Raw genomic sequence first — 56003 nt, forward strand, 5'->3', positions numbered from 1 at the left:
CCGCGCTGGCCTCCTTTTCCCCTTCAACGCTCTGCACCAGCAGCACGATAAAGCCGATGCAGACGCTGCCGAGGATCATCGGGATACCAATTTTCGAAACAATATCTACGCCGAGACTCAGGGAAGGCGCCCAGACCACCACCAGGATCATGGTCAGAGTTTCACACATCATCCCCGCCAGAATGCCGATTTTCCACCGTTGTTCGCGGGCCACTTTACGATTAATCAACCCCGACAGCAGGCCGGCGACAATGCTGGTGATAAAGCAGGGCACCGCGGTCACGCCGTCGATATCAATCAAATAGCGGTGCACGCCGGCAATCGCCCCGACAATCGCGCCCACCCAGGGACCAAACAGGATCCCACCGGACATCACGGCGATAATGCGGACGTTCACCAGGGACCCCTCAACCGGGACGCCGGACCAGGTACTAAATAGCGCGAACAGCGAGAAAATGGCTGTCACCGCCAGCAGCTCTTTCGGAGTATGGGCCGACTTATGCAACAGTTCGCGGAACAGGCGCAGGCGAATAAGGAAAAAGAGGCAAATAAGCATCAGGGCCGCACGATCATAGACCGCCAGCATCATAGTAAAGATTTCGTGCATGGGTGCGCCGCGTCAGTGGCCAGAAAGGGACATGATAAAAAACCTGACGGCAGAAGACCAGCCGTGGAACCATAAAGCGGAAAAGTCACACTTTTTAAAGGGGATTAATTAAAAAGCATCGCGATAGCGGCGGTCTTCGCCATTAACGATAATATTCTGTGTTAAGAAAGATATCAGTGTGTTACCACTTTTATACAACCCGGGATTATTCCGCCAATGAACTGCCGCATTTAGCGCAGTCGATACCCGTTTTATATGCAAGGGAATATTTTTTAACGGGCCTCTCGACAACATGAATTTTTTCAGGTTATTTTCTAAACGAGCCGCAACAGCGGCAGCGTCGCTCGGACGGTCCGGGCGCTAACGTTAATTAGAGGAACCTATGGCTGAATCCAGTCCTGAACGCCGTTTTACGCGTATCGATCGTCTCCCTCCGTACGTTTTTAACATTACTGCTGAACTGAAAATGGCTGCGCGTCGGCGCGGCGAAGATATTATCGATTTCAGTATGGGTAATCCCGATGGCGCGACGCCGCCGCATATCGTGGAAAAACTCTGCACCGTTGCTCAACGGCCTGACACCCATGGTTACTCTACCTCGCGGGGGATCCCGCGCCTGCGTCGCGCCATTTCACGCTGGTATGAAGAACGCTATAACGTCGATATCGATCCGGAATCGGAGGCGATCGTCACCATTGGTTCGAAAGAGGGGCTGGCGCACCTGATGCTGGCGACGCTGGATCATGGCGACACCGTACTGGTGCCGAACCCCAGCTATCCGATTCATATCTATGGCGCGGTGATTGCCGGGGCGCAGGTGCGCTCAGTGCCGCTGGTGGAAGGGGTGGATTTCTTTAACGAGCTGGAACGCGCCATCCGCGAGAGCTATCCGAAGCCGAAGATGATGATCCTTGGCTTTCCCTCAAATCCGACCGCGCAGTGCGTCGAACTGGATTTCTTTGAAAAGGTTGTCGCTCTGGCGAAGCAGTATGACATTCTGGTCGTCCACGATCTGGCCTATGCCGATATCGTGTATGACGGCTGGAAAGCGCCCTCCATCATGCAGGTGCCCGGCGCGCGAGATGTCGCCGTCGAGTTCTTTACCCTGTCGAAAAGCTATAACATGGCCGGCTGGCGCATTGGCTTTATGGTGGGTAATAAGACTTTGGTGAATGCCCTCGCTCGTATCAAAAGCTATCATGACTACGGGACTTTTACTCCGCTGCAGGTGGCGGCGATAGCTGCGCTGGAGGGCGATCAGCAGTGCGTGCGCGATATTGCCGAACAGTATAAGCGCCGTCGCGATGTGCTGGTCAAAGGGCTTCATGAGGCCGGCTGGATGGTGGAGTGTCCGAAAGCGTCTATGTACGTGTGGGCGAAAATACCGGAACCTTACGCCGCCATGGGGTCGCTGGAGTTTGCGAAAAAGCTGCTTAATGAAGCGAAGGTTTGCGTCTCGCCGGGGATTGGCTTTGGCGACTATGGTGATACCCACGTCCGCTTCGCGCTGATCGAGAACCGGGACCGTACGCGCCAGGCGATCCGCGGTATCAAGGCGATGTTCCGCGCGGATGGTCTGCTGGCCTCCGCGAGCTAGCGCTGCGGGCAGTACGGCAAAATAAAAACGGGAGCATGAAGGCTCCCGTTTTTTTTGACACCGCTGCAGTCTAGATCATCAGGGCAAAAGTACCGGCCCAAACGATGACCATAAAAGAGAGGCCCATAAAGAAGTATTTCACGACTCATCACTCCACGCGCTTGTGCGACGTTCAAATGAATTAATTGTTCTGTTTTTCAAGGGCTGTCGCCAGTGTAACTTCACCCTGCAGCAGCCCGTAATTCTGTGCGTTTAGTGCTCCAGATGGCGCTAATGTACGCCTAAAAAATCAGGGAAACAAGAGGCATTTTTTTATTAATTTTTAGTTACTTACGAGTGTCGTGATTCGGCGACACATTAATTTCACAGGGTAATAAATTTAGCGCCAGCGACGCGAAGGAAACGGGTTTTAGCGATGGGGCGGGCGGAGAAGGCCAACGAGAGCGCGCGGCATTATCTTTGCCACGCGCCGCCGTCGGTTCAGGGCAGGTCTGAGGCGCGCTGTCGCCACTCGGCCGGGTAGTGTGCCGGGATAAAGCGCAGCGTCAGCGCCATGAGTAGCAGGACGCAGATCGCATGCCAGGACCAGTCAAGCGTGTAGTTCCCGCTCAGGCTACGCAGCAGGCCTGAAAGCCAGGGCGACAGACCGGCGATGATAAATCCGATCCCCTGCATAAAGGCTACCAGCCTGCCGGCCACCGCCGGTTGTCCGGCGTGATCCAGCGCCAGCACCAGGCACAGAGGAAACGCGCCGCCCAATCCCACGCCGCAGGCAATGGCCCAGAGCGCAGAGAAATGCTCTGGCAGCCAGATAAAGCCGCAGAAGCCAATCAGCTGTAGCGCCAGCGCTAGCAGAAGAAGCTGGCGCCGATCCTCCTGGCGAGCCAGCGCCGGGAGCAGCAGCGCGCCGGCGGTTTGCCCGACGGTCAGCAGCGCCAGCAGCGAACCGCTGTACTGGGCGCTGTCGCCTAGCTGGATGTAGTAAGGAGGCAGCCAGGCGATCAGGCTGGCGTAACCGGCATTGATCAGTCCGAAATAGAGTCCCAGCGTCCAGGCGCGGCGCTGGCCAATAATCGCGACCCGGGAGGAAGCGCTGGTCTGATGCGGTGCGCGAGGCAAATGCCGACAAATCGCCAGCCAGCTGAGCAGAGCCAGGAGCGCAGGGAGCGCCCACCAGGCTAGCGCATCATGCCAGGCCGCGCTATGTGACGCCAGCCATGGGGTGAACGCGGCGCCTAACCCGCCGCCGCCCATCAGCGCCGCTGACCATAGTCCCATCACCAGCGGCGTCCGTCGGGGAAAGAGGTGCTTAATTACCGCCGGGATGGCGGCCTGAATAATGCCGATGCCAATTCCTCCGGCCAGAGCGCTGGTGAGCAGTAAGCCACTATTCGGGGCGATTTCCCGCAGCAGGGCGCCTGCCGCGATAATCAGCAGGCTCAGCGCAATACTGCGCTTTTGACCGATATAGCGATCGACCCAGCCAGCGGCCAGCGCCAGCACCCCCATCGCGATCACCGGCAGCGCGGTCAGGAGTGCGGCCAGGGTATAGCTCATGCCGCTGGCTGCGCGGATGTCCGGCAGCAAAGGACCAATGGAGGTAAGCAGCGGCCGCATATTGATCCCAGTCAGTACCAGGACTGCCAGCGTCAGGTTCTGTCGCAGCGCTGGTGTCATGACTGCCGTTCCGCCCAGCGCTGATAAAGTTCAGTTCCCTCCGGCTGCGGGCGATGATGGATCGACAGCGTTTGCTGGGCCAGCGGCTGCTGCAGCTGCTGATAAATCGCGGCGGTCGAGAGCTGAAAAGGCTCCCCGTCCTGATTGCTATTGGCGAAAAACACTTCCCGCACGCCGGTTAAATAGAGCGCGCTCAGGCACATAGGGCAAGGTTGTCCGCTGGCATAGATGACGCATTCGCGCAACACCGCGCTTCCCAGTCTGGCGGCAAGATCGCGAACGGCGTTCAGTTCGGCATGCGCCGTTGGGTCACCGCTCAGATGAAAGGTATTGACGCTTTCAGCGACAATCTCATCATTCCGCACCAGCACGGCGCCGAAGGGGCGCCCACCGTCAGCAATGTTTTGTTTTGCCAGCACTAATGCGCGCTGAAGATAACGATCGTGAGCGGACATAGTCACTCCTGCATAAAACGATGTTAAAGGTGAAATATGTTGAGGGTCGTGCGAAGAGGGTACGTCTCTTGTTTTATAAGTTAAAAGACTTATTTATGATAATGCCTATTGGAATTTCTTATAGGTGGGCCGATGCTTCTGCGCCAACTTTCCTACTTTATCGCTGTGGCTGAACATTGTGGCTTTTCCCGCGCCGCCGCGGCGCTGCATGTCTCCCAGCCTGCGCTGTCACAGCAGATACGCCAGCTGGAAGCGATGCTGGAGGTTCAGCTTTTCGACCGCTCTGGCCGACGTATTCGCCTGACCGATGCCGGTGAGATCTGGCTGGAGTATGCCCGTCGCGCGTTACGCGAGCTTGAGGAAGGTCGGCGCGCCTTGCATGACGCAGAAGATCTCCAGCACGGTAAACTCCGCATTGCAATGACGCCAACTTTCACTACCTATATGCTGGGCCCGCTGATGGAGGCGTACTACCGACGCTATCCTGGAGTAAAAGTGCTTATCCAGGAGATGAACCAGGAGCGGATGGAGGCGATGCTGCTGGAGGATGAACTGGATGTGGGGATTGCCTTTGACGATTGCCGGTCACAGGAGATTGTGGTTCAGCCGCTACTGACGGAAACGCTTGCGCTGGTGGTGAGCCGTGCGCATCCGCTGGCAGGAGAGCGCGACTTGCAACTGCAGGCTCTCGACGCCCAGCCGCTAATTTTACTGAGCAGCGAGTTTGCTACCCGCGAGCAGATTGATCGTTATTGCCGCCTTCATCGGCTCGAACCAGACGTGCGGATGGAGGCCAACTCCATCGGGGCCGTTCTGTCGGTTATTCGAAGCACAACGTTAGCAACGCTGCTGCCGGCGGCGATCGCCGGACAGTTTGATGATGTGGTGGCGATTGAGCTAAGACCTGCGCTGCTGCAGCGCACGGCCTGTTTATTGCAGCGGCAGGGCGCCTGGCAGAGCGCCGCAGCGCGCGAATTCATCACCCTGGCCCGAGAGAATGCGATAACGATTGAGCAGGAAAACCGCCAGTCCCTTGCCTGAAGGATTACGTTACTCGCCGGCGAACTGCGACTCACGGCTGGCTTCGCTGCCGATATCGCCTTCATCGGGCTAGGCATTCTCTATAAGCATGCCTTCTTCCTTAAGCCTTTCCAGCACGTGATGAAAGAGCTGAGTCTTGTCTGGCTCAGCCATACTCTGCAACTTCTCATTAAATACAGTATGGGACTGAACAAGATAATGGATAAATTCCAGCAATACCTCACTTTGCGGCAGGACGGTTAATTCCTGCTGGATGTAACGGGTTTGATCCAGTAGCGGATTTTTCGTCACGTCCATAGGCCGGGCGCTAATACTGTGGGCGTATATTTTCTCAATGGCCTGGCTGGTGATATAGATGCGGTTCAATGATATCGAGGGGCGTTCGTCTTCCTCTGGAATGAAATGACAATAAACAAATGGTTTATCCGGCAGCATCATGCTGAGGCGGTTTTCGAAAAGAATATCATCTGGCGCCTCCAGCAGCGCCATTAGGTTCCGACAGTGTGGATGCCAGAGCTCTGAAGCAAATACCTTTACGTTGAACTGGGTTACCGTATTTCCGCGCAGGGTTTCCATCGTCGGAATATCGCCTTCAAGCCGCAGAATGCTGCGGATATGGGAGTGTTGCGACCAGACTGTTTCTCCTGCCTCGACTGAGGTAAATGGATTAAACGCGCTGGTTACCTCTTTTTCCTGATGGGAGAGGACGGCGATTTTTAATATTCCCGGCGTTGGGTTAAGCTTAAGACATAGATTGATTGCGCCTATATCATGCCAGTGAAGAATGTCTTCGAGTTCGCAGTTTAATAATTTTTGCGCCCGCGCCAGAGAGCAATACTCCATTGGCGGTAAATTATTTAGCTTCCAGATATTCCGTTCTGTAATATTCATAAGAATTGTATGTCGATGAAAAAATAAATCGCCATGGTGAGCAAAAGTATCAATGACAATGATTTATTTTTTCTGCTGACTTCCTTTACCTGATTAACAAAATCCATTCACATTGAGAATAATATATCGATAAATTGGCTGTTTTTATTGTTTTGCTGCCGCATATTTACTCTTTCCCGTTATCTTATCATCTCTTATTCGTAGAGAAAAATAGTTTGCTGAATATAAGCGTTTCTTCCTGTTTAGCAGCAATATTTAAGGTGAGTATGAGCGGAGCACGAAAAAAGGGACGGTCAATTTGGCAAACTTTGTGGTCGGCAGGAAGTATCAAACAGACGCCTGCGGCGCCTGTCGAACCTACCTGTGGTTATTGCGGCATAGACAGGAAGCGGTCACCCGGTTGCGCGATGGCATACCAGGCCATCATTTCGGCAGTGCCTGGCTGGCCTTCAGCAGGCGCCCAGGCCATAGTGTCCATTTCGGCAAGCGGTTGATAAGCGCCTTGTTTGACTTCAAATACCATGCCGCCTGCGTCGAGCGAGAGCACCGTATGCCAGGTGCCAGCCTCCATTTCCAGCGCCGTGCAGGTTTCACCCAGCACCACCCGGCGGGTAACCACGCCGTGGTCATCAAAATTCAGTACCACAAATCGGCCTTTCAGCGGCAGTAAAAGTTCGAAGGTATGTCTGTGCCGGTGGGGGCGGATATAGGTGCCGGGTTCCATGGCGATGGCCAGACGCTGTATCGGGTCGCTTAGTTCGGGATGAAAATTGCGATGGGCACGCAGGCGCGGAGCACTGGCTGCCGCTTCGCTCTGCTGCTGCATATCGCTGAGGGTGATCTGTTTCATATCAACGCCTGGCTCCTGTATCGTCCAGAGAAGGTTGTAAAAGGTCGCGGCTAGTGACTGAAAAAGTCAGAAGGTATTGTACGCAGAAATGCGCGTTGCTGTCGGTTTATTGTGTGCGTGATTGACAAAGACACGTTCCTTTCTGGCAGGACTAACCATACTGAAATCGTTGGCTAATTATGATTACGAGAAGAATACGTTCTGGCTGGCGTTTAAGTCATCGTGGTGAATGGCGGGCAACGTTTATATGGTGTCCCCTGCAGGAATCGAACCTGCAACTAGCCCTTAGGAGGGGCTCGTTATATCCATTTAACTAAGGGGACAAGGCGGCACGAGTATAGCGTTTTTTGCCCGCCTGAGTAAGAGCCATACCGTCTGACTGCTTAAACCCTCGCCACTCAGGGCGCTTTTTTTATGCCCGGTCGGCCTTTTTCCCTTTCTCCGCCGCCTGGGCGCGGGCTTCCGCTTTTCGCTTGCTGCTCATATCGTTACGGATCTGCGCATGGCTCAGCAGTGCGAAGATGAAGGTCCCGCCACAGATATTTCCCGCCAGGGTCGGCAGGGCGAACGGCCAGATAAAGTGGCTCCAGGGCAGATTTCCATTAAACACCAGATAAAGGATCTCGACCGAGCCCACCACAATATGGGTGGTATCCGCCAGGGCGATAAGCCAGGTCATGAGAATAATCACCACGATTTTGGCGGCGCCGGCGACAGGAAACATCCAGACCATGGTGGCGACCAGCCAGCCGGAAATAATCGCATTGGCGAACATCTCTGTCGGACTGTTTTTCATTACGTCTTCGGCAATGCTGACAAAGGCCTGACGGGTTGGCTCATCAAAAATAGGCATATAATTGAAGGCCCATGCGGCCACCGCGGTACCGATGAGATTGCCCGCCAGCACCACCGACCATAGCCGCATCAGCAAACCGACGTTACCGAGGGTGGGATTATGCATCACTGGCAGAACGGCGGTGACCGTATTTTCAGTGAACAGCTGCTGACGGGCCATAATTACGATAATAAAGCCGAAGGTGTAGCCGAGGTTTTCCAGCAAAAAACCTCCCGGGATCCCCTCCAGTTTGACGTGAAAAATTCCCTTCGCCAGCAGGGAGGCCCCCATCGACAGGCCGGCCGCAATCGCTGACCATAGCAGGGCCAGCGCATCGCGCTCCATCTCTTTTTCCCCTTCCTGGCGAATATGTTCATGGATCGCCATCGCCCGCGAGGGAAGGCGATCTTCATTTACTTCGATCTCTTCACCACGCTGATTTTCCTCACTTTCCACTTCTCTTTCGTCATCCTCTGCCTTTAATTTGTTATTGTCTAGTTCATCCATTTCGTGGCCCTCGCTATCAATCTGTATAGTTATAGCGTAGCGGCTTTCCCTGCCGTCTGGCTGGGCATACTCTGAAATCGCAAAAATGGTAACGTCAGATTTTTGTCGCTCCGGTAGAATAGGAGCCCCGCGATTTCGTTATTCCCAGGCTAAGATCAAATCAACAACTTGGGTGATATAGACATCGTTCAACGTGCTGTTACAATCGCTAACATCTTTACGGGCGGAAGCGTTGTCTTTCCGTCATGGATGGCAACTCGCGATAGCCATAAAAACCAGGGAGACATCTATGAATTATCGTCTGTCGGCGCTTGCGCTTGGCGCCACATTGCTGGTGGGATGTGCCAGTTCCAGCTCTGGCGATCGGCCGCAGGGGCGCTCAGACCCGTTAGAAGGGTTTAACCGCACGATGTTTAACTTCAACTTTAACGTGGTTGATCCTTACGTACTTCGCCCCGTCGCGGTGGCATGGCGCGACTACGTCCCACAGCCGGCGCGCAACGGGTTAAGCAATTTTACCAGTAACCTGGAAGAGCCGGCAGTGATGGTGAACTACTTCCTGCAGGGCGACCCCTATAAAGGTATGGTGCATTTTACCCGCTTCTTCCTGAACACCATTCTCGGTATGGGTGGGCTTATCGATGTGGCCGGGATGGCGAATCCGCAGCTACAGCGGGTTGAGCCACATCGTTTCGGCAGTACGCTTGGGCATTATGGCGTTGGCTATGGCCCGTATGTTCAGTTGCCGTTCTATGGAAGCTTTACCTTGCGCGACGAAGGCGGCGATATGGCCGATGGCTTGTATCCGGTGCTCTCCTGGCTGACCTGGCCGATGTCGATCGGTAAATGGGCGGTGGAAGGGATTGAGACACGTGCTCAGCTGCTGGATTCCGACGGCCTGCTGCGCCAGTCTTCCGACCCTTACATTCTGATGCGTGAAGCCTACTTCCAGCGTCATGACTTTATCGCCAACGGCGGTAAGCTGACCCCGGCGGACAACCCGAATGCTCAGGCTATTCAGGATGAGCTGAAGGATATCGATTCACAGTGATCGGCGAATGATAAAAAAAGGGTGAACATAATGTTCACCCTTTTTTGTGGCGCGCTGCTTATCAGAAGCGGTAGTTGAAGTTAGCGCCGTACAGCCAGGCGGTTCCTTCGGAACGGAAGGTATACGGGCCTTCCTTAATTTCAACATGCTGCCCGTGCATGTATGAAACGCCGACGTCAACCGAGGCATCTTTATTGAACGCGTAGGTGGTACCCGCGCTCAGCCACAGGCGATCCTGGTCCGGAATAGAGATAGAGCGGTTATTAGCCGGCACCGGGCTGTCATCGAAGGCGATACCGGTACGGAAGGTCCAGTTATCGTCATAATAATAGGTGGTCCCCAGCGCAAGACGATAGGCGTCCTTGAAGCCTTCCTCTTTATAGAACAGCGTCTGGCCGTTGCTGCCGGTGGCTTTCAGCTCCTGGAACTGACTCCAGCTGGTGTAGGTCAGGCTATAGTGGACCGCCCACTGCGGCGCCACGCGGTTATAGCCGGACAGCTCCCACATTTCCGGCAGGTTAAGGGTTAGCGAACCATTTGTCGTCTGGCCGCTGGTGCCCGCCGGCAGGCCGAAGTTGCCGAGGATCTGGTTATAGGCCGCCGGCAGGCTGCTGCGGTAGTTACCGTCGAAGTCGATCTTGACCTCAGAACGGTAGGTTAAACCGTAGCGGTTATTCTTATCCAGCTCATAGAGGATCCCGGCGTTCCAGCCGAAGCCCCACGCGTTGCCATTAAGATGGGCGATCTGCGTGTCGGCCGGGATCTTCGCTACCTGGCCCGCCAGCGCCGGCGGCAGCGCGCCAGAGCCTGCGACAATCTGCCCCAGATCGCCTGCATAGCGCTCGATCTTCGCCTTGGCGTAGACCGCGTCAAAGCCTAAGCCGAAGCTCCAGTTGCTGTCGAGGCGGTAGGCGCCGCTCAGGTTGAAGTTCGCGGTGGTCAGGTCGGTTTTACCGCCCATGCTGCCGGCCGCATAATCATCGTTATACTCTGTTGCCAGACCATAGTTAGAGGTGATAGACGCCCCCCAACCAAATTGGTCGTTAATCGGCGCGACAAAGTGGAAGTTGGGCACCCACGCCGTCGGGGCGATATTGTCTGCTTTCAGGCTCTTGCCGGTGGGAGAGGTGCCCGAAACATTAACGCCCGGGTCGACAAACACGGCGCCCGCCGACATGGTCGGGCGGTCGAACATCATAATTAATGCCGGGTTACGACTGGCATTACCAGCATCGTCAGCGATCGCCCCTTCACCGGAATAGGCACGACCCAGCCCCGATGCAGAGAATTCGTTGAGCTGGAAGCCTGCTGACCAGGCCTGGGTGGAAACAAGTGCGACAGCCACTGCAAGGGCAGATTGGGTAAAGCGGGTTTTCTGGCTCATGCCCATAACCTCATTGAGTTATTTTTTTTTAAACTATGTTACATGCCGTAACAGAAGCGCGGGAGTGTAGGGTCTGCGGTACAACCAAGAAATCAGACCAGTGCGCTGAGTATAGGTCTGACCAGATGATTTGTTGCAAGTATGTTTATGAAGTTTTTCAATTGTGATAACAGAAACGCGATCCAGCTGGCAAAAATCTCGGAGAGAGCAAGGGGGACAGAAGGGGATTTTTGTTTTAGATCATTTTTAAGTGTGATTTCTGTCACTTAACGCCGGCAGAGCGATTCTCGGCTGGAGGCTCACCGGGGACAGGGCGTAAAATAGGCACATCATTTTTCTGGCACCGAAGGTGCATCTCCAGAGGAAATCTACGATGAGTAAATGTAGCGCTGATGAAACCCCGGTTTGCTGCTGTATGGATGTTGGCACGATTGTTGACAACACCGACTGCACCGCCTCCTACAGCCGCGTATTCGCCAACCGCGCTGAAGCCGAGCAAACGCTCGCCGCGTTAAGCGAAAAAGCCCGCAATGTCGAATCTGAGCCGTGCCAAATTAACCCAACCTTCACTGACGTTGACGGCGGTGTGCAGCTGGATATCGATTTTGTTTTCAGCTGCGAAGCAGAATCCCTGATCTTCCAGCTGGGCTTACGTTAATCCTTCCCCCTCGACGCCCCTGATTAGGGGCGTTTCCTTTTCTTTTCACTGTGTTTTGGCTCGCAATTTTGCGCTTCTCCGATTGGCTTAATGTAAAAAATTAGTTAAGAATGTTATCAGGTCAGACCACTTGGTTGTCTTGGTTAACAGGGGAGTGTTATGAGTCAGGCATTACCGCTTATCACCCGTCAGGGCGATCGCATTGCCATTGTCACGGGGCTACGCACGCCATTTGCTCGTCAGGCTACGGCTTTTCATGGCGTTCCGGCCATTGATTTAGGAAAAATGGTGGTTGGCGAGATGCTGGCGCGCAGCGACATTCCTGCCGAAGTCATCGAGCAACTGGTCTTTGGCCAGGTGGTGCAGATGCCGGAAGCGCCGAACATCGCCCGGGAAATTGTGCTGGGTACCGGCATGAGCGTACATACCGACGCCTATAGCGTCAGCCGCGCCTGCGCCACCAGTTTCCAGGCCGTGGCGAACGTCGCTGAAAGCCTGATGGCCGGTACCATCCGCGCCGGTATTGCCGGCGGCGCCGACTCCTCCTCTGTCCTGCCCATTGGGGTCAGTAAAACGCTGGCCCGCACGCTAGTGGATGCCAATAAGGCACGCACGCTGAGCCAAAAGCTGAAGCTGTTTTCCCGTCTGCGGCCACGCGACCTGCTGCCGGTCCCCCCGGCGGTGGCTGAATATTCAACCGGATTGCGGATGGGCGATACCGCCGAGCAGATGGCGAAAAGCTGGGGGATCTCCCGCGAGCAACAGGATGCCCTGGCGCATCGTTCGCACCAGCTGGCAGCGAAAGCCTGGGAAGAGGGTAAACTGTCCGCAGAGGTGATGACCGCCTATGCTCCCCCTTTCCGCGAACCGCTCGAGCAGGACAACAATATTCGTAAAAATTCAACGCTCGCAGATTATCAGAAGTTACGCCCGGCCTTTGACCGCAAACATGGCACCGTCACCGCCGCCAACAGTACGCCGCTGACGGACGGCGCGGCAGCGGTGATCCTGATGACCGAGTCGCGGGCTAAAGAGCTGGGGCTGAGGCCGCTGGGCTATCTGCGCAGCTACGCCTTTACCGCCATCGACGTCTGGCAGGATATGCTGCTGGGGCCCGCGTGGTCCACGCCGCTGGCGCTGGAGCGCGCTGGCCTGACGCTGGCGGATCTCACGCTTATCGATATGCACGAAGCTTTCGCCGCGCAGACGCTGGCCAATCTCCAGTGTCTGGCAAGCGACCGCTTTGCCCGCGAGGTGCTGGGCCGCTCGCAGGCCACCGGTGAGGTAGATGAAAGCAAGTTTAACGTCCTCGGCGGCTCTATCGCCTACGGTCACCCCTTCGCCGCCACCGGCGCGCGGATGATCACCCAGACGCTGCATGAGCTGCGGCGACGGGGCGGGGGATTTGGTTTGGTGACGGCCTGCGCGGCAGGTGGTCTGGGTGCGGCGATGATCGTGGAGGCTGAATAATGGATACTGTTTCCGCTTTTAAGCTTGAGGTCTGTGCGGACAAAATCGCGGTGATCACCATTGATGCCCCGGGTGAAAAAATGAATACCCTGAAAGCCGAATTTGGCAGTCAGGTACGGGGATTGATACGCCAGTTACGTGACGATAAGTCAGTGCGCGGCGTAGTATTTATCTCCGCCAAAGCGGATAACTTTATCGCCGGCGCTGATATCAACATGATTGCCCGCTGCCGCAGCGCGCAGGAGGCGGAAGCGCTGGCGCGCCAGGGACAGCAGATTATGGCTGAGATCCATGGCCTGTCGATCCCGGTGATTGCCGCTATCCACGGCGCCTGCCTTGGCGGCGGTCTGGAGCTGGCGCTGGCCTGTCATGGCCGTATCTGTAGCGATGACGAAAAAACCCGACTCGGCTTGCCGGAGGTACAGCTTGGCCTGCTGCCGGGTTCCGGCGGGACGCAGCGTTTACCGCGGCTGATCGGGGTCAGCACCGCGCTGGATATGATGCTCACCGGCAAGCAGCTGCGGCCGCGGCAGGCGCTGAAGGCCGGTCTGGTGGACGAGGTGGTGCCGCAGGCGATTTTACTGCAGGCGGCGGTGGAGTTGGCGCTGAAGGGACGACCGACCAGCCGGGAGGTGCCTGTTCGTGAACGCGTACTGGCAGGGCCCCTGGGGCGCCATCTGTTATTCCAGTTTGTCGGTAAACAAACGCAGCGCAAAACGCAGGGAAATTACCCGGCGGTGAAGCGAATCTTGCAGGTCGTCGAGAATGGTCTGGCCCATGGCTGCAGCAGCGGATACGCTGAAGAGGCGCGCGCATTTGGCGAACTGGCAATGAGCCCGCAGTCGCAGGCGCTGCGATCGATCTTCTTTGCCAGTACCGATCTGAAAAAAGACCCTGGCGCCGAGGCGGGCCCCGGTCCGCTGAGAAGCGTTGCAGTACTGGGCGGTGGCTTGATGGGCGGGGGGATCGCCTATGTGACCGCCTGTAAGGGGGGGCTGCCGGTGCGGATTAAAGATATCCAGCCGCGTGGCATCAACCACGCCTTAAAGTACAGCTGGGATCTGCTGAATAAACAGGTTCGTCAGCGTCGACTGCGCCCAGTGGAGCGCGATCGTCAGATGGCGCTGATCTCCGGCACTACCGACTATCAGGGCTTTGCTCATCGCGATGTGGTGATCGAGGCGGTATTTGAAGACCTGGCTCTCAAACAGCGGATGGTCAGCGAAGTGGAACAATACGGCGGGCCGCAGACCATCTTTGCGTCGAATACCTCATCGTTGCCAATCGGCGATATTGCCGCTCACGCCAGCCGCCCGGGGCAGGTAATCGGCCTGCATTTTTTCAGTCCGGTGGAAAAAATGCCGCTGGTTGAGGTGATCCCGCACAAGGGAACCGACCCGCAGACTATCGCCACCGTGGTGCAGCTGGCTAAACGGCAGGGGAAAACGCCGATTGTTGTCGCAGATAAAGCGGGGTTCTATGTGAACCGTATCCTCGCGCCGTATATCAATGAAGCGATGCGCCTGCTGGTGGAAGGCGAACCGATTGAAGTCATTGATAACGCGTTGGTTAAATTCGGTTTCCCGGTGGGGCCGATTCAACTGCTGGATGAGGTGGGTATCGATACCGGCACCAAAATTATCCCCGTGCTGGAGAGCGCGTTTGGAGAACGTTTTAGCCCGCCTGCAAACATCATTGACGCGATTTTGAAGGACGATCGCAAAGGCAGAAAAAATAATCGTGGTTTCTATCTTTATGAGACAAAAGGGCGTAAAAGCAAAAAACGGCCCGACCCGGCAGTCTATCCGCTGCTCGGCATCGGCCGCCCGCAGTCGCGGCTCTACGCGCAGCAGGTGGCGGAGCGCTGTGTGATGATGATGCTTAACGAAGCGGCGCGCTGCTTTGATGAGCAGATTATCCGGAGCGCGCGCGATGGCGATATCGGCGCCGTCTTTGGTATAGGGTTTCCGCCATTTCTTGGCGGCCCGTTCCGGTATATGGATACTATCGGCGCGGGTGAAGTTGCCGCGATCCTGCAGCGCCTGGCCGCCCAGTTCGGCCCACGTTTTACACCCTGTGACACTTTATTACGCATGGCTGAACAGGGGACCACCTTTTGGCCAGCGGATGAACGGCTGACCTAAGTTGTGGTCAAAGAAGGTAAATCCGGCTGCGGACGACGCTGTTGATTGGCTGTTTTGTAAACAATGATTGACTATACTTACGCCATTGAGGTAAAAAACAGCGTTTCATTCGTGGAATGGATCAGGCACAATGCCCGGCCACCGGGTCACCTGCGTATTGTCTTCGCAGGCCAAACTACGGTGCTTCTGGTTAACAAAAGCGGTGCAATATGCAAGTTTTTATTATGCGTCACGGCGACGCTGCCCTCGATGCAGCCAGTGACTCGGTTCGTCCATTAACCGTATGCGGTTGTGATGAGTCTCGTCAGATGGCAACCTGGCTGAAAGGTCAAAAAGTGGATATTGAGCGCGTTCTTGTCAGTCCCTATCTGCGTGCGGAACAGACGCTGGATATTGTTGGGGAGTGCATGAACCTGCCGAAACATGTCGACGTGATGCCGGAGCTCACGCCGTGCGGTGATGTGGGAATGGTGAGCGCCTATCTGCAGGCGCTGGCGAATGAAGGCGTGGCGACGGCGCTGGTTGTCTCCCACCTGCCGCTGGTGGGGTATCTGGTCTCAGAGCTGTGTCCGGGGGAAACGCCCCCGATGTTCACCACCTCGGCTATCGCCTGCGTGACGCTGGATGCCGACGGCAAAGGTGAGTTCCTCTGGCAGAAAAGCCCCTGCAACCTCAAGATGGCCAACGCCATCTGACGGCCCCCCGGAGCCCGCCGTTACGGCAGCTCCGGCGGTTGCCACTCCTCGACCTCAATCAATATCAGCAGTGCGGCGTCACCGCCGTACTCTTTTGGTGCCTGGTGAAACGCCATAATATGCGGATGTTGCGCCAGCCACAGCGGGGTTTGCTGTTTGAGGATGTGTTTCCCGTGCCCGTGCATCACGCAGGCGCAAAACACATGCTCGCGGCGGCAGGCGGCAATTAGCGCGCCCAGCTCCTGTTTGGCCTGCTGCTGGGTAAGCCCATGCAGATCGAGGAACAGCTCCGGCGAATAATCTCCACGGCGCAGCTTTTTCAGCTCGAAATGGCTGACGTCGGGGCGGACATATTTCGTCGAGCCTTCGGTATTCAGTAGCGGTTGAAACTCATCGGAAAAATAGTGGCTGTTATCGACCTGTTCCTGCAGCAAACGCTTAGGAGCAACCTCGGTAATTTTCTTGCGCTGCGGGCGGTGAACAATAGTGTCCTGTTTGATCTTCCGCGTGCCGGTCATCAGCTGACGGAACAGCGCCTGATCCTCCTCGCTAAGCGATGTCTTCTTTTTCATTGTCCGCTCTCATTCATACTTTGCGCTAGTTTACCCGACTCAATATCCCTTCGGGCAAGGAAAACCTGTTTTTTCCCCCGCCCCTTATCGCAAGAATGCTGATTTATCGCCGTCTTCATGGCACACTAGCCGCCGAATTTATAGCAGAGTGTGCCCTGGAGGATGTCGTGGATAAAATTTTTGTTGATGAGGCAGTCAATGAGCTGCATACCATTCAGGACATGCTGCGCTGGGCGGTAAGCCGTTTCAGCGCTGCTAATATCTGGTACGGTCACGGGACTGATAACCCGTGGGACGAGGCGGTACAGCTGGTGCTGCCTTCACTGTATCTGCCGCTGGATATCCCGGAAGACATGCGCACTGCGCGCCTGACCTCCAGCGAGAAACATCGCATTGTAGAGCGGGTGATTCGCCGCGTGAACGAGCGTATTCCCGTCGCCTATCTGACCAACAAAGCGTGGTTCTGCGGCCATGAGTTTTACGTTGATGAGCGGGTGCTGGTGCCGCGCTCCCCGATTGGCGAACTGATCAATAACCAGTTTGCCGGACTGATTAACCATAAGCCGCAGCACATCCTTGATATGTGCACCGGTAGCGGCTGCATCGCCATCGCCTGCGCCTATGCCTTCCCGGAGGCGGAAGTCGATGCGGTAGATATCTCCCCGGACGCGCTGGCCGTCGCCGAGCACAACGTTGAGTCCCACGGCCTGATCCATCACGTGACGCCGATCCGTTCCGACCTGTTCCGCGATCTGCCGAAGCTGCAGTACGATCTGATCGTCACCAATCCGCCGTATGTCGATGAAGAGGACATGGCCGATCTGCCGGAAGAGTATGAGCATGAGCCGGTGCTGGGGCTGGCCTCCGGAAGCGACGGCCTGAAGCTAACGCGCCGTATCCTCGGCAACGCGCCGGATTATCTCAGCGACGACGGGATTCTGATTTGTGAAGTCGGTAACAGCATGGTACATCTGATGGAGCAGTATCCGGATGTGCCGTTTACCTGGCTTGAGTTTGATAACGGCGGCGACGGGGTCTTTATGCTGACCAAACAGCAGCTGATTGACGCCCGTGCGCACTTCGGTATTTATAAAGACTAAAAAAACAACACGCCAACATAACGAAAAAGATTGGAGCCGTGATGGCAGGAAATACAATTGGACAACTCTTTCGCGTCACTACCTTCGGCGAATCGCACGGTCTGGCGCTGGGCTGCATCGTTGACGGCGTGCCGCCGGGCATCCCGCTGACCGAAGCCGACCTGCAGCACGACCTCGATCGTCGTCGCCCGGGTACCTCGCGTTACACCACGCAGCGTCGCGAGCCGGATCAGGTCAAAATCCTCTCCGGCGTCTTCGAAGGCGTTACCACCGGGACCAGTATCGGTCTGCTGATTGAGAACACCGATCAGCGTTCGCAGGATTACGGCGCGATCAAAGATCTGTTCCGTCCGGGCCACGCCGATTACACCTACGAGCAAAAGTATGGTCTGCGCGACTATCGCGGCGGCGGTCGTTCTTCTGCGCGCGAAACCGCGATGCGCGTAGCGGCCGGGGCGATTGCCAAAAAATACCTTGCCGCGAAGTTCGGCATCGTCATTCGCGGCTGCCTGACGCAGATGGGCGATATTCCGCTGGCCATCAAAGATTGGGATCAGGTTGAGCAGAACCCCTTCTTCTGTCCGGACCCGGATAAAATCGACGCCCTGGATGAACTGATGCGCGGCCTGAAAAAAGAGGGCGACTCCATTGGCGCGAAAGTGACGGTAGTGGCTGACGGCGTACCGCCAGGCCTCGGTGAGCCGGTCTTCGACCGCCTGGATGCCGATATCGCCCACGCGCTGATGAGCATCAACGCCGTGAAAGGGGTGGAAATTGGCGACGGCTTCGAGGTGGTGAAGCTGCGCGGCAGCGAAAACCGCGATGAGATCACCAAAGCCGGGTTCCAGAGCAACCACGCCGGCGGCATTCTTGGCGGCATCAGCAGCGGCCAGCAGATCGTTGCCAACATCGCGCTGAAGCCTACCTCCAGTATTACCGTTCCCGGTCATACGATTAACCGCTTTGGCGAAGAAGTGGAGATGATCACCAAAGGGCGTCACGATCCGTGCGTCGGCATCCGCGCCGTACCGATCGCTGAGGCGATGCTGGCGATCGTTCTGATGGATCACTTTATGCGTCAGCGCGCGCAGAATGGCGACGTGACGACGACAATTCCACGCTGGTAACCATGAAAAACACCGTTATCGCACTGCTTGCGCTGTTGGCTAGCGCCGGTAGCCTGGCCGCCACGCCATGGCAGAAAATAACCCAACCGATCGGCGGCAGCGCCCAGTCAATCGGCGCGTTTTCCAATGGCTGTATCGTTGGCGCCGAGGCGCTCCCCCTGAGTGCCCCCGGCTATCAGGTGATGCGTACCGATCAGCGTCGCTACTTCGGTCATCCGGATCTGGTTCAGTTTATTCAGCGCCTGAGTAATCAGGTGCACAATAAAGGAATGGGAACCGTGCTGATTGGCGACATGGGGATGCCGGCGGGCGGGCGCTTTAACGGCGGGCACGCCAGCCACCAGACGGGCCTCGATGTCGATATCTTCCTTCAGCTGCCGCAAACGCGCTGGACATCGTCCCAGCTGTTGAAGCCGCAGGCGCTGGACCTGGTCGCCAGCGATGGCAAGCATGTGGTGCCGTCGCTATGGAGCCCGCAAATCAGCCAGCTTATCAAGCTGGCGGCGGAAGATAGCGAAGTTACCCGCATCTTCGTCAACCCGGCGATTAAACAGCAGCTGTGCCTGGACGCGGGCAGCGACCGCCAGTGGCTGCGTAAAGTCCGTCCCTGGTTCCAGCATCGCGCTCATATGCACGTCCGACTGCGTTGCCCGGCGGGAAGTCTGGAGTGCGAGGATCAGGCGCCGCCGCCGCCCGGCGATGGCTGCGGAGCGGAGCTGCAGAGCTGGTTCGAACCACCTAAACCCGGGTCTACCCCCCCTGTGAAGAAGACGCCGCCGCTGCCGCCTTCCTGCCAGGCGCTACTGGATGAGCATGTGCTGTAATGGATAGTTTTATCGAGTTGTTTGCCGTATCGCCGCTGGTGCTGGTGGTACTCTTCTTTGTCGCCATCCTGGCCGGTTTTATTGACTCACTGGCGGGAGGCGGGGGCTTATTGACTGTCCCTGCGCTGATGGCGGCCGGCATGCCGCCAGCCCAGGCGCTGGCGACCAATAAGCTGCAGGCCTGCGGCGGGTCGCTATCGGCGACCCTCTATTTTGTCCGCCGCAAGGTGGTTAATCTGGCCGATCAGAAGCTGAATATTCTGATGACCTTTATCGGCTCAACCGCCGGAGCGCTGCTGGTGCAGCACGTGCAATCCGATATTCTGAAGCAGATCCTGCCGTTGCTGGTGATTGGCATCGGCCTTTATTTCCTGCTGATGCCGAAACTGGGCGAAGCCGACCGGCAGCGTCGGCTTTACGGTCTGCCGTTTGCGCTGGTCGCCGGCGGTAGCGTAGGGTTTTACGATGGCTTTTTCGGCCCCGGCGCCGGTTCGTTTTACGCCCTGGCTTTTGTCACTCTGGCCGGGTTTAACCTTGCCAAGTCGACGGCCCATGCCAAGCTGCTGAACGCCACCTCAAACGTCGGCGGCCTGCTGCTGTTTATCATCGGTGGAAAGGTTATCTGGGCCACCGGCTTTGTGATGATGGCCGGCCAGTTTATTGGCGCCCGTGCCGGGTCCCGGCTGGTGCTGAGTAAAGGGCAGTCGCTGATCCGGCCGATGATCGTTATCGTCTCGGCGGTGATGAGCGCGAAACTTCTTTATGACAGCCACGGGGCTGAGATTTTGCAGTGGTTGGGAATTCATTAATGCAACAGCAACACCATTATCAGCAGCTGATAGACCTTTTCGACAGCTGCTTTGCCGAAGAATTTAATACCCGCCTGATTAAAGGCGACGATGAGCCGATCTACCTTCCGGCTGACGATGAAACGCCCTATCACCGTATCGTGTTTGCGCACGGATTTTTTGCCAGCGCCCTGCACGAGATCTCTCACTGGTGTGTCGCCGGCAAGGCGCGTCGCGAACAAGTAGATTTTGGCTACTGGTACTGCCCGGACGGCCGCGATGCGATGACCCAAAGCCAGTTTGAGGATGTCGAGGTGAAACCGCAGGCCTTTGAGTGGCTGTTCTGCGTGGCGGCGGGATTTCCGTTTAACGTCAGCTGTGACAATCTGGAAGGGGACGTTGAGCCCGATCGCATCGCCTTCCAGCGCCGGGTGCATGCTCGGGTGATGACTTTACTTGAACAAGGGATCCCCGAACGTCCGGCGCGCTTTATTCGCGCGTTACAACACTATTATCAAACGCCGCCATTGACGGCGAAACACTTTCCGTGGCCGGAAGACCTGCACTAAGGCCGCACATTACATGACAAGAGGTAAGATGATGATCGCGGAGTTTGAATCACGCATTCTGGCGCTGATTGACAACATGGTAGACCACGCCAGTGATGATGAACTGTTTGCCGGCGGTTATCTGCGCGGCCACCTGACGCTGGCGGTGGCTGAGCTGGAAGGTGAGGGCGAGCATTCTGCTGACGCGGTACACAGCAGAGTTAGCCAGAGCCTGGAGAAAGCCATCAGCGCTGGCGAACTGTCGCCGCCGGACCAAATTCTGGTGCAGGGGATGTGGCATAACCTGTATCAACAGGCGAAAAATCAGGCCTGAGCCATGTTGTAGCCCGGGTCAGGCGTCAGCCGTACCCGGGAAATTGCCTGCCCTCATGGTTTTATTTCACCGCTTTTCCCTTCAGCAGTTTTCTCACCCACAGCCGATTCGGATTCAGCGCCGCCAGGGTGTCGCTATCCAGCGGCAGCGGTTCCGTGCTCATTTGCGCCGCCAGCAGCTCAGCGCTTAACGGCGCGGTGCAAAGTCCGCGCGACCCGAGCGCGCCAAGCATAAACAGGTTACGACAGACCGGCGCGCTATCGGCGATATCCGGTTGTTCGTGGAGGCTGGCGTATTGCGTCAATGTTGCCGCGTAGTCCGGCACGTTGCCGACCATCGGTAGATGATCGCGGGTGGCGCAGCGCACGCCGCAGCGAGCGTCGTTGGCGCTGATATCCACGTCCTGTGGCCACTCCGCGCCCGGGAAGCAGTCGATCAGCCGTTGCCGGTTGTGCTGCTGATCTTCTTCGCTGAAGGTGGTGTCGGTTTTCCCGCGGTGGTAGCTGGCGCCAATGCAGTGCTGCTGATTTTGCGGATTCTGTGGCGTCAGGTAGCCGTCGTAGCACAGCACCTGGCGCAGGGCGGCAAGCCGCGGGGTGGTGGGAATATGGCTGACCTGGCCGCCAACCGGGTAGACCGGCAGTTGGGCTGTTTGCGCAAAACCAGTGATGCGGTGGCCGTTCGCCAGAACCACCGCCTGATGATAGCGCTGCTGATTGAGCAGCCAGCCATCGCCCTCCGCGCTGAGCGTTTCGACGGGATAACCATAGTGCACGTGCAGTCCGCGCGTGGCCGCCAGCGCCAGCAGCTCGGCGGTGAGCTGCTGCGGGCACAGCCAGCCGCCGGCCGGATAGGTGATGCCGCCGCAGCCGGTATCGACGCCGGTCAGCCCGGCAACCTGTTCCGCCGTCACCGCGCAGGCGATGTCCGGGGGTAAATTCAGCGCCAGCATCTGGGCGATTTTATGCGTGCTTTTCTCATCCCAGCCGAGCTGGGTAACACCGCACCATTGGTGATCGAACATCACCGGCAGCGCGTCATACATTCGGCGGGCGAAGGTAAAGGCGGCCGGAAAAAAGCGTGCCAGCGCCGGATCGTGCTGACTTAACAGCGGATACAGCGCGCCCTGGCGATTGCCGGAGGCGCCCTGCGCTGGAGCCTCATCGGCGCAGTAAAGGGTCACCTGCCAGCCGCGGCGCAGCAGCGCCAGGGAGAGCAGGGCGCTGGCGATCCCGCCGCCGATGATGGCCGCCTCGCGGGCATCGCTGCTACTGCGAGCGAACCAGGGGACGCGCGCAGGAAAGCTCAGCGTTTGCGCCATCTCGCCGGTCAGCATCTCCCGCTTGCGGCCGAAGCCTTTGCTTTTACGCATGGTAAAGCCGGCCTCCTGCAGGCCACGGCGGACAAAACCGGCGGAGGTAAAGGTGGCCAGCGTCCCGCCGGGTCGCGCCAGGCGCGCCATGGCGCTGAACAGATCCTGAGTCCACATGTCGGGATTTTTCGCCGGGGCAAAGCCGTCAAGAAACCAGGCGTCCACCTGCTGGTTCAGCGAATCATCCAGCTCCCTGGTCAGCTCATTGATATCGCCAAACCACAGATCGAGCGTCACCCGCCCGCCGTCGAGCAGCAGACGATGGCACCCGCCGAAGGCCGACGGCCATTGCGCCTGCAGCTGCTGCGCCCACGGAGCCAGCTCTGGCCAGCGCTGGTGCGCCAGGCGGAGATCCTCAGCCTTCAGCGGATATTTTTCAAAACTGATGAAATGTAACCTTTGCAAGGTAACGTCCGGGTTATCACGAACAAAAACGTCAAACGCCTGCCAGAGGGTGAGGAAATTGAGCCCGGTGCCGAAGCCGCTCTCCGCGACGATCATCAGCGGGCGAGGGTGGCTGGGGAAGCGCTCCGGCAGGCGATTTCCGCCGAGAAAAACGTAGCGAGTCTCTTCCAGACCGTTGTCATTGGAAAAGTAAACATCGTCGAAATCTCGGGAAACAGGTGTACCCTCAGCGTTGAATTCCAGGTTGGCGGGTTGTATGGCGTTTTGTTTCACGTAAGTTACTCGAATCACAAGGCGTAGCACGATCTTAACGATGTGTGCCTGAGGGCGCAAATTTATACACAAAATGTCTGATCGGACTTGTTCGGCGTACAAGTGTACGCTATTGTGCGACACGAAACTTAAAATAGTGCGACTTACAGAGGTATTTAATGAAACGTGCAGTGATTACTGGCTTGGGCATCGTTTCCAGCATCGGTAATAACCAGCAGGAAGTCCTGGCATCTCTGCGTGAAGGACGTTCAGGGATCACTTTCTCTCAGGAGCTTAAAGATTCAGGGATGCGCAGCCACGTATGGGGCAACGTCAAACTGGATACCACTGGCCTCATTGACCGCAAAGTAGTGCGCTTTATGAGCGACGCCTCCATCTATGCTTACCTGTCCATGGAACAGGCTGTTGCCGACGCAGGTCTGGCGCCTGAAGCATATCAGAATAACCCGCGTGTCGGCCTGATCGCAGGCTCCGGCGGCGGTTCCCCGAAATTCCAGGTCTTCGGCGCCGATGCCATGCGTAGCCCGCGTGGTCTGAAAGCCGTGGGCCCGTATGTGGTCACCAAAGCGATGGCTTCCGGCGTTTCCGCCTGCCTCGCTACGCCGTTCAAAATTCACGGCGTTAACTACTCCATCAGCTCGGCCTGCGCCACTTCCGCCCACTGTATTGGTAACGCGGTAGAGCAGATCCAGCTGGGCAAACAGGACATCGTCTTTGCCGGCGGCGGCGAAGAGCTGTGCTGGGAAATGGCCTGCGAATTCGACGCCATGGGCGCGCTGTCCACTAAATACAACGACACCCCGGAAAAAGCGTCCCGTACCTATGATGCTAACCGTGACGGCTTCGTTATCGCCGGCGGCGGCGGTATGGTCGTGGTGGAAGAGCTGGAACACGCCCTGGCGCGTGGCGCGCACATCTACGCCGAAATCGTCGGCTATGGCGCGACCTCCGATGGCGCGGACATGGTCGCCCCGTCTGGTGAAGGCGCAGTGCGCTGCATGCAGATGGCGATGCATGGCGTTGATACGCCGATCGACTATCTGAACTCCCACGGTACCTCCACTCCGGTCGGCGACGTGAAAGAGCTGGGCGCCATCCGCGAAGTATTCGGCGACAACAGCCCGGCTATTTCGGCAACTAAAGCGATGACCGGCCACTCGCTGGGCGCGGCGGGCGTACAGGAAGCCATCTACTCCCTGCTGATGCTGGAGCACGGCTTTATCGCGCCGAGCATCAACGTTGAAGAGCTCGACGAGCAGGCTGCCGGCCTGAACATCGTCACCAAACCGACGGACGCTAAGCTGACCACCGTAATGTCCAACAGCTTCGGCTTCGGCGGCACCAACGCCACGCTGGTGATGCGTAAATACAACGCCTAATCAGCATGTGATGCGCAAAGGGGAGCCACCGGCTCCCCTTTTTTGTCATCTTGACAGGGTAAGAGCCCGCAGGCACACTGCTCGCGGATCCATTAGTCTCTCCACTAATGCGTAAGCGTTTAACGTCAACCAACGCGCCTTAACCCTGATAATCAGGTGGAGGGGGCGTGTCGCTTTGCTCGCCTTACTCTGCGAATCTGGAGTAATGCATGTCCGCAGTTACTGAAACAACATCCAATTCTTCGGCGAATTTTTCGCTTTTCCGTATTACGTTTGCCGTCTTTTTGACCTATATGACCGTTGGTTTGCCGCTGCCGGTGATCCCACTCTTTGTCCATCAGGAGCTGGGATTTGGCAACACCGTGGTTGGCGTGGCGGTAGGGATCCAGTTCCTCGCCACCGTTCTGACCCGGGGGTACGCCGGACGTCTGGCAGACCAGTACGGCGCTAAACGCTCTGTCCTGCAGGGGATGCTGGCCTGCGCCCTGGCGGGCGCGGCATGGCTGGCCGCTGCGCTGCTGCCGCTGCCGGTGCTCGCCAGGCTCGGCCTGCTGCTGCTGGGCCGCTTGATCCTCGGGTTTGGCGAAAGCCAGCTGCTGACCGGAAACCTGAGCTGGGGGATGGGCCTGGTGGGACCGGCCCGTTCCGGCAAAGTGATGTCATGGAACGGCATGGCGATGTACGGCTCGCTGGCGGTGGGCGCCCCGCTGGGATTATTGATCTATAGCCATTTTGGCGTGGCGGTGCTGGCCTGTGTCACCATGGGACTACCGCTCGTCGCCTGGCTTATTAACGGTACCGTGCGCAAAGTGGCGGCCCACGGAGGCGAGCGGCCTTCACTCTGGAGCGTCATCGGCATGATCTGGCGGCCGGGCATTGGCCTGGGCCTGCAGGGTGTCGGCTTTGCGGTGATCGGCACCTTCGTCTCCCTCTATTTCGCCAGCCATAGCTGGCCAATGGCCGGCTTTACCCTGACGGCGTTTGGTGGCGCCTTTGTGCTGATGCGAGTGCTGTTCGGCTGGATGCCGGATCGGTTTGGCGGCGTTAAGGTGGCGATGGTCTCGCTGCTGATAGAGGCGGTTGGTCTGACGCTGCTGGGACTGGCGCCGAATGCCTGGCTGGCGCTGGCCGGTGCGGCGCTGACCGGGTGCGGCTGTTCGCTTATTTTCCCCTCACTTGGCGTGGAAGTAGTGAAGCGCGTCCCGGCGCAGGTGCGCGGCACCGCGCTCGGCGGCTATGCGGCCTTTCAGGACATCTCCTATGGCCTGACCGGGCCGCTGACCGGCCTGCTGGCGACCTCGCTGGGCTACTCGTCGGTGTTCCTTGCCGGCGCCCTCTGCGCGGCGCTGGGGATCCTCGTCACCCTTATCTCATTTCGCCGCTAGGTTATTGTCCGGCCTGAAATCGCTGTAGGAAACACCGCAGCGTTTGGCATGAAGGGGAGCCGTAAACGCCGCCGGTGGCTGCTGGGCTACAGCAGGAGCCACAGCACAAGGAGCAGGACAACCGCGCCCAGCGCCAGCTGCCACGGCTTAGCGCTCCACGTCCGCCTGGCGACAGGCTCCTCCTGCGGGATGGCCAGCGTCTCCTGGGCGCGGGCCACCCGCAGCACAAACACCTTGTTCAGCAGCGCCAGGATCTGCGCCGGGCTCAGCGTGGTCCGCGGCGTGACCTGCCAGCTGCGACTGGCGAAGTCGACAATTGTCTGCCACTCCGCGGCCTCCAGCGGCTGCTTGAGCGCTCCCTGCAGCGAGGTGAGCGTCGGCACGCTTTGCGCACTCAGCGTTTGCCGCGCCTGCAGCCAGTACGAAAGCGGCAGGAAGTGCGTCGCCGGGATCAGCTCCCCGGACTTGACGCCGCAAAGCTCCAGCATGGATTGCCAAATCAGCTTGCTTGGTTCGCCGGTAGCGGCCGCCAGCTTAGTCACCAGCTGATTGAGCGTATTATGCTCGGCTGGCAACAGCGGGCGCAGGGTCGGCGGGCGCTGCTGCGGCTGCGGGATCGACAGCTGGCCATGCTGCAGCAGATGCAGAATGGTCTCCAGCTGCGTCTGGCTAAGGGCATGCAGCGCCGTTTGCCCATAATGCTGACGAATATAATCGCTCACCGCCTGGCGGTTATTGCCCTGACCGAGCAGATCGCTGAGCTGCGCTAAGGTCTGGCGATGATGATGATTATCCTGAGCGGCGGCTAAGCGCTGGTTGAGACTGGCCTCCGCGGCGCTGAAATGGCAGGCCAGCAGGGGCGAGTCGCCTTTCAGTCCGAGGTCATGTTTGACGCAGGCCCACACTTCCGCGTTCTGCTGCGAGGTCAGCGCCACCAGGCGCGTGATCAGTCGCTCCAGAACGGTGCGTTGCTGCATGGAAAGCGAAGGTTCGCCGGTGGCGGCAGTGCCTGATGGGCCTCGCCCTGGAGGACGGTCTGGCATATCAGCAAGGGGGTGCGTCATGATTCATCCTTTCGATATCGCGGTGCTGGAACCAGGTGATGAGTATGCCTGGCGGCCAGATTATGGCACACTTCCCCAGTTAACTCTCGTTCTCAGACAGGTACTGAACTGTGAAAATCCTCGTTGATGAAAATATGCCCTATGCCCGTGAGCTTTTTAGCCGTTTAGGCGACGTGCAGGCGATCCCAGGCCGTCCGGTCCCGGCCGATGCCCTGACCGATGCGGATGCCCTAATGGTGCGCTCGGTCACCCGGGTCAATGAAGCATTGCTCGCCGGCAAGGCCATTAAGTTCGTCGGCACCGCTACCGCCGGCACCGATCACGTCGATCAGGCGTGGCTGCAGCAGGCGGGGATTGGTTTCTCTGCGGCGCCAGGCTGTAACGCCATTGCGGTGGTAGAGTACGTCTTTTCATCGCTGCTGATGCTGGCTGAACGCGACGGCTTTGCGCTGCGCGATCGCACCGTCGGGATCGTCGGCGTCGGTAACGTTGGCGGGCGACTGCAAAAGCGCCTGGAAGCGTTGGGGATCAAAACTCTGCTCTGCGACCCACCGCGCGCCGATCGCGGCGACGAAGGTGACTTCCGCTCCCTCGAGGCGCTGGTCCAGGAAGCCGATGTCATCACCTTCCATACGCCGCTGTATAAAGAAGGGCAATATAAAACCCTGCATCTGGCGGATGAGGCGCTGATAAGCCGCCTGAAGCCTGGAACGATTTTGATCAACGCCTGCCGCGGGCCGGTGGTCGATAACGCCGCACTGCTAAAGCGGCTGGAAGCTGGTCAGCCGCTGAGTGTGGTATTGGACGTCTGGGAGCCGGAGCCGGATCTAAACGTTGAGCTTCTCAAGCGAGTGGATATCGGTACCGCGCATATCGCCGGCTACACCCTCGAAGGGAAAGCGCGCGGGACGACGCAGGTTTTTGAAGCCTACAGCGCCTTTATCGGCCATCCGCAGCAGGTAGCGCTGGACACTCTGCTGCCGGCGCCGGAATTTGGCCGCATTACCCTGCATGGACCGCTCGATCAGCCGACGCTGAAAAGACTGGTCCACTTGGTGTATGATGTGCGCCGCGATGATGCGCCGCTGCGGAAGGTGGCCGGCGTCGCCGGTGAATTCGACAAGCTGCGTAAAAATTATCAGGAACGTCGCGAATGGTCTTCGCTGTATGTGCAGTGCAGCGATGAGCAGGCGGCGACGCTGTTGCGCCAGCTCGGTTTTAACGCCGTGCATCATCCTGTTCGTTAATGTCTTCTTAATGCCCCTGCCGGATACTCCGGCGGGGCCGCTTTATTTCTGGAGTTAACCACCATGTCTGAAGGCTGGAATATTGCCGTACTGGGCGCAACGGGCGCCGTAGGCGAAGCCCTGCTCGAAACTCTTGCTGAACGCCAGTTCCCGGTAGGAGAGATTTTTGCTCTGGCGCGCAACGACAGCGCGGGCGAACATCTGCGTTTTGGTGGCAAGTCGGTGATCGTCAAAGACGCCGCCGAATTTGACTGGACCCAGGCCCAGCTGGCTTTCTTCGCCGCCGGCGTCGAAGCCAGTGCAGCGTATGTCGAAGAAGCGACCAACGCCGGGTGTCTGGTTATCGATCTCAGCGGCCTGTTTGCGCTGGAGCCGGACGTACCGCTGGTGGTGCCGGACGTGAACCCGTTCGTATTAGGCGATTACCGCAACCGCAACCTGATTGCGGTGCCTAATAGCCTGACCAGTCAGCTGTTGACGGCGCTCAAACCGCTGATCGATCAGGGCGGGTTGTCGCGCATTAGCGTCACTAACCTGCTCTCCGCCTCGGGGCAGGGGAAAAAAGCGGTGGATGCGCTGGCGGGTCAGAGCGCTAAGCTGCTGAACGGCATCCCTATCGATGAAGACGATTTCTTTGGTCGCCAGCTGGCGTTCAACATGCTGCCGCTGCTGCCGGATCGTGAAGGTAGCGTGCGCGAAGAGCGCCGGATCGTCGATGAAGCGCGCAAAATTCTTCAGGATGACGGGCTGATGATCTCCGCCAGCGTCGTTCAGTCGCCGGTCTTCTACGGCCATGCGCAGATGGTGAGCTTCGAAGCGATGCGCCCGCTGGCGGCGGAGGAGGCGCGCGACGCTTTTACCCGCGGCGAGGATATCGAACTTTCTGAAGAGGGCGAATTCCCGACTCAGGTTGGTGATGCCTCAGGCAATGCCCGCCTCTCCATCGGCTGCGTGCATAACGATTACGGTATGCCGGAGCAGATCCAGTTCTGGTCGGTAGCGGATAACGTGCGCTTCGGCGGCGCGCTGATGGCGGTGAAGATCGCCGAGAAGCTGATTGAGGAGTACCTGTACTGATGTCTGAGATGGAGCAACAGCCGATCTGTAAAATCGCGCTGGGCATCGAGTACGACGGCAGCAAATATTACGGCTGGCAGCGGCAAAACGAAGTGCGCAGCGTGCAGGAGAAGCTGGAAAAGGCGCTCTCGCAGGTGGCGAACGAACCGATTACCGTCTTTTGCGCCGGCCGCACCGACGCCGGCGTCCATGGCACCGGCCAGGTGGTGCATTTCGAAACCCGGGCGCAGCGGAAAGATGCCGCCTGGACGCTGGGGGTAAATGCGAATTTACCTGGTGACATCGCGGTGCGTTGGGTCAAACATGTACCGGCGGATTTTCACGCCCGGTTCAGCGCCACGGCGCGCCGCTATCGCTACGTCATCTATAATCATCGCCTGCGTCCGGCGGTGTTAAGTCATGGCGTGACGCATTTTCACCAGCCGCTCGACGCCGAGCGTATGCAGCGCGCCGCGCAGTGTCTGCTGGGAGAGAATGACTTTACCTCGTTTCGCGCGGTACAGTGCCAGTCGCGTACCCCGTGGCGCAACGTGATGCATATTAACGTTACCCGCTACGGCGCGTATGTGGTGGTGGATATCAAAGCGAATGCCTTTGTACATCATATGGTCAGGAATATTGTAGGCAGCCTGATGGAGGTCGGGGCCGGAAACCAGCCGGAGAGCTGGATGGCAGAACTGCTGGCAGCAAAAGACAGGACGCTCGCTGCGGCAACGGCAAAAGCGGAAGGGTTGTATCTGGTGTCGGTGGATTACCCGGCCCACTATGATTTACCGGTGCTGCCAATGGGCCCGCTGTTTCTGGCGGACTAATAGGGTCATTAAGGGTAAAGACAAACATGGACTTGATTCACTTTTTAATTGATTTCATCCTGCATATTGATGTGCACCTTGCCGAACTGGTTGCCCAGTATGGCGTCTGGGTTTATGCCATTCTGTTTTTGATTCTGTTCTGCGAAACCGGGCTGGTGGTGACGCCATTCCTGCCGGGCGATTCCCTGCTGTTCGTCGCGGGCGCGCTCTCGGCCTTGCCAACCAACGATCTCAATGTCCACCTGATGGTACTGCTGATGGTCATCGCGGCCATCGTCGGCGATGCGGTCAACTACACCATTGGCCGGCTGTTCGGCGAAAAGCTGTTCAGCAATCCGAACTCAAAGATATTCCGTCGCAGCTATCTGGATAAAACCCACAGCTTTTACGAACGTCACGGCGGGAAAACCATTATCCTGGCGCGCTTTGTGCCGATAGTCCGAACCTTCGCGCCGTTTGTGGCGGGAATGGGGCATATGTCCTATCGTCATTTTGCAGCCTATAACGTGGTTGGGGCGCTGCTGTGGGTGCTGCTGTTCACCTATGCCGGCTATCTGTTTGGCGATTTGCCGGTGGTGCAGGAGAACCTGAAGCTGCTGATCGTGGCGATCATCGTGCTTTCCGTCCTGCCGGGCGTGATTGAGATTATTCGCCACAAGCGGGCGGCGGCGAAGCAGGCGAAGTAGTTTAGCCTGTGTTGCGCGTGGCGGTGCAGAGCGTCACGCGCAGCGGTTTGACCACTTTTTTATCCCATGTTCCGGGATGATATGATTTAATGTGCAACATTCATGGTCTGTAAGAGGCAAAAATGGCATTATGCGCCCCTTACGACAAAACTGGCATCGACCAGGTTCAGGCAGAAAGGTTATCAATGAGCTGGATTGAACGAATTAAAAGCAACATCACTCCCACCCGCAAGGCGAGCATTCCTGAGGGTGTATGGACCAAGTGCGACAGCTGCGGTCAGGTACTCTACCGCGCCGAGCTGGAGCGCAACCTGGAGGTTTGTCCTAAGTGCGATCACCATATGCGCATGTCGGCGCGTAATCGCCTGCATAGCCTGTTGGATGAAGGTTCTCTGGTAGAACTGGGTAGCGAACTTGAGCCAAAAGATGTGCTGAAGTTCCGCGATTCAAAAAAATACAAAGACCGCCTGGCGTCCGCTCAGAAAGAGACGGGCGAGAAAGACGCGCTGGTGGTGATGAAAGGTACGCTCTACGCGATGCCGGTGGTTGCCGCCGCCTTTGAGTTCTCCTTTATGGGGGGCTCGATGGGTTCCGTCGTCGGCGCACGCTTTGTGCGCGCGGTGGAGCAGGCGCTGGAAGATAACTGCCCGCTGATCTGCTTCTCCGCCTCCGGTGGCGCCCGTATGCAGGAAGCGCTGATGTCGCTGATGCAGATGGCGAAAACCTCCGCGGCGCTGGCGAAAATGCAGGAGCGCGGACTGCCGTACATCTCCGTGCTGACCGACCCGACCATGGGCGGCGTATCGGCGAGCTTTGCGATGCTGGGCGATCTGAACATTGCCGAGCCGAAAGCGCTGATCGGCTTTGCCGGTCCTCGCGTTATCGAGCAGACCGTACGCGAGAAGCTGCCGCCGGGATTCCAGCGCAGTGAGTTCCTGATTGAAAAAGGGGCGATCGATATGATCGTTCGCCGTCCGGAAATGCGTCTCAAGCTGGCCAGCATTCTGGCGAAGCTGATGAACCTGCCGGCGCCGGTTGCCGTTTCGGAAGCGCCTCATGAAGGCGTGGTGGTGCCGCCGGCACCGGATCAGGAACCTGAGGCCTGATAAAGCAGAGGGCAGGGCCTGGCGGCGCTGCCCTTTTTTATTCATACGCGTTAACCGTCAATTCTTACGGGCATCATGGAAAAAGATCCTATTCCTCAGGCCACGTCGCCCCTGGCTACGTGGCTTTCTTATCTGGAACATCTGCACAGTAAAACCATCGACCTTGGGCTGGCGCGCGTCAGCGAGGTCGCCGGGCAGATGGATATCGTTAAACCGGCGCCGTTCGTTTTTACCGTTGCGGGCACCAATGGCAAAGGCACCACCTGCCGCACGCTGGAAACCATCCTGATGGCGGCCGGTTATAAAGTGGGGGTCTACAGCTCTCCGCATCTGGTGCGCTACACCGAACGCGTGCGCATTCAGGGGGCTGAACTGCCGGAGGCGGCGCATACAGCTTCGTTTGCTGAAATCGAAGCGGCGCGGGGTGACATCTCGCTGACCTATTTTGAATACGGCACGCTCTCGGCGCTGTGGCTGTTTAAGCAGGCGCAGCTGGATGTGGTGATCCTTGAGGTCGGGCTCGGCGGGCGTCTCGACGCCACCAACATCGTGGATGCCGACGTCGCGGTGGTCACCAGCATCGCCCTCGATCATACCGACTGGCTGGGCCCGGATCGCGAAAGTATCGGCCGGGAAAAAGCGGGCATCTTTCGCGCCGGTAAACCGGCGGTGGTGGGGGAGCCGGATATGCCGCTCACCATCGCGGAAGTGGCTAGCGAGAAGGGCGCGCTGCTCCAGCGCCGCGGCGTCGACTGGCGCTATGAGGTGGAGGGCGAAACGTGGTCCTTCCGCGATACGGCAGGGGCGTTAAGCCACCTGCCTCTGCCTCAGGTGCCGTTGCCGAATGCGGCGACGGCCGTGGCGGCGCTGCGCGCCAGCGGGCTTGCCGTGGATGACGCTATCCTGCGCGCAGGGATCCGCGATGCGATGCTCCCGGGACGCTTTCAGATAATCAGCGACGCCCCGCGAGTGATCCTCGATGTGGCGCACAACCCGCACGCGGCGGCCTATCTCGCCGGGCGTCTCAAAACGTTAGCGAAAACGGGACGCGTGCTGGCGGTTATTGGTATGCTGCATGATAAGGATATCGCCGGCACGTTGGCCAATCTGGCCCCGGAAGTCGATGCCTGGTACTGCGCGCCGCTGGAAGGCCCGCGCGGCGCGACGGCAGAGCAGCTGGTGGAACATTTGCGCTGCGGTACAGTCTATAGCAGCGTGGCGCAGGCGTGGCGTGCGGCCATGGCTGACGCTAAAGTGGAAGATACCGTGCTGGTGTGTGGTTCGTTTCACACCGTAGCGCAGGTTATGGAAGAGATAGACGCGGGGAGAATCGGTGGCGAGTAAGTTTCAGAACCGTTTAGTCGGGACAATCGTGCTGGTGGCGCTGGGGGTGATTATCCTGCCAGGGCTGCTGGACGGGCAGAAAAAGCATTACCAGGATGAGTTTGCCGCGATCCCGCTGGTACCGAAACCAGGCGATCGCGATGAACCGGATATGTTGCCGGCGGCAACCCAGGCGTTGCCTTCGCAACCGCCGGAAGGGGCGGCGGAAGAGGTGCGGGCGGGCGATGCCGCCGCGCCATCGTTAGATCCATCGCGTATTCCGGTGAACAGCAACAGCTTCGATGACGTTCAGGAGCCGGTGGTGGCCGCGAAACCGCAGCCCAAGCCGCAGCCGAAACCGCAGCCGCAACAGCAGGCCGCGACGCCAACGCCGCCGCCGGCTAAGCCACAGCAGCAACAGCCATCGCAGCAGCAGGCGGCCCTGCCGGCGCCGACCGGCAAAGCCTATGTGGTTCAGCTGGGCGCGTTGAAGAACGCCGATAAGGTGAATGAGATTGTCGGTAAACTGCGGGCCTCGGGTTTCAAAGTCTATACGTCGCCTTCGACGCCGGTACAGGGTAAAATTACCCGCATCCTCGTCGGCCCGGATGCGTCAAAAGACAAGCTGAAAGGCCAGCTGGGCGATCTGCAGCAGATTTCCGGGCTTAGCGGGGTGGTGATGGGTTTCACCCCGAACTGATTGTTTTTTCCGCCATGCGGAGAGAACGTGGCGGGGAGAAACGCCCCGCAAACCCTGTCTCAGCCGCCCTGAAGAGGCGAAAGGCAGTCTGGCGTTGAATGTTTTTTCAGCGCCATTTTTATTTCTGTAGGGCATGGAAATCCCTACGCAAACGTTTTCTTTTTCTGTTAGAATGCGCCCCGAACTGGACGACAGGGCGTAAATCGTGGGACGTATATGGTCTGGATTGATTACGCCATTATGGCGGTGCTGGGTCTTTCTTGCCTGGTCAGCCTGATCCGCGGCTTTGTTCGCGAAGCTTTATCGTTAGTCACGTGGGGTTGCGCGTTTTATGTCGCCAGCCATTACTACGCTGACCTGTCTGTCTGGTTTACGGGCTTTGAGGATGAACGGGTTCGAAATGGGATTGCTATTGCGGCGCTGTTTATCGTGACGCTCATCGTTGGCGCTATCGTGAACTATGTGATAGGCCAGCTGGTGGAGAAGACCGGTTTGTCAGGAACCGACAGGGTATTGGGGATCTGCTTCGGCGCGCTACGTGGGGTGCTGATCATCGCCGCTATCCTGTTCTTCCTGGACACCTTTACCGGGATGGCGAAGAGCGATGACTGGCATCAGTCGCAGTTTATTCCCTATTTTACCCCCGTCATCAGATGGTTTTTTGAATACCTGCAAAGCTCGTCAAGTTTCTTGCCTAAAGTATAGACTTTGGGTCGTTGCTGAACGAGGAAAAGACGTATGTGCGGTATTGTCGGTATCGCCGGTGTTATGCCGGTTAACCAGTCGATTTATGATGCGCTAACGGTGCTCCAGCACCGTGGACAGGATGCCGCTGGCATCATCACCATTGATGCCAACAACTGCTTCCGGTTGCGTAAGGCTAACGGGCTGGTAAGCGACGTATTCGAGGCCCGCCACATGCAGCGTATGCAGGGCAATATGGGTATTGGCCACGTGCGTTATCCTACGGCGGGCAGCTCCAGCGCCTCCGAGGCGCAGCCGTTTTACGTTAACTCGCCGTATGGCATCACATTGGCGCATAACGGCAACCTGACCAATGCGCACGAGCTGCGTAAAAAGCTGTTTGAAGAAAAACGCCGCCATATCAATACCACCTCTGATTCCGAAATCCTCCTCAATATTTTCGCCAGTGAGCTGGATAACTTCCGTCACTACCCGCTGGAAGCGGACAACATCTTCGCGGCGATTGCGGCGACCAACCGCCTGATCCGCGGCGCGTACGCGTGCGTGGCGATGATCATCGGGCATGGCATGGTGGCCTTCCGCGACCCTAACGGCATTCGTCCGCTGGTGCTGGGTAAACGTGACGTTGGCGACGGTCGCACCGAGTATATGGTGGCCTCGGAGAGCGTGGCCCTTGATACGCTTGGTTTTGAATTCCTGCGCGATGTGGCGCCGGGCGAAGCGGTCTATATTACCGAGAAGGGCCAGCTCTATACCCGTCAGTGTGCCGATAATCCGGTCAGCAACCCGTGCCTGTTCGAGTACGTCTATTTTGCCCGTCCGGACTCGTTTATTGACAAAATTTCCGTCTACAGCGCCCGCGTCAACATGGGGACTAAGCTGGGCGAAAAGATTGCCCGCGAGTGGGAAGATCTGGATATTGACGTCGTTATTCCGATCCCGGAGACCTCCTGCGACATCGCGCTGGAAATCGCCCGCATTCTCGACAAACCTTATCGTCAGGGCTTCGTGAAGAACCGCTACGTCGGCCGGACGTTTATCATGCCCGGTCAGCAGCTGCGTCGTAAATCTGTTCGCCGTAAGCTCAACGCCAACCGTGCGGAATTCCGCGATAAGAACGTGCTGCTGGTCGATGATTCCATTGTACGCGGCACCACCTCGGAGCAGATCATTGAGATGGCGCGTGAAGCAGGGGCGAAAAAAGTGTATCTCGCCTCCGCTGCGCCGGAAATTCGTTTCCCGAACGTGTACGGTATCGATATGCCGACCGCCAACGAACTGATCGCCCATGGCCGCGAAGTGGATGAGATCCGCCAGATCATTGGCGCCGACGGCCTGATTTTCCAGGATCTCAACGATCTGATCGACGCGGTGCGCGCGGAGAACCCGGATATTCAGCAGTTTGAATGCTCGGTGTTCAACGGCGTATATGTGACCCGGGATGTCGACCAGCAGTACCTCGACTATCTTGACTCCCTGCGTAACGATGATGCCAAAGCGGTCCAGCTGCAAAACGAAGTCGAAAACCTCGAGATGCACAACGAGGGTTAAGCCGTTCACGCGTCGCGGGCCTGCCGTACCTAAAGGACGGCGGGCTTTTTTTCGCCCCTTAACTGTGCGTCAATAGTTGCGCCAGAGGCTATAATCCGGCAAAGTCTGCGGCACACGCGCAAGGGGTAACAGAACGTGAAACGACTGATTATTGGCATTTCCGGCGCCAGCGGCGCCATTTACGGCGTGCGGATGCTGCAGGTGCTAAGAGATGTGCCGGATATTGAAACTCATCTCATCCTCAGCCAGGCGGCGCGCCAGACGTTGGCCATGGAGACCGACTACTCCGTACGTGAGGTGCAGGCGCTAGCCGATGTGGTGCATGACGCCCGCGATATCGCCGCCAGTATCTCTTCCGGTTCTTTTAAAACCGCCGGGATGGTGATTTTACCCTGCTCAATGAAGACGCTCTCGGGCATTGTCCATAGCTATACGGATGGCCTGCTGACCCGGGCGGCGGATGTCGTGCTGAAAGAGCGTCGTCCGCTGGTGCTCTGCGTGCGGGAAACGCCGTTCCATTTGGGCCATCTGCGTCTGCTGGTTCAGGCTGCAGAGCTGGGGGCGGTGATAATGCCGCCGGTACCGGCTTTTTACCACCGGCCACAAAGCCTGGACGATGTCATCAACCAGACCGTCAATCGGGTACTCGATCAATTTGATATTAGTCTGGAGCACGACTTGTTTACCCGCTGGCAGGGGGCCTAGTGTCGCACTATAGTGGTGCATGAAATGTACGCTTGCGCTCCGGTGGTGCAAATTTGTTGCCGCGATCAAATCCTCGACATTTATTTCGTCTTTTTGCGCTCAGGCGCTGCGGTTTCGCCAGTAATGCTGGTATCTTCCCTTTTAAGACAATCCTGCAACTTTATTTTAACAAATTTAACCCTGTTCCCGGCACGCACCGGGAAGATGGCACAAAAACTGCAGGATTGATCGGCAATCACCATAACAAGCAACGCACCACATCACGACACTTAAGGGTACTGTATGAAGAAGACGATTCTGGCTCTCTCTTTACTCGTGGGAATGAGCAGCACGGCCAGCGTGTTTGCTGCTCTGCCGCAGAGCATTCGCATTGGCACTGACGCGACCTATGCGCCATTTTCGTCGAAAGACGCGAAAGGGGACTTTGTTGGTTTTGATATCGATTTAGGCAATGAGTTGTGCTCCCGAATTAAGGTGAAATGTACCTGGGTCGGCAGTGATTTTGACTCCCTGATCCCCTCCCTCAAAGCGAAGAAAATCGACGCCATCATCTCTTCCCTCTCTATTACCGAGAAGCGCCAGCAAGAGATCGCCTTCTCTGACAAGCTATATGCCGCTGACTCGCGTCTGATCGCCGCCAAAGGGTCGCCGATCCAGCCGACGCTGGAGGCGCTGAAAGGCAAGCACGTCGGCGTGCTGCAGGGTTCTACTCAGGAAGCCTATGCTAACGACCGCTGGCGCAGCCAGGGCGTTGACGTGGTGGCTTACCAGAACCAGGATCTGATCTATTCAGACCTCGCAGCTGGCCGTCTGGATGCGGCGCTGCAGGATGAAGTCGCCGCCAGCGAAGGCTTCCTGAAACAGCCTGCCGGGAAAGATTTCGCCTTCGCCGGCCCGTCCGTTAAAGACAAAAAGTACTTTGGCGACGGCACCGGTATCGGCCTGCGTAAGGACGACGCCGAGCTGAAAGCCGCGTTTGATAAAGCGCTGGGCGAGATGCGTAAAGACGGCACCTACGACAAAATGGCGAAGAAATACTTCGATTTTAACGTGTACGGCGACTAAGACTGCTGCAGGCCCGCACAATGGGGTGGGCCTGCCGCCAGGTTCGTATCCATGCCCCAAAAGGGTGCATCTAAACGCGCTGTGGATCATTTCAGTGCAAAAGCAGCCAGTTTTTTGGCTAAAAAATGCATAGTTAAGCGTTTCTGATGCAAAAAATCGGCCTTTCTGGTGCATAAATCTTTGCCCTTAAGGGGCGAATAATGGCACGATAACTGGCGTAAATAGTTCTAATAAACCCGTTAGAATGACAGTCTGTCGAGGATAGTTATGAAAAAACTGGCGTTGTCTCTCTCTTTAGCGCTGGCCCTTTCCAGCGTTTCCACGGTCTTTGCCGCCATCCCGCAAAAAATTCGTATCGGTACCGATCCGACTTATGCTCCCTTCGAATCGAAGAATGCGCAGGGAGAATTGGTCGGTTTTGATATCGATCTGGCAAAAGAGCTGTGTAAGCGTATTAATACGCAATGTACCTTTGTTGAAAACCCGCTGGATGCGCTGATCCCCTCCTTAAAAGCGAAGAAAATCGACGCGATTATGTCTTCGCTGTCGATTACTGAAAAGCGCCAGCAGGAAATTGCCTTCACTGACAAGCTGTATGCGGCAGATTCGCGTCTGGTGGTGAAAAAGGGCAGCCCGGTAACGCCGGATCTCGCCACCCTCAAGGGTAAGCGCGTGGGCGTGCTGCAGGGGACGACTCAGGAAACCTATGGCAATGAGCACTGGGCGCCGAAAGGTATCGAAATTGTCTCCTATCAGGGGCAGGACAATATCTATTCCGACCTGACCGCCGGCCGGATCGACGCCGCGTTCCAGGATGAGGTCGCGGCCAGCGAAGGGTTCCTGAAACAGCCTATTGGTAAAGATTACCAGTTTGGTGGCCCGTCAATCAAAGACGAGAAACTGTTTGGTGTTGGCACCGGTATGGGGCTGCGTAAGGAAGACAACGAACTGCGTGAAGCGCTGAATAAGGCGTTTGCGGAGATGCGTAAGGACGGCACCTACGACAAGCTGGCGAAAAAATATTTCGATTTTAACGTATACGGCGAATAATTCTCACGCCTCGCCATTGCGTGCGTTTCGCGCGCAATGGTGAATGACAGACAGGGTAGGCAGCATGCTGTATGGGTTTTCACAGGTTATTTTGCAGGGTGCGCTCGTCACCCTGGAGCTTGCGCTCAGCTCGGTCGTTCTCGCCGTCCTGATTGGGCTGGCGGGCGCTGGCGCAAAGTTATCGAGCAACCGTCCACTGGCGCTGGTGTTTGAAGGCTATACCACTCTGATCCGCGGCGTGCCCGATCTGGTGCTGATGCTGCTGATTTTCTACGGCCTGCAGATTGCGCTAAACAGCGTTACCGACGCGCTGGGCATGGCCCAGTTTGATATCGATCCGATGATCGCCGGGATTATTACCCTCGGCTTTATCTATGGCGCCTATTTTACGGAAACCTTCCGCGGCGCCTACCTTGCGGTGCCGAAGGGGCATATCGAAGCGGCCACCGCCTTTGGCTTTAGCGGCGGGCAGACGTTCCGGCGTATTCTCTTCCCGGCGATGATGCGCTACGCGCTGCCGGGGATAGGCAACAACTGGCAGGTTATCCTCAAGGCGACGGCGCTGGTCTCGTTGCTAGGGCTGGAGGATGTGGTCAAAGCCACGCAGCTGGCCGGGAAAAGCACCTGGCAGCCGTTCTACTTCGCCATCGTCTGCGGCCTGATTTATCTGGTGTTTACCACCGTTTCTAATGGCGTACTGCTGCTGCTCGAACGCCGCTATACCGTTGGCGTGAAGAGGGCTGACCTGTGATTGAAATTATTCAGGAGTACTGGAAATCACTACTGTGGACCGACGGCTATCGCTTTACCGGCGTGGCGATTACCTTATGGTTGCTGATCTCTTCAGTGGTAATGGGGGGCATCCTGGCGGTGTTTCTGGCCATCGGCCGCGTCTCGAGCAATAAGTTTATCCAGTTCCCCATCTGGCTGTTCACTTACATATTTCGCGGCACGCCGCTGTATGTGCAACTGCTGGTTTTTTACTCCGGCATGTATACCCTGGAAATCGTCAAAGGCACGGAGCTGTTGAACGCTTTTTTCCGCAGCGGGCTAAACTGCACGGTTCTGGCGTTAACCCTGAATACCTGCGCCTATACCACTGAAATTTTCGCCGGCGCGATCCGCTCAGTACCCGCCGGAGAAATTGAAGCGGCGCGGGCCTACGGCTTCTCGTCAGTCAAACTGTATCGCTGCATTATTCTGCCTTCCGCGCTGCGGATTGCACTGCCGGCCTACAGTAACGAAGTGATCCTCATGCTGCACTCTACCGCGCTGGCGTTTACCGCTACGGTACCGGATCTGCTGAAAATCGCCCGCGATATCAACTCGGCCACCTATCAGCCGTTCACCGCGTTTGGCATCGCCGCGGTGCTTTATTTAATTATCTCGTATGTGCTGATTAGCTTGTTCCGTAAAGCGGAAAAGCGCTGGTTGCAGCATATCAAACCTTCTTCGACGCATTGAGAACGCCATGTCCGACAATAAATTAAACGTTATCGATCTGCATAAACGCTATGGGGAACACGAGGTGCTGAAGGGCGTCTCGCTGCAGGCGAAAGCCGGGGACGTTATCAGCATCATCGGTTCATCGGGCTCCGGAAAAAGTACCTTTTTGCGCTGTATTAACTTCCTTGAAAAACCGAGCGAAGGCACGATCGTCGTCAGCGGCCAAAATATTGGTCTGGTACGGGATAAAGACGGCCAGCTGAAGGTGGCCGACAAGAACCAGTTGCGCCTGCTGCGCACCCGGTTGACCATGGTGTTTCAGCATTTCAATCTGTGGAGCCATATGACGGTGCTGGAGAACGTCATGGAAGCACCGATTCAGGTGCTGGGCTTAAGCAAACAGGAAGCGCGCGAACGGGCGGTAAAATATCTGGCCAAGGTCGGGATAGACGAACGTCAGCAGGCGAAGTATCCGGTGCATCTTTCCGGTGGCCAGCAGCAGCGTGTCTCTATTGCCCGCGCGCTGGCGATGGAACCGGAAGTGCTGCTGTTTGATGAGCCGACCTCCGCGCTGGATCCGGAACTGGTGGGCGAAGTGTTACGCATTATGCAGCAGCTGGCGGAAGAGGGAAAAACCATGGTGGTGGTGACCCATGAAATGGGCTTTGCCCGCCACGTCTCTTCACATGTCATTTTTCTGCATCAGGGTAAAATTGAAGAAGAAGGGCATCCGGATGCGCTGTTTGGCGCGCCGAAAAGCCCGCGCCTGCAGCAGTTTCTGAAAGGTTCGCTGAAATAATCGGCTCATCCGGCGTCTGCGGACGCCGGATGAGCTTCCCGCTCCAGCCGATAGATCCAGTCATCGTAATCGACGCCGTTCAGATGATAGGCTTTCTCCAGCACCTGGGTGCGCACAAAGCCTTGCTTCTCCAGCAGGCGCGATGAGCCACGGTTTTCACCCAGCACCCAGGCATTGATGGCCTGCACCCCCAGGGTGGTGAAACCATACTCGCAGACCGCCCGCAGCGCTTCGCTGGCATAGCCTTTTCCCTGAGCCTGAGGCAGCAGCGCGTAGCCGACGTCAGCTTCGTGCGGATTTTTCGGACTGATGCGGAGCCCAATATCGCCCAGCGCCTCGCCGAATTTATCGCGCAATACAAACACCCCGGGATCGGCACAGCGACTGACGAAGACGCTGCGCAGCACCTCCTCGCTTAACACCTCCCCCATAAAACGCATCACCTGCGGATCCTGGCGCAGGCGCAGAAAAAAGGGCCAGTCATCGGTAACAAAGCGGGTAAGCGAAAGGCGTGGTGTGGTGATGGTCGTCATAAAGCAGTCAATACGCAGAAAGAAAAGCCTACCTTAGCACTTTGCTTTGCCAGGTAACACCGGCGAACCGGCCGGCTGGCGGTGAATTCAGGCGATTAAGGGCGCTGGTTGTCCTGAATATGGCGATGCTGCAGCGCCAGGGTGAGGCCATCCAGGCGTGGAGCATGAGCCAGCAGAATGGAATCAGGGGAGCCAATGCTCCCCTGTGTCAGCCATTAACTCAGCACATCCTTTAGCGCTTCGTCCAGATCGTACCAGCGGAAGGCAAAGCCGGCGGCCTCCAGACGCTTTGGCAGCGCGCGCTGGCCGCCGAGCACCAGGACGGCGGATTCCCCCATCAACAGGCGGATAGCGGCGGCGGGAACGCGGAAAATCGCCGGTCGATGGAGCGCATGACCCAGCGCATGGGCGAACTGCTCGTTATGCACCGGGTAGGGAGAAACCATATTGAACGGACCGCGCAGATCGTTATCCAGCAGCCACAGAATGCCGTTAACCATATCGTCGATATGGATCCAGGCCAGGTACTGTCTGCCATTGCCGATAGGCCCGCCGAGGCCGAGCTTAAAGGCGGGTGTCATTTTGCCGAGAATACCGCCCCGCGGAGCCAGTACCACGCCGGTGCGCAGCAGGCAGACGCGGGTGCGCTCGCTTTGCGCTTCGCAGGCAATTTGCTCCCAGCGGGCGCACAGCTTATGGGTAAACTCATTGTGCGGTGGCTCTTCTTCGGTCACCACCACTTCGCCGAGGTCGCCATAGTAGCCGATGGCAGACCCGCTGATCAGCACGGAGGGAGGGGTGTCGCTGGCGTGGATCAGGCCCACCAGCCGCTGCGTGAGATCCCAGCGGCTATGGCACAAGCGTTGTTTCTGCTCGGCCGTCCAGCGTTTATCAGCGATGGGTTCACCCGCCAGATTGATGACGGCATCAATATCATTGAGGTGGTGATGGCCCTCGAAATCGCGCCACAGGGTGACGCGCGGATCGAGACGGGCGCGGGCGGTATCCGGATGTCGCGTGGAGACCGTGACGCTATGCCCGAGCTCCAGCAATCTGGGTATCAGATGTCGGCCAATCAGGCCGGTACCACCAGTAAGCAGGATCTTCATACCACCTCCCTGACATGGTTAGCGACGCCAGCTCATGGTCATGGACACCGAGTCGGCATAGCGCAGCGCATGAAGTTTATCAATCTCCACTTCAGCATATGTGACCCAGTGATGTTCGCATGCGATATTCAGCACATCCTGAGTTAATTTTTCCAGCAGCGAAAAACGGCCATTCTCAAGATGGCTGATTATGCGCTTGGTAATGGTGCGATAGTTCAGCGCATCATTGATGTCCTCGCTGTCGCGCGCTTTATCGGCAGGGTAGTGAATGGCTACATTCACTACCACGTCCTGGCGGTTGGCGATCTCTTCCTCTTTAATACCAATAAAAGTCCGCAGGCGCAGGTTCTTAATACGAATAATGGCGTCTGGTTGAGACATTGCAGGCTTCCTCCGTGGTGTAAGTCCTGCAATCATACAACAAAGCGCGACGGGCGAGCAGGGGGTTAATAAAGCTGAATTTTTAACATCGCTTCCGACGTTGCCGGCCGCTGCTTAATGCGCTCATACCAGTTGTGCACCGCCGGATAGTTCGCCAGATCGATACGCTGTCGGACATGGCAGTTCACCCAGGGCCAGGCGGCGATGTCGGCGATACTGTAGTGGTCGCCGCCAAGCCACGGGCTGCATCCCAGACGCTGATTTAGCACCCCATACAGTCGTTGGGTTTCCACCTGAAAACGTTCAATAGCGTAGGGCACGGTTTGCGGCGCGGAGTGGGAAAAATGTTGATTTTGCCCCAGCATCGGCCCCAGCCCGCCGACCTGCCAGAACAGCCACTGCAGCGTGACGTAGCGTTCCCGCAGCTCGCCGCTCAGCAGCTTACCGCTTTTTTCCGCCAGATAGAGCAGGATGGCGCCTGACTCGAAAACGCTCAACGGCGCCCCGCCGTCAGCAGGCATGTGGTCGACGATAGCCGGAACTTTATTATTCGGCGAAATCGCCAGAAACTGCGGATGAAATTGTTCCCCTTTGCCGATATCGACCCGAATTAGCCGATAGGCTAGCTCCGCCTCTTCGAGGAACAGGGTGATTTTGTGGCCGTTTGGGGTGGGTGCATAGTAAAGATCGATCATAATATTTCCCGCCGTCGTGGGTCGCAAACTGTTCGAGTATAGGTGAAGCTGCGCCACTCGGGAGAAATTCCGCAAGCGACCCGGCAGCCAGGCGACGAGTCGTCCGCGCTCGAGCAGTGACATCGCCTGTAAGACAGGCTATGTTGGCTTATTGTCCTGTCTACCACCCTTGAGGAAGCTATGAGTCAGCCTGTCATTACCCTGTGGTCCGATGCCGATTTTTTCTCACCGTACGTGATGTCTGTCTATGTCGCTCTGCAGGAAAAAAGCCTGCCTTTTACCCTTAAAACCGTCGACCTGAACCGCGGCGAACATCTGCAGGCGGGCTGGACAGGCTATGCCGCCACCCGTCGCGTACCGCTGCTGGAGGTTGATGATTTCGCGCTAAGTGAGTCTTCGGCGATTACCGAGTATCTGGATGAGCGTTTCGCGCCGCCGGAGTGGGAGCGCATCTACCCGCATGATCTGCAAAAACGAGCCCGCGCCCGGCAGATCCAGGCCTGGCTGCGCAGCGATCTGATGCCAATTCGTGAAGAGCGATCCACCGCCGTGGTGTTTGACGGGGCGAAAATGCCGGACCTCAGCGAGGCCGGCAGGCAATCTGCGGAAAAGCTGTTTGCCACCGCCACCATGCTACTGGCCCACGGCGGGCAAAATTTATTTGGCGAATGGTCTATTGCCGACGCAGACCTGGCGCTGATGCTCAATCGCCTGGTTCTCAATGGCGATAAGGTACCGGAGGCGCTGGCTGATTATGCGTCTTTCCAGTGGCAGCGGGCCTCAATCCAGCGTTACGTGGCGCTTTCCGCCAAACGCTGAGGCTGATAACCCGCCGCGCTTCCGCTATCATAGAGGCATCGTAACCAGTGGAGATGGAACCTATGAAGCTGATGTTTGCCTCCGATATTCATGGTTCGCTGCCCGCCACGGAACGCGTGCTTGAACGGTTCGCGCAAAGCGGCGCCAGGTGGCTGATCATACTCGGCGATGTGCTCAATCACGGTCCGCGCAACGCGCTGCCTGAGGGGTATGCGCCGGGTAAGGTGGCGGAGCGGTTGAACAGCGTGGCGGAACGCATTGTTGCCGTTCGCGGCAACTGCGACAGCGAAGTGGATCAGATGCTGCTTCGTTTTCCAATGACCGCGCCCTGGCAGCAGGTGCTTAGCGAACGCTATCGCCTGTTTCTGACCCACGGGCATCTCTATAGTCCGGATAATCTGCCGCCGCTGGCCGCTGGCGATGTCCTGGCATATGGCCATACTCATATACCGGTCGCGGAAAAACGCGGCGCAATTTACCTCTTTAATCCCGGCTCAGTGAGTATCCCGAAAGGGGGATATTCCGCCAGCTATGGGCTGCTGGATCAGGGGCGGCTGCAGGTTTTAGCACTCAATGATAATCAGGTTATTGCAGAGGTTGCAATTTACCCGTAATTTAGCCCTCAATCATAAAGACGCGCCGCGAGAGCGCATTTAAAGTAAGGTTTCCTGATGGCGGAACAGAATCATTTGGCAAGCACAGAATGGGTCGATATTGTTAATGAAAACAATGAGGTGATAGCACAGTCCAGCCGCGAGCAAATGCGCGCGCAGTGCCTGCGCCACCGGGCGACCTATATCGTCGTTCATGACGGAATGGGGAAAATTCTGGTGCAGCGACGCACCGAGACAAAAGACTTTCATCCGGGCATGCTGGATGCCACCGCTGGCGGCGTCGTGCAGGCTGATGAGCAGCTGCTGGAATCGGCCCGTCGCGAGGCGGAAGAGGAGTTAGGCATCGCCGGGGTGCCGTTTGCCGATCACGGCCAGTTTTATTACGAAGACAAATTCTGCCGCGTCTGGGGAAGCCTGTTCAGCTGCGTCTCCCACGGGCCGTTCGCCCTGCAGGAAGAAGAGGTCAGCGAGGTGTGCTGGTTAACGCCGGAAGAGATCACCGCCCGCTGCGATGAGTTCACGCCGGACTCCCTGAAAGCGCTGGCGCTGTGGATGACCCGCAACGCCGGTAATGAGTATGATGATGCGGAAGAGAGCGAGCGCGAATAAAGATCGCAAACGCGCGGCAGCAATCGTCGCTCGCCTCCTGACGACAAAAAGGCAGCCATTCGGCTGCCTTTTGCTTTGACTACAGCGGCAGATTACTTCTGCTGCTGAGCCGATTGGATCGCGGTCAGTGCGATGGTATAGACGATATCGTCTACCAGCGCGCCACGGGACAGGTCGTTGACCGGCTTGCGCATACCCTGCAGCATCGGCCCGATGGAGATCAGGTCGGCAGAGCGCTGTACCGCTTTGTACGTGGTGTTACCGGTGTTCAGATCCGGGAAGATGAACACGGTCGCGCGGCCAGCTACCGGTGAGTTCGGCGCTTTGGACTTCGCTACGTCAGCCATCACCGCGGCGTCATACTGCAGCGGGCCGTCGATCATCAGGTCAGGACGTTTTTCCTGCGCCAGACGGGTCGCTTCGCGGACTTTCTCGACATCGCTACCCGCGCCGGAGGTACCGGTGGAGTAGGAGAGCATCGCCACGCGCGGTTCGATGCCGAAGGCAATCGCGGATTCAGCGGACTGAATAGCGATTTCCGCCAGCTGCTCGGCGGTCGGGTCCGGGTTGATCGCGCAGTCGCCGTAAACGTAAACCTGTTCCGGCAGCAGCATGAAGAACACGGAGGAGACCAGCGAGCTGCCCGGCGCGGTTTTGATCAGCTGCAGCGGCGGACGAATGGTGTTGGCAGTGGTGTGAACCGCGCCGGATACCAGACCGTCGACTTCGTCCTGTTCCAGCATCAGGGTGCCGAGAACCACGTTGTCTTCCAGCTGCTCACGCGCGACCGCTTCGGTCATGCCTTTGTTCTTACGCAGTTCGACCAGGCGACCCACATAGCTTTCGCGAACCACTTCCGGATCGACGATTTCAATGCCGGCGCCAAGCTCCACGCCCTGGGCCGCGGCTACGCGGTTGATCTCATCCGGGTTACCCAGCAGGACGCAGGTGGCGATCCCGCGTTCGGCGCAAATCGCCGCCGCTTTCACGGTACGCGGTTCGTCGCCTTCCGGCAGAACGACACGTTTGCCGGCTTTGCGCGCCAGCTCGGTCAGCTGGTAGCGGAAGGCTGGCGGAGAGAGACGGCGGCTGCGCTCGGAGGTCGCGGTCAGCGATTCGATCCAGTCGGCGTTGATGTAGTTGGCCACGTATTCCTGAACTTTCTCGATACGCTCGTGATCGTCAACCGGTACTTCGAGGTTAAAGCTCTGCAGGCTCAGGGAGGTCTGCCAGGTGTTGGTGTTGACCATAAATACCGGCAGGCCGGTCGCGAAAGCGCGTTCACACAGCTTGCTGATGCGCGCGTCCATTTCATAGCCGCCGGTCAGCAGAATGGCGCCGATTTCCACGCCGTTCATTGCCGCCAGGCAGGCCGCAACCAGCACGTCAGGACGGTCTGCGGAGGTAACCAGCAGAGAACCAGGGCGGAAGTGTTCCAGCATGTGCGGGATGCTGCGCGCGCAGAAAGTCACGGATTTCACGCGGCGGGTATTGATATCGCCTTCGTTGATGATGGTCGCATTCAGATGGTGCGCCATGTCGATCGCGCGGGTCGCGATCAGATCGAAGCTCCATGGCACTGCGCCCAGCACCGGCAGCGTGCTGCCTTTCTGCAGCTGAGCCGGGTCAATCTTCACGATTTTTGCTTTCGACGAGTCGTCGAAAATTTCCGACAGGTCAGGACGGGTACGGCCCTGATCGTCGACAGGGGCATTCAGTTTGTTGACGATAACGCCGGTGATGCTGGTATTTTTGGCGCCGCCAAAGCTGTTACGGGTCAGTTCGATACGCTCGTTCAGCTGTTCTGGCGTGTCGGTGCCCTGAGACATCACGAAGACGATTTCAGCGTTCAGCGTTTTGGCGATTTCAAAGTTCAGCGCCTGGGCGAACTGATGCTTACGGGTCGGTACCAGGCCTTCCACCAGCACCACTTCCGCGTCCTGAGTATTCGCGTGGTAGTTGGCAATGATCTCTTCCATCAGCACATCTTTCTGATTGCTGGAGAGCAGAGACTCAACATGGCTCATCTTCAGCGGTTCAGCGGCGGTGGTGGTGGAGGAGCTGGCGCGAACGATGGTGGTGGTCTGGTCTGGGGCATCGCCACCGGAACGCGGCTGGGCGATAGGTTTAAAGACGCTCAGACGAACGCCTTTGCGTTCCATAGCGCGGATCACACCGAGGCTGACGCTGGTCAGACCTACGCTGGTACCGGTAGGAATTAACATGATAGTACGGGACACGGTATATCCTCTTTCGTTACCGCCAGTATCAGGCGGGATACAAAACAGCACCGCCAGCTATCCGTCATATTTCAAGTTGCACGTGCGTTGGCTCTACTTGCTCACCCCGGTGGCGTACGCGCTGTACGCGGCCGGGGTTTTGCTGTGTCGCCGCCTTCCTGCAGCTCGAATTATTGCGGGTCAGGGCTGGCGATGTGGAATTATGCGGTCAGACGGCTGGCGTCTTGCGCGATGACCAGCTCTTCGTTGGTCGGGATAACCACGGCAGGACGGGTGCCTTCTTTGTTGATGAAGCCAGACTTGCCGAAGCGGGCAGCAAGGTTACGCTCATGGTCAACTTCAAAGCCCAGTACGCCCAGTTTGCCCAGCGACAGCTCACGCACCATCGCGGCGTTTTCACCGATACCACCGGTGAAAATAACGGCGTCAAGACGGCCGTCCATCAGCGCGGTGTAGGAACCGATGTATTTCGCCAGGCGGTGGCAGTAAACGTCCATTGCGCGTTTAGCGTCGGCTTTTTCCTGATAGTTGTCTTCCACGTAGCGGCAGTCGCTGGTGACTTCGGTCAGACCCAGCAGGCCGGACTCTTTGGTCAGCATTTTGTTGATCGCGTCAACGCTCATGCCCAGGGTGTCGTGCAGATGGAAGATGATGGCCGGATCGATGTCACCGGAGCGGGTACCCATCACCAGGCCTTCCAGCGGGGTCAGACCCATGGAGGTGTCAACGCATTTACCGTTACGGATAGCGGAAACAGAACCACCGTTGCCGAGGTGGCAGGTGATGATGTTCAGCTCTTCCACCGGCTTGTTGAGGATCTTAGCGGCTTCCTGAGTCACGTAGAAGTGGCTGGTGCCGTGCGCGCCGTAACGACGAACGCCGTGCTCTTTGTACAGGCTGTACGGCAGGGCGTAGAGATAGGATTCTTCCGGCATGGTCTGATGGAACGCCGTATCGAATACAGCCACGTTTTTGTCTTTCAGGTGCGGGAAGGATTTCAGCGCTTCAGCGATGCCGATCAGGTGTGCCGGGTTGTGCAGCGGTGCGAAAGACGCGGCGTCTTTAATACCCTGAATTACGGACTCGTCGATCACCACGGAGCTGGTGTATTTTTCACCGCCGTGTACGATACGGTGGCCGATTGCGGTCAGCTGAGCAGACAGTTCTGGTTTTTGTGCCAGAATAGTGTTAACGATAAAGTTCAGCGCTTCACTGTGCGCGGCGCCCGCGCCTAACTCGGCTTCTTGTTTGCTGCCGTCCATTTTCCATTTGATACGGGCTTCCGGCAGGTGGAAGCATTCCGCTAAACCGGACAGATATTCGTCGCCGTTCACGGCGTCAAGGATAGCAAATTTCAGAGAGGAGCTACCGCAGTTCAGAACCAGTACTAACTTACTCGACATGGAAGTACCTTTTTATGATACGTGGCTAAAAAAACGTCAGTGTGTCATTAGCGTAGCGCAGGATGACCTCGACATTTATGATTAACATCATGCCTTGTTCTGTTTTCGGGCACGATGAGAGAAGTACATTTGATTTTATGCCATTTTGCATAATTTTCAGCCAATGGCAGAATATGCGATAATTTGACTAGCCTGGCAAAGAGTCTAACCGCCCTTTCAGGCGGGCACAGGATACCTGATTGCGGCATCCTTTGCCAAAATCTTTTGAACGATGTCATGCATAGTTGGTGTTTTGCACGAATTTTTTAAGTTTTATATGTAAAGTTGAGGTAAAGCCATGTCGACCCCTGAGAAACGCCCCGTTAGCTTCTTTAGCTTGTTCAACCGCGGGCAGCATTACGCAAAGACCTGGCCTCTCGACAAGCGCCTCGCGCCGGTGTTTATTGAAAACCGCATTATTCGTGCCACCCGCTATGCCATCCGCATCATGCCGCCAATCGCCATTTTTACCCTCTGCTGGCAGATAGCTCTTGGCGGCCAGCTGGGCCCCGCCGTCGCTACCGCGCTGTTTGCGCTGAGCCTGCCGATGCAGGGACTCTGGTGGTTGGGTAAGCGTTCGGTGACGCCGCTGCCGCCCTCCATTCTTAACTGGTTCTATGAAGTGCGCGGTAAACTGCAGGAGGCGGGGCAGGCGCTGGCACCGGTCGAAGGCAAGCCCGATTATCAGGCGCTGGCTGACACGCTTAAGCGCGCCTTCAAACAACTGGATAAAACTTTCCTTGATGATTTGTAATTCACTACGGAAAACGCATATAAAAGAAGGCGCATGATTTATGCGCCTTCTTTATTTCACGCCCTACCGTGCTACAGGAGTCACAACATGGAAATGACCAATGCGCAGCGTCTGATTTTATCCAATCAGTACAAAATGATGACGATGCTCGACCCGGATAATGCGGAACGCTACCGTCGTCTGCAAACCATCATAGAGCGTGGGTATGGGCTACAGATGCGTGAACTGGACCGCGAGTTTGGCCAGTTGACGGAAGAAACCTGCCGTACCGTTATTGATATCATGGAGATGTACCACGCGCTGCACGTCTCCTGGACCAACCTGAAAGACGCGGCGGGTATCGATGAACGCCGGGTCACCTTCCTCGGATTTGATGCCGCCACCGAAGCGCGTTATCTCGGCTATGTGCGTTTTATGGTCAACGTTGAAGGCCGCTACAGCCATTTTGACGCCGGTACCCATGGCTTTAACTCGCAGACCCCGATGTGGGAGAAATATCAGCGGATGCTGAGCGTCTGGCACGCTTGCCCGCGCCAGTATCATCTGAGCAGTAATGAAATTAATCAAATTATCAACGCCTGAGGGAGGTGCCCGTGCAGTGTAAAGGTTTCCTGTTCGATTTAGACGGGACGCTGGTGGATTCCTTGCCGGTGGTGGAGCGTTCATGGTGCAAGTGGGGGGATCGTTTCGCCATTGACCATGATGAAATTCTCAGTTTTATTCACGGCAAGCAGGCCATTACCTCCATTCGCCATTTTATGCCGGGGCGCAGCGAGGAGGATATCCAGGCCGAATTTCGCTACCTCGAGCAGATAGAAGCCACTGATATTGAGGGTATCGTCGCGCTGCCGGAGGCATTAGCCCTGCTGAATACGCTCAATGAGGCCGGGATCCCGTGGGCGATTGTCACCTCCGGCTCGATTCCGGTTGCCCACGCGCGTCACCGCGCGGCGGGCCTGCCGATGCCTGAGGTGTTCGTCACCGCCGAGCAGGTGAAACACGGCAAACCGGCGCCGGACGCCTATCTGCTGGGCGCCGAGCGGCTGGGTCTGCCTGCCGGGGAGTGCGCGGTGGTGGAAGATGCGCCGGCGGGGCTCCTCTCCGGACTGGCGGCCGGCTGTCGCACTATCGCGGTCAACGTGCCCGCCGATGCCCCTCGCCTGGATGAAGCCGACCTCGTTCTGAGCAGCCTGGAAGATCTGGTGGTTGAACGCCAGACTGACGGCGTGGTAAATGTGCGTCTTAAAGCGTAAACCCATGATTTCGCCCCGCGTCGTCGGGGCTTTTTTATGCCACTATGTCGACTCCCACTTGTGACAAGGAAACGTTGTGAACGGTGAATTGATTTGGGTTTTATCCCTCCTGGCCATCGCGGTTGTGCTGTTTGCTACCGGCAAGGTGCGCATGGATGCTATCGCCCTGATGGTCATTGTCGCCTTTGTCCTCAGCGGAACGCTGACGTTAAATGAAGCTTTTTCCGGATTCAGCGATCCTAACGTGATCCTGATTGCCGCCCTGTTTATTATCGGCGATGGCCTGGTGCGCACCGGAGTCGCCACCAAAATGGGGGCATGGCTGGTGAGCGTGGCGGGGAACAGCGAAACCAAAATGCTGATCTACCTGATGCTCACCGTCGCCGGTCTGGGCGCGTTTATGAGCTCCACCGGGGTGGTCGCCATTTTCATCCCGGTGGTACTTAGCGTCTCGGCGCGGATGAATACCTCGCCATCGCGGCTGATGATGCCGCTGAGCTTCGCCGGGCTTATCAGCGGGATGATGACCCTGGTGGCGACGCCGCCCAACCTGGTGGTCAACAGTGAATTGCTGCGCGAGGGACTGCACGGCTTCAGCTTTTTCAGCGTCACGCCGATTGGCCTGGTGGTGCTGATCCTGGGCATCGTCTATATGCTGGCGGTGCGCTTTATGCTGAAGACGGATAATGGCGACTCCGCACGCGATGGGCGAAAAAGAAGCACCTTCCGCGATTTGATCCGCGAGTATCACCTCACCGGCCGCGCTCGCCGGCTGGCCATCCGCCCGGGTTCGCCGATGATCGGTCAGCGGCTGGATGATTTAAAGCTGCGTGAGCGCTACTGCGCCAACGTGATCGGCGTTGAACGCTGGCGGCGGTTCCGCCGGGTAATTGTCAACGTCAACGGGGTATCGGAATTTCGCGCCCGCGACGTCCTGCTGATCGATATGTCCGCCTCCGATGTCGATTTACGCCAGTTCTGCGGCGAGCAAATGCTTGAGCCGATGGTATTGCGCGGCGAGTATTTTGCCGATCAGGCGCTGGATGTGGGGATGGCGGAGGTGGCGCTGATCCCGGATTCAGAGATGATTGGCAAAACGGTGCGTGAGATAGCCTTCCGCACCCGGTTTGGTCTCAATATCGTCGGCATGAAGCGCGATGGCAAAGCGATGGATGGTTCGGTGGTCGATGAGCCGCTGCAGCTCGGCGATATCCTGCTGGTGGTCGGCAACTGGCGGCAAATTGCCCTGCTGGCGAAGCGCGGCCGGGATTTCGTGGTACTCAATATGCCGGTTGAGGTCGATGACGCTTCGCCGGCCCACAGCCAGGCTCCGCATGCGATTTTCTGCCTGGTGCTGATGGTAGCCCTGATGCTCACCGATGAAATTCCCAACCCGATTGCCGCGATTATCGCCTGTCTGCTGATGGGCAAATTCCGCTGCATCAATGCCGAAAGCGCCTACAAGGCGATCCACTGGCCGAGCATTATTTTGATTGTTGGGATGATGCCGTTTGCCCTGGCGCTGCAAAAAACCGGCGGGGTGGATCTGGTGGTGAAGGGACTGATGGATGTCGCCGGAGGCGAGGGGCCTTATCTGATGCTCGGCTGCCTGTTCATGATGTGCGCGGCGATTGGGCTGTTTATCTCAAACACCGCCACGGCGGTGCTGATGGCGCCTATTGCCTTAGCGGCGGCGAAGTCAATGGGCGTCTCTCCCTATCCTTTTGCCATGGTGGTGGCGATGGCGGCTTCGGCGGCGTTTATGACCCCGGTCTCCTCGCCGGTTAACACCCTGGTGCTTGGCCCTGGCAAGTACTCATTTAGCGATTTTGTCAAAATAGGCGTGCCCTTTACCATACTGGTGATGGTGGTCTGCGTCCTGCTGATCCCGGTACTGTTTCCGTTTTAAGATATTCTGGCCGGGTAGAGCACAACCGCCGCCCGGCCAGAACCTTACAGCGGCGAATCCTGGCTAATTTCGTCCAGCGACAGCTGGAAGCTTGGGACGAACACTTGCATAAAGTAATCCATCTCCGCGCTGCGCCGCGATGCCAGGGTCTTTTCCAGCCGACCTTTGGCCAGCAGAAATTCGTTATTGCCTGCAGATAGCTCTTCGAGGCACTTCAGGTAAGCGCAGAGGGCGTCAGCCTGTTTAACGATCGACTGCTCTTCCTCACTGTAGTGATGCTCATCAATCAGCGGCTCGAAAATATCGCGCAGCTCGTCAGGGACCATATCCACCAGCTTTTGCTGAGCAATTTTTTCAATCGCCTTATATTCCTGGGCAATCTGCGAATTGAAATATTTCACCGGAGTAGGGAGATCGCCAGTTAGTACTTCCGAGGCGTCATGGTACATCGCCAGCAGGGCGATACGCTCGGCGTTGACCTGGCCGCCAAATTTGCGGTTTTTAATCGCCGCCAGCGCATGGGCGACCATCGCCACCTGCAGACTGTGTTCGGAGACATTTTCGGTGCGCACGTTGCGCATCAGCGGCCAGCGGTTAATCAGTTTCAGGCGGGAGAGGTGGGCAAAGAAATGACTCTGACTCATAGGGACCCTTAATCAGTGACAACATCGGGTTCCATTGTGCGCAGGGATCGCCGCCGGATGCAAATGCCGGCGGCGGCGCGATTAAAGCTGATGGTAGCCGGAGAGGAAGCGGCCAAAGCGGGAGATAGCCATCTCCAGGTCGTCTTCGCGCGGCAGGGTCACGATGCGTACGTGATCCGGCCACGGCCAGTTAAAGGCGGTGCCCTGCACCAGCAGGACTTTCTCCTGCAGCAGGAAGTCGAGCACCATTTTCTGGTCGTCATGAATATTGAAGCGTTTGGCATCGATTTTCGGGAACATATACAGCGCGCCTTTTGGCTTCACGCAGGAGACGCCCGGAATATCGTTGATAAGCTCCCAGGCGCGGTTGCGTTGTTCATACAGGCGTCCGCCGGGGATGATGAATTCGCTGATGCTCTGATAGCCGCCCAGCGCCGTCTGGATAGCATGCTGGGCCGGCACGTTGGCGCACAGACGCATTGAAGCCAGCATCTCCAGCCCTTCGATATAGCCCTTCGCGTGTTTTTTCGGGCCATTCAACACCATCCAGCCCTGACGGAAGCCGGCAACGCGGTAGGTTTTCGACAATCCGTTAAAGGTCACCGTCAGCAGGTCCGGCGCCAGGGCGGCAATAGAGTGATGCTGGGCTTCGTCGTAGAGGATCTTGTCGTAAATTTCATCGGCGAAAATGATCAGATTATGCTGACGAGCGATCTCCACGATCTCCTGCAGCAATTCTTTGGAATAGACCGCGCCGGTGGGGTTGTTAGGGTTAATGATCACGATCCCGCGGGTGCGCGGTGTGATTTTTGCGCGGATGTCGTCCAGATCCGGGAACCAGTCAGAGGATTCGTCACACAGATAGTGCACCGCTTTGCCGCTGGAAAGCGACACCGCCGCCGTCCACAGCGGGTAGTCCGGGGCGGGAACCAGCATCTCATCGCCGCTGTTTAACAGCGCCTGCATCGCCTGCACAATCAGCTCGGACACGCCGTTGCCGATATAGATGTCTTCCACCGTGACATCGCGCATACCCCGGGCCTGGTAATGCTGCATGATAGCTTTACGCGCCGAGTACAATCCTTTCGAATCGCAGTAACCCTGGGCGGTAGGCAAATTGCGGATGACGTCGACGAGGATCTCGTCAGGGGCCTCGAAGCCGAATGGCGCCGGGTTGCCGATGTTCAGTTTCAGAACCTTATTGCCTTCTTCTTCAAGACGTTTGGCTTCTTTCAGAACCGGGCCGCGGATGTCATAACAGACGTTCTCTAACTTGCTGGATTTTTCGATGGGGGACATGAATCTTGACCTTTTAGCTGTTATCGCCACTCCCTGCCGTGGAAGTCAGCACGGAACAATGTACTCCCCCTCCCCGCTGTTTTGAAGGCTTTGCAGGAGAAGATTTTGCTAACGCCGGATTTTAAGCGCAATTGATTTATCTACCGATTGCGGATTTGGTCTGTGGCTTATGCCTTTTTATGTCGATTTTTTGGTCGTAAATATAGATTTAGTAGCGATTTTGCCATCATTTATCTCGTTTGTTTGCCCGGTAATATGGGGAGTGAGAAGGGGGAGTCGCTAAAAAACGCTATCCTGCATACAAGCGCGATTGGCTTGTAATTTTGATGTTAAATAATTTTAATAAAAAACAGCGTGCGACCACATTATTATTATTTTTAGCGGGTAATAATCTGAG

General features: G+C 57.3%; 60 protein-coding genes and 1 tRNA gene (1 of these 61 cut by a window edge). 39 read left to right on the forward strand and 22 right to left on the reverse strand.

Annotated features, from left to right (window positions below; translation table 11 throughout):
* Positions 1-607, reverse strand: the beginning of a protein-coding gene (locus tag KB892_RS06070) for a sensor histidine kinase (RefSeq protein WP_004149230.1). It extends 1091 nt beyond the left edge of the window; only the first 607 of its 1698 coding nucleotides appear in the window; its start codon is at positions 605-607; its stop codon lies off the left edge, out of view.
* On the opposite strand from KB892_RS06070, the gene KB892_RS06075 reads away from it, so the two are divergent.
* Positions 606-719: a hypothetical protein gene (locus tag KB892_RS06075; RefSeq protein WP_004153200.1), complete on the forward strand. Its 114-nt coding sequence runs from the start codon at positions 606-608 to the stop codon at positions 717-719. The two genes, KB892_RS06070 and KB892_RS06075, sit on opposite strands and share 2 nt — an antisense overlap.
* Here KB892_RS06075 and KB892_RS06080 read toward each other — a convergent pair.
* A complete protein-coding gene (locus KB892_RS06080; RefSeq protein WP_062955006.1) occupies positions 716-901 on the reverse strand; it encodes a hypothetical protein in 186 nt (61 codons plus the stop codon). The genes KB892_RS06075 and KB892_RS06080 overlap by 4 nt on opposite strands.
* A gap of 88 nt (positions 902-989) precedes the next feature.
* Between KB892_RS06080 and alaC the strand changes: the two genes are divergently transcribed.
* Positions 990-2204, forward strand: coding sequence for an alanine transaminase (alaC, locus tag KB892_RS06085; RefSeq protein WP_002913372.1), 1215 nt, complete (start codon positions 990-992; stop codon positions 2202-2204).
* Between the two features lie 70 nt (positions 2205-2274).
* On the opposite strand, the gene ypdK is transcribed toward alaC, so the two are convergent.
* The 3 genes from ypdK to KB892_RS06100 form a co-directional block, all read right to left on the reverse strand.
* The gene (ypdK, locus tag KB892_RS06090) at positions 2275-2346 is read right to left on the reverse strand and encodes a membrane protein YpdK (RefSeq protein ID WP_099119320.1); all 72 of its coding nucleotides are present in this window, start codon (positions 2344-2346) and stop codon (positions 2275-2277) included.
* A gap of 338 nt (positions 2347-2684) precedes the next feature.
* Entirely contained in the window at positions 2685-3881 is a 1197-nt protein-coding gene (locus KB892_RS06095) for a cyanate transporter (protein ID WP_004151099.1), read from the reverse strand.
* Positions 3878-4336, reverse strand: a complete 459-nt coding sequence (locus tag KB892_RS06100; protein ID WP_002913370.1) for a nucleoside deaminase — start codon at positions 4334-4336, stop codon at positions 3878-3880. The genes KB892_RS06095 and KB892_RS06100 overlap by 4 nt, the downstream gene beginning before the upstream one ends.
* 132 nt (positions 4337-4468) lie before the next feature.
* Here KB892_RS06100 and cynR point away from each other — a divergent pair, with 132 nt between their 5' ends.
* Positions 4469-5377: a transcriptional regulator CynR gene (gene cynR / locus KB892_RS06105; RefSeq protein ID WP_002913369.1), complete on the forward strand. Its 909-nt coding sequence runs from the start codon at positions 4469-4471 to the stop codon at positions 5375-5377.
* 69 nt (positions 5378-5446) lie between these two features.
* Here the strand turns inward: cynR and KB892_RS06110 are convergent, their stop codons facing one another.
* The 4 genes from KB892_RS06110 to KB892_RS06125 all read right to left on the reverse strand — a co-directional run bounded on the left by KB892_RS06110 (position 5447) and on the right by KB892_RS06125 (position 8460).
* Positions 5447-6268 (reverse strand): hypothetical protein, encoded by an 822-nt coding sequence (locus KB892_RS06110; protein WP_071177718.1) that lies wholly within the window; start codon positions 6266-6268, stop codon positions 5447-5449.
* 367 nt (positions 6269-6635) lie between these two features.
* The gene (locus tag KB892_RS06115; protein WP_002913367.1) at positions 6636-7118 is read right to left on the reverse strand and encodes a WbuC family cupin fold metalloprotein; all 483 of its coding nucleotides are present in this window, start codon (positions 7116-7118) and stop codon (positions 6636-6638) included.
* A gap of 248 nt (positions 7119-7366) precedes the next feature.
* A tRNA-Arg gene (locus KB892_RS06120) sits at positions 7367-7441 on the reverse strand.
* An 89-nt stretch (positions 7442-7530) separates the two neighbouring features.
* Positions 7531-8460, reverse strand: coding sequence for a formate/nitrite transporter family protein (locus tag KB892_RS06125; RefSeq protein ID WP_002913363.1), 930 nt, complete (start codon positions 8458-8460; stop codon positions 7531-7533).
* A 289-nt stretch (positions 8461-8749) separates the two neighbouring features.
* Between KB892_RS06125 and mlaA the strand changes: the two genes are divergently transcribed.
* Positions 8750-9511 (forward strand): phospholipid-binding lipoprotein MlaA, encoded by a 762-nt coding sequence (gene mlaA / locus KB892_RS06130; RefSeq protein ID WP_002913362.1) that lies wholly within the window; start codon positions 8750-8752, stop codon positions 9509-9511.
* A gap of 61 nt (positions 9512-9572) precedes the next feature.
* Here mlaA and fadL read toward each other — a convergent pair whose 3' ends face one another.
* The gene (gene fadL, locus KB892_RS06135) at positions 9573-10895 is read right to left on the reverse strand and encodes a long-chain fatty acid transporter FadL (RefSeq protein WP_002913360.1); all 1323 of its coding nucleotides are present in this window, start codon (positions 10893-10895) and stop codon (positions 9573-9575) included.
* A gap of 373 nt (positions 10896-11268) precedes the next feature.
* On the opposite strand from fadL, the gene KB892_RS06140 reads away from it, so the two are divergent.
* From KB892_RS06140 to sixA, 4 genes are all read left to right on the forward strand, one after another.
* Positions 11269-11553, forward strand: coding sequence for a YfcZ/YiiS family protein (locus KB892_RS06140; RefSeq protein ID WP_002913359.1), 285 nt, complete (start codon positions 11269-11271; stop codon positions 11551-11553).
* Between the two features lie 159 nt (positions 11554-11712).
* Positions 11713-13023 (forward strand): acetyl-CoA C-acyltransferase FadI, encoded by a 1311-nt coding sequence (gene fadI / locus KB892_RS06145; RefSeq protein ID WP_002913358.1) that lies wholly within the window; start codon positions 11713-11715, stop codon positions 13021-13023.
* Positions 13023-15167 (forward strand): fatty acid oxidation complex subunit alpha FadJ, encoded by a 2145-nt coding sequence (gene fadJ / locus KB892_RS06150; RefSeq protein ID WP_004151100.1) that lies wholly within the window; start codon positions 13023-13025, stop codon positions 15165-15167. Before fadI ends, fadJ begins: the two co-directional genes overlap by 1 nt.
* 209 nt (positions 15168-15376) lie before the next feature.
* Entirely contained in the window at positions 15377-15862 is a 486-nt protein-coding gene (gene sixA, locus KB892_RS06155) for a phosphohistidine phosphatase SixA (RefSeq protein ID WP_002913355.1), read from the forward strand.
* Between the two features lie 20 nt (positions 15863-15882).
* On the opposite strand, the gene smrB is transcribed toward sixA, so the two are convergent.
* Positions 15883-16434 (reverse strand): endonuclease SmrB, encoded by a 552-nt coding sequence (smrB, locus tag KB892_RS06160; protein ID WP_002913348.1) that lies wholly within the window; start codon positions 16432-16434, stop codon positions 15883-15885.
* Between the two features lie 167 nt (positions 16435-16601).
* On the opposite strand from smrB, the gene prmB reads away from it, so the two are divergent.
* From prmB to KB892_RS06190, 6 genes are read left to right on the forward strand one after another with little or no spacing between them, the layout of a single operon-like run.
* Entirely contained in the window at positions 16602-17534 is a 933-nt protein-coding gene (gene prmB / locus KB892_RS06165) for a 50S ribosomal protein L3 N(5)-glutamine methyltransferase (RefSeq protein ID WP_002913346.1), read from the forward strand.
* A gap of 41 nt (positions 17535-17575) precedes the next feature.
* On the forward strand, positions 17576-18661 hold the full coding sequence (gene aroC, locus KB892_RS06170; protein ID WP_002913342.1) for a chorismate synthase: 1086 nt from the start codon (positions 17576-17578) through the stop codon (positions 18659-18661).
* 2 nt (positions 18662-18663) lie between these two features.
* Positions 18664-19485 carry a penicillin-insensitive murein endopeptidase gene (gene mepA / locus KB892_RS06175; protein WP_002913341.1) on the forward strand — a complete coding sequence of 274 codons (822 nt, stop codon included), beginning with the start codon at positions 18664-18666 and terminating at the stop codon, positions 19483-19485.
* Positions 19485-20294: a sulfite exporter TauE/SafE family protein gene (locus KB892_RS06180; protein ID WP_002913340.1), complete on the forward strand. Its 810-nt coding sequence runs from the start codon at positions 19485-19487 to the stop codon at positions 20292-20294. Before mepA ends, KB892_RS06180 begins: the two co-directional genes overlap by 1 nt.
* Positions 20294-20842, forward strand: coding sequence for an elongation factor P hydroxylase (locus KB892_RS06185; protein ID WP_002913339.1), 549 nt, complete (start codon positions 20294-20296; stop codon positions 20840-20842). Before KB892_RS06180 ends, KB892_RS06185 begins: the two co-directional genes overlap by 1 nt.
* Before the next feature lie 31 nt (positions 20843-20873).
* Complete coding sequence (locus KB892_RS06190) at positions 20874-21155, forward strand: YfcL family protein (RefSeq protein ID WP_002913338.1); 282 nt, start codon at positions 20874-20876, stop codon at positions 21153-21155.
* Positions 21156-21216: 61 nt separating this feature from the next.
* Here the strand turns inward: KB892_RS06190 and mnmC are convergent, their stop codons facing one another.
* Positions 21217-23205 carry a bifunctional tRNA (5-methylaminomethyl-2-thiouridine)(34)-methyltransferase MnmC2/FAD-dependent 5-carboxymethylaminomethyl-2-thiouridine(34) oxidoreductase MnmC1 gene (mnmC, locus tag KB892_RS06195; protein ID WP_004151101.1) on the reverse strand — a complete coding sequence of 663 codons (1989 nt, stop codon included), beginning with the start codon at positions 23203-23205 and terminating at the stop codon, positions 21217-21219.
* Positions 23206-23363: 158 nt separating this feature from the next.
* On the opposite strand from mnmC, the gene fabB reads away from it, so the two are divergent.
* Positions 23364-24584 (forward strand): beta-ketoacyl-ACP synthase I, encoded by a 1221-nt coding sequence (gene fabB / locus KB892_RS06200; protein ID WP_002913291.1) that lies wholly within the window; start codon positions 23364-23366, stop codon positions 24582-24584.
* Positions 24585-24793: 209 nt separating this feature from the next.
* Positions 24794-25969, forward strand: a complete 1176-nt coding sequence (locus KB892_RS06205) for an MFS transporter (RefSeq protein WP_004149211.1) — start codon at positions 24794-24796, stop codon at positions 25967-25969.
* Positions 25970-26055: 86 nt separating this feature from the next.
* Here KB892_RS06205 and flk read toward each other — a convergent pair whose 3' ends face one another.
* Positions 26056-27033: a flagella biosynthesis regulator Flk gene (gene flk / locus KB892_RS06210; RefSeq protein WP_004188930.1), complete on the reverse strand. Its 978-nt coding sequence runs from the start codon at positions 27031-27033 to the stop codon at positions 26056-26058.
* 110 nt (positions 27034-27143) lie between these two features.
* Here flk and pdxB point away from each other — a divergent pair, with 110 nt between their 5' ends.
* The 10 genes from pdxB to KB892_RS06260 all read left to right on the forward strand — a co-directional run bounded on the left by pdxB (position 27144) and on the right by KB892_RS06260 (position 36945).
* On the forward strand, positions 27144-28280 hold the full coding sequence (gene pdxB, locus KB892_RS06215) for a 4-phosphoerythronate dehydrogenase PdxB (protein ID WP_002913228.1): 1137 nt from the start codon (positions 27144-27146) through the stop codon (positions 28278-28280).
* A gap of 63 nt (positions 28281-28343) precedes the next feature.
* Complete coding sequence (locus KB892_RS06220) at positions 28344-29357, forward strand: aspartate-semialdehyde dehydrogenase (protein ID WP_002913227.1); 1014 nt, start codon at positions 28344-28346, stop codon at positions 29355-29357.
* The gene (gene truA / locus KB892_RS06225; RefSeq protein WP_002913226.1) at positions 29357-30169 is read left to right on the forward strand and encodes a tRNA pseudouridine(38-40) synthase TruA; all 813 of its coding nucleotides are present in this window, start codon (positions 29357-29359) and stop codon (positions 30167-30169) included. Before KB892_RS06220 ends, truA begins: the two co-directional genes overlap by 1 nt.
* A 26-nt stretch (positions 30170-30195) precedes the next feature.
* Positions 30196-30855 carry a DedA family protein gene (locus tag KB892_RS06230; protein WP_002913221.1) on the forward strand — a complete coding sequence of 220 codons (660 nt, stop codon included), beginning with the start codon at positions 30196-30198 and terminating at the stop codon, positions 30853-30855.
* Between the two features lie 185 nt (positions 30856-31040).
* Positions 31041-31961, forward strand: a complete 921-nt coding sequence (accD, locus tag KB892_RS06235) for an acetyl-CoA carboxylase, carboxyltransferase subunit beta (protein WP_002913220.1) — start codon at positions 31041-31043, stop codon at positions 31959-31961.
* 75 nt (positions 31962-32036) lie between these two features.
* Positions 32037-33305, forward strand: coding sequence for a bifunctional tetrahydrofolate synthase/dihydrofolate synthase (folC, locus tag KB892_RS06240; protein ID WP_002913219.1), 1269 nt, complete (start codon positions 32037-32039; stop codon positions 33303-33305).
* The gene (dedD, locus tag KB892_RS06245; RefSeq protein WP_004151102.1) at positions 33295-33984 is read left to right on the forward strand and encodes a cell division protein DedD; all 690 of its coding nucleotides are present in this window, start codon (positions 33295-33297) and stop codon (positions 33982-33984) included. The genes folC and dedD overlap by 11 nt, the downstream gene beginning before the upstream one ends.
* A 216-nt stretch (positions 33985-34200) precedes the next feature.
* On the forward strand, positions 34201-34689 hold the full coding sequence (gene cvpA, locus KB892_RS06250; protein WP_002913214.1) for a colicin V production protein: 489 nt from the start codon (positions 34201-34203) through the stop codon (positions 34687-34689).
* A gap of 33 nt (positions 34690-34722) precedes the next feature.
* A complete protein-coding gene (purF, locus tag KB892_RS06255) occupies positions 34723-36240 on the forward strand; it encodes an amidophosphoribosyltransferase (RefSeq protein WP_002913213.1) in 1518 nt (505 codons plus the stop codon).
* 135 nt (positions 36241-36375) lie between these two features.
* On the forward strand, positions 36376-36945 hold the full coding sequence (locus KB892_RS06260) for a UbiX family flavin prenyltransferase (protein ID WP_002913212.1): 570 nt from the start codon (positions 36376-36378) through the stop codon (positions 36943-36945).
* A gap of 80 nt (positions 36946-37025) precedes the next feature.
* On the opposite strand, the gene KB892_RS06265 is transcribed toward KB892_RS06260, so the two are convergent.
* Positions 37026-37187, reverse strand: a complete 162-nt coding sequence (locus KB892_RS06265; protein ID WP_004140952.1) for a hypothetical protein — start codon at positions 37185-37187, stop codon at positions 37026-37028.
* Between the two features lie 40 nt (positions 37188-37227).
* On the opposite strand from KB892_RS06265, the gene argT reads away from it, so the two are divergent.
* The 5 genes from argT to hisP all read left to right on the forward strand — a co-directional run bounded on the left by argT (position 37228) and on the right by hisP (position 41305).
* Complete coding sequence (gene argT, locus KB892_RS06270; RefSeq protein WP_002913210.1) at positions 37228-38010, forward strand: lysine/arginine/ornithine ABC transporter substrate-binding protein ArgT; 783 nt, start codon at positions 37228-37230, stop codon at positions 38008-38010.
* A 267-nt stretch (positions 38011-38277) separates the two neighbouring features.
* On the forward strand, positions 38278-39060 hold the full coding sequence (hisJ, locus tag KB892_RS06275; RefSeq protein WP_002913209.1) for a histidine ABC transporter substrate-binding protein HisJ: 783 nt from the start codon (positions 38278-38280) through the stop codon (positions 39058-39060).
* A 64-nt stretch (positions 39061-39124) separates the two neighbouring features.
* Positions 39125-39811 (forward strand): histidine ABC transporter permease HisQ, encoded by a 687-nt coding sequence (locus KB892_RS06280; protein ID WP_002913208.1) that lies wholly within the window; start codon positions 39125-39127, stop codon positions 39809-39811.
* Positions 39808-40524, forward strand: a complete 717-nt coding sequence (gene hisM / locus KB892_RS06285; protein ID WP_002913207.1) for a histidine ABC transporter permease HisM — start codon at positions 39808-39810, stop codon at positions 40522-40524. The genes KB892_RS06280 and hisM overlap by 4 nt, the downstream gene beginning before the upstream one ends.
* A gap of 7 nt (positions 40525-40531) precedes the next feature.
* Positions 40532-41305: a histidine ABC transporter ATP-binding protein HisP gene (gene hisP / locus KB892_RS06290; RefSeq protein ID WP_002913206.1), complete on the forward strand. Its 774-nt coding sequence runs from the start codon at positions 40532-40534 to the stop codon at positions 41303-41305.
* Between the two features lie 5 nt (positions 41306-41310).
* Here the strand turns inward: hisP and KB892_RS06295 are convergent, their stop codons facing one another.
* A complete protein-coding gene (locus KB892_RS06295) occupies positions 41311-41838 on the reverse strand; it encodes a GNAT family N-acetyltransferase (RefSeq protein ID WP_002913204.1) in 528 nt (175 codons plus the stop codon).
* Between the two features lie 119 nt (positions 41839-41957).
* On the opposite strand from KB892_RS06295, the gene KB892_RS06300 reads away from it, so the two are divergent.
* Positions 41958-42074 carry a hypothetical protein gene (locus KB892_RS06300; RefSeq protein ID WP_004217247.1) on the forward strand — a complete coding sequence of 39 codons (117 nt, stop codon included), beginning with the start codon at positions 41958-41960 and terminating at the stop codon, positions 42072-42074.
* Here KB892_RS06300 and KB892_RS06305 read toward each other — a convergent pair.
* The 3 genes from KB892_RS06305 to yfcG all read right to left on the reverse strand — a co-directional run bounded on the left by KB892_RS06305 (position 42054) and on the right by yfcG (position 44023).
* Positions 42054-42947 (reverse strand): TIGR01777 family oxidoreductase, encoded by an 894-nt coding sequence (locus tag KB892_RS06305; RefSeq protein ID WP_002913203.1) that lies wholly within the window; start codon positions 42945-42947, stop codon positions 42054-42056. The genes KB892_RS06300 and KB892_RS06305 overlap by 21 nt on opposite strands.
* 18 nt (positions 42948-42965) lie before the next feature.
* The gene (gene folX, locus KB892_RS06310) at positions 42966-43328 is read right to left on the reverse strand and encodes a dihydroneopterin triphosphate 2'-epimerase (RefSeq protein WP_002913200.1); all 363 of its coding nucleotides are present in this window, start codon (positions 43326-43328) and stop codon (positions 42966-42968) included.
* A gap of 65 nt (positions 43329-43393) precedes the next feature.
* Positions 43394-44023, reverse strand: coding sequence for a GSH-dependent disulfide bond oxidoreductase (gene yfcG, locus KB892_RS06315; protein ID WP_004151103.1), 630 nt, complete (start codon positions 44021-44023; stop codon positions 43394-43396).
* A gap of 180 nt (positions 44024-44203) precedes the next feature.
* Here yfcG and yfcF point away from each other — a divergent pair, with 180 nt between their 5' ends.
* The 3 genes from yfcF to yfcD all read left to right on the forward strand — a co-directional run bounded on the left by yfcF (position 44204) and on the right by yfcD (position 46065).
* The gene (yfcF, locus tag KB892_RS06320) at positions 44204-44842 is read left to right on the forward strand and encodes a glutathione transferase (protein ID WP_002913199.1); all 639 of its coding nucleotides are present in this window, start codon (positions 44204-44206) and stop codon (positions 44840-44842) included.
* Between the two features lie 62 nt (positions 44843-44904).
* Positions 44905-45456, forward strand: coding sequence for a phosphodiesterase (yfcE, locus tag KB892_RS06325; protein ID WP_002913198.1), 552 nt, complete (start codon positions 44905-44907; stop codon positions 45454-45456).
* A gap of 57 nt (positions 45457-45513) precedes the next feature.
* Positions 45514-46065 carry an NUDIX hydrolase YfcD gene (gene yfcD / locus KB892_RS06330; protein WP_002913197.1) on the forward strand — a complete coding sequence of 184 codons (552 nt, stop codon included), beginning with the start codon at positions 45514-45516 and terminating at the stop codon, positions 46063-46065.
* Between the two features lie 92 nt (positions 46066-46157).
* Here yfcD and pta read toward each other — a convergent pair whose 3' ends face one another.
* Complete coding sequence (gene pta, locus KB892_RS06335) at positions 46158-48305, reverse strand: phosphate acetyltransferase (RefSeq protein WP_002913196.1); 2148 nt, start codon at positions 48303-48305, stop codon at positions 46158-46160.
* 200 nt (positions 48306-48505) lie between these two features.
* The gene (gene ackA, locus KB892_RS06340; RefSeq protein ID WP_002913195.1) at positions 48506-49708 is read right to left on the reverse strand and encodes an acetate kinase; all 1203 of its coding nucleotides are present in this window, start codon (positions 49706-49708) and stop codon (positions 48506-48508) included.
* 337 nt (positions 49709-50045) lie between these two features.
* Between ackA and yfbV the strand changes: the two genes are divergently transcribed.
* From yfbV to KB892_RS06360, 4 genes are all read left to right on the forward strand, one after another.
* The gene (yfbV, locus tag KB892_RS06345; protein WP_002913194.1) at positions 50046-50501 is read left to right on the forward strand and encodes a terminus macrodomain insulation protein YfbV; all 456 of its coding nucleotides are present in this window, start codon (positions 50046-50048) and stop codon (positions 50499-50501) included.
* An 87-nt stretch (positions 50502-50588) separates the two neighbouring features.
* Complete coding sequence (locus KB892_RS06350) at positions 50589-51083, forward strand: YfbU family protein (protein ID WP_002913193.1); 495 nt, start codon at positions 50589-50591, stop codon at positions 51081-51083.
* A gap of 11 nt (positions 51084-51094) precedes the next feature.
* The gene (locus KB892_RS06355) at positions 51095-51754 is read left to right on the forward strand and encodes a sugar phosphatase (RefSeq protein ID WP_002913191.1); all 660 of its coding nucleotides are present in this window, start codon (positions 51095-51097) and stop codon (positions 51752-51754) included.
* A 76-nt stretch (positions 51755-51830) separates the two neighbouring features.
* Positions 51831-53663 carry an SLC13 family permease gene (locus tag KB892_RS06360; protein WP_004149189.1) on the forward strand — a complete coding sequence of 611 codons (1833 nt, stop codon included), beginning with the start codon at positions 51831-51833 and terminating at the stop codon, positions 53661-53663.
* A 44-nt stretch (positions 53664-53707) separates the two neighbouring features.
* On the opposite strand, the gene yfbR is transcribed toward KB892_RS06360, so the two are convergent.
* Both yfbR and alaA read right to left on the reverse strand, forming a co-directional pair.
* The gene (yfbR, locus tag KB892_RS06365) at positions 53708-54307 is read right to left on the reverse strand and encodes a 5'-deoxynucleotidase (protein ID WP_002913188.1); all 600 of its coding nucleotides are present in this window, start codon (positions 54305-54307) and stop codon (positions 53708-53710) included.
* A gap of 81 nt (positions 54308-54388) precedes the next feature.
* Positions 54389-55606 carry an alanine transaminase AlaA gene (gene alaA, locus KB892_RS06370; RefSeq protein WP_002913185.1) on the reverse strand — a complete coding sequence of 406 codons (1218 nt, stop codon included), beginning with the start codon at positions 55604-55606 and terminating at the stop codon, positions 54389-54391.
* Positions 55607-56003 lie beyond the last annotated feature (397 nt).

It is taken from the genome of Klebsiella sp. P1927 (assembly GCF_018204675.1).
Classification (GTDB): domain Bacteria; phylum Pseudomonadota; class Gammaproteobacteria; order Enterobacterales; family Enterobacteriaceae; genus Klebsiella; species Klebsiella pneumoniae.

Coding starts and splice junctions, on each gene's coding strand:
- purF (WP_002913213.1), top strand. CDS start 34,723: ATGTGCGGTATTGTCGGTATCGCCGGTGTTATGCCGGTTAACCAGTCG.
- mlaA (WP_002913362.1), top strand. CDS start 8,750: ATGAATTATCGTCTGTCGGCGCTTGCGCTTGGCGCCACATTGCTGGTG.
- folX (WP_002913200.1), bottom strand. CDS start 43,328: ATGTCTCAACCAGACGCCATTATTCGTATTAAGAACCTGCGCCTGCGG.
- argT (WP_002913210.1), top strand. CDS start 37,228: ATGAAGAAGACGATTCTGGCTCTCTCTTTACTCGTGGGAATGAGCAGC.
- sixA (WP_002913355.1), top strand. CDS start 15,377: ATGCAAGTTTTTATTATGCGTCACGGCGACGCTGCCCTCGATGCAGCC.
- yfbV (WP_002913194.1), top strand. CDS start 50,046: ATGTCGACCCCTGAGAAACGCCCCGTTAGCTTCTTTAGCTTGTTCAAC.
- yfcF (WP_002913199.1), top strand. CDS start 44,204: ATGAGTCAGCCTGTCATTACCCTGTGGTCCGATGCCGATTTTTTCTCA.
- aroC (WP_002913342.1), top strand. CDS start 17,576: ATGGCAGGAAATACAATTGGACAACTCTTTCGCGTCACTACCTTCGGC.
- cynR (WP_002913369.1), top strand. CDS start 4,469: ATGCTTCTGCGCCAACTTTCCTACTTTATCGCTGTGGCTGAACATTGT.
- yfcE (WP_002913198.1), top strand. CDS start 44,905: ATGAAGCTGATGTTTGCCTCCGATATTCATGGTTCGCTGCCCGCCACG.
- mepA (WP_002913341.1), top strand. CDS start 18,664: ATGAAAAACACCGTTATCGCACTGCTTGCGCTGTTGGCTAGCGCCGGT.
- fadJ (WP_004151100.1), top strand. CDS start 13,023: ATGGATACTGTTTCCGCTTTTAAGCTTGAGGTCTGTGCGGACAAAATC.
- KB892_RS06110 (WP_071177718.1), bottom strand. CDS start 6,268: ATGAATATTACAGAACGGAATATCTGGAAGCTAAATAATTTACCGCCA.
- KB892_RS06185 (WP_002913339.1), top strand. CDS start 20,294: ATGCAACAGCAACACCATTATCAGCAGCTGATAGACCTTTTCGACAGC.
- ackA (WP_002913195.1), bottom strand. CDS start 49,708: ATGTCGAGTAAGTTAGTACTGGTTCTGAACTGCGGTAGCTCCTCTCTG.
- KB892_RS06300 (WP_004217247.1), top strand. CDS start 41,958: ATGGCGATGCTGCAGCGCCAGGGTGAGGCCATCCAGGCGTGGAGCATG.
- KB892_RS06230 (WP_002913221.1), top strand. CDS start 30,196: ATGGACTTGATTCACTTTTTAATTGATTTCATCCTGCATATTGATGTG.
- flk (WP_004188930.1), bottom strand. CDS start 27,033: ATGACGCACCCCCTTGCTGATATGCCAGACCGTCCTCCAGGGCGAGGC.
- alaA (WP_002913185.1), bottom strand. CDS start 55,606: ATGTCCCCCATCGAAAAATCCAGCAAGTTAGAGAACGTCTGTTATGAC.
- yfbR (WP_002913188.1), bottom strand. CDS start 54,307: ATGAGTCAGAGTCATTTCTTTGCCCACCTCTCCCGCCTGAAACTGATT.
- KB892_RS06100 (WP_002913370.1), bottom strand. CDS start 4,336: ATGTCCGCTCACGATCGTTATCTTCAGCGCGCATTAGTGCTGGCAAAA.
- truA (WP_002913226.1), top strand. CDS start 29,357: ATGTCTGAGATGGAGCAACAGCCGATCTGTAAAATCGCGCTGGGCATC.
- yfcD (WP_002913197.1), top strand. CDS start 45,514: ATGGCGGAACAGAATCATTTGGCAAGCACAGAATGGGTCGATATTGTT.
- accD (WP_002913220.1), top strand. CDS start 31,041: ATGAGCTGGATTGAACGAATTAAAAGCAACATCACTCCCACCCGCAAG.
- smrB (WP_002913348.1), bottom strand. CDS start 16,434: ATGAAAAAGAAGACATCGCTTAGCGAGGAGGATCAGGCGCTGTTCCGT.
- KB892_RS06180 (WP_002913340.1), top strand. CDS start 19,485: ATGGATAGTTTTATCGAGTTGTTTGCCGTATCGCCGCTGGTGCTGGTG.
- folC (WP_002913219.1), top strand. CDS start 32,037: ATGGAAAAAGATCCTATTCCTCAGGCCACGTCGCCCCTGGCTACGTGG.
- fadI (WP_002913358.1), top strand. CDS start 11,713: ATGAGTCAGGCATTACCGCTTATCACCCGTCAGGGCGATCGCATTGCC.
- KB892_RS06125 (WP_002913363.1), bottom strand. CDS start 8,460: ATGGATGAACTAGACAATAACAAATTAAAGGCAGAGGATGACGAAAGA.
- hisJ (WP_002913209.1), top strand. CDS start 38,278: ATGAAAAAACTGGCGTTGTCTCTCTCTTTAGCGCTGGCCCTTTCCAGC.
- cvpA (WP_002913214.1), top strand. CDS start 34,201: ATGGTCTGGATTGATTACGCCATTATGGCGGTGCTGGGTCTTTCTTGC.
- KB892_RS06115 (WP_002913367.1), bottom strand. CDS start 7,118: ATGAAACAGATCACCCTCAGCGATATGCAGCAGCAGAGCGAAGCGGCA.
- fabB (WP_002913291.1), top strand. CDS start 23,364: ATGAAACGTGCAGTGATTACTGGCTTGGGCATCGTTTCCAGCATCGGT.
- KB892_RS06140 (WP_002913359.1), top strand. CDS start 11,269: ATGAGTAAATGTAGCGCTGATGAAACCCCGGTTTGCTGCTGTATGGAT.
- KB892_RS06350 (WP_002913193.1), top strand. CDS start 50,589: ATGGAAATGACCAATGCGCAGCGTCTGATTTTATCCAATCAGTACAAA.
- KB892_RS06095 (WP_004151099.1), bottom strand. CDS start 3,881: ATGACACCAGCGCTGCGACAGAACCTGACGCTGGCAGTCCTGGTACTG.
- KB892_RS06220 (WP_002913227.1), top strand. CDS start 28,344: ATGTCTGAAGGCTGGAATATTGCCGTACTGGGCGCAACGGGCGCCGTA.
- KB892_RS06080 (WP_062955006.1), bottom strand. CDS start 901: ATGTTGTCGAGAGGCCCGTTAAAAAATATTCCCTTGCATATAAAACGG.
- KB892_RS06190 (WP_002913338.1), top strand. CDS start 20,874: ATGATCGCGGAGTTTGAATCACGCATTCTGGCGCTGATTGACAACATG.
- KB892_RS06295 (WP_002913204.1), bottom strand. CDS start 41,838: ATGACGACCATCACCACACCACGCCTTTCGCTTACCCGCTTTGTTACC.
- yfcG (WP_004151103.1), bottom strand. CDS start 44,023: ATGATCGATCTTTACTATGCACCCACCCCAAACGGCCACAAAATCACC.
- KB892_RS06265 (WP_004140952.1), bottom strand. CDS start 37,187: ATGGTGATTGCCGATCAATCCTGCAGTTTTTGTGCCATCTTCCCGGTG.
- hisP (WP_002913206.1), top strand. CDS start 40,532: ATGTCCGACAATAAATTAAACGTTATCGATCTGCATAAACGCTATGGG.
- KB892_RS06280 (WP_002913208.1), top strand. CDS start 39,125: ATGCTGTATGGGTTTTCACAGGTTATTTTGCAGGGTGCGCTCGTCACC.
- KB892_RS06205 (WP_004149211.1), top strand. CDS start 24,794: ATGTCCGCAGTTACTGAAACAACATCCAATTCTTCGGCGAATTTTTCG.
- alaC (WP_002913372.1), top strand. CDS start 990: ATGGCTGAATCCAGTCCTGAACGCCGTTTTACGCGTATCGATCGTCTC.
- fadL (WP_002913360.1), bottom strand. CDS start 10,895: ATGAGCCAGAAAACCCGCTTTACCCAATCTGCCCTTGCAGTGGCTGTC.
- KB892_RS06075 (WP_004153200.1), top strand. CDS start 606: ATGGGTGCGCCGCGTCAGTGGCCAGAAAGGGACATGATAAAAAACCTG.
- KB892_RS06305 (WP_002913203.1), bottom strand. CDS start 42,947: ATGAAGATCCTGCTTACTGGTGGTACCGGCCTGATTGGCCGACATCTG.